Genomic DNA, 56,611 nt, shown 5'->3' on the forward strand with positions numbered 1-56,611 from the left:
AGGGTCTTGAAATTCATGAATGCAAATTCCGTCAAATGGGTGGAAAGGCGTGAGGCATCCCGAGCGCAGGCCGCGGCCGGCGCTGCAGGGATAGCGACTCAGCGCAGTTTCTTGACTTGGTCCACGGTGACGCCGCCGAGCTTGTTGCCCCAGGCGTTGCGTGCGAAGGTGGCGATCGCGGCCACATCGGCGTCCGCGAGCATGGGTGCAAAGCTGGGCATGTCGCCGCTGCCGACCAGGATCTGCTTGATGAAGGCTTCGTCGTTGCCGATCATCTTGTTGCCCTTCAAAGGCGCGCCGAACGCACCTTCGCCGTTCGGGCCGTGGCAGCCGGCGCAGGTCGCGGCGTACTTGTCCTTGCCCAGTTCGAACTGGGCAGCGTCCACGGGAGCCACGGTTTTCACGGCGGCAGCAGCCTGCGCGACCTTGGGCGCGGAAGTGTTGATCTTGCCGACGGTCGTGACCGCGTAGGCCACCTGGTTGAAGCCCTGGCCGTTCACATCGCCCGCGGCCTTGTCGCCGGCGAAGGTGTACAGCGCGTGGCCGTTGAACGTGGCTTGCAGCGTGCCGTCAGCCCGCTTGACAGCGCCGACCAGGCCCTGGGCCAGCAACCAGCCCTGGGGCTTGGCGCTCAGTGCCTTCACAGGCGTGAACTGCGACAGGCAAGCCTTGTCGCATGCAGCCAACGCCGCGGCCTTTTCGTCGCTCTTCTGGGAATCGGTCAGCAACGTGTAGGCCGTCTGGCCATCGGCGGCAGCCACCAGTTTGCCCATCGCCAGGGTCTTGCCCTGGATCAGGGTGAAATTGTTGGAGGGCTGTGCCAGCAGGCTGGCAGGCGCCATGAACGCAGCAGCCGACAGGGCTGCCACCAGGGTCTTCACGTACATGATTGTTGAGCTCTTTTCGTGGTTGAACGTACAAATGTGTACTTATCGTTGCATAAATTTCATACACAGAAAAAGACACGCAAATCAACAGGGTCACACCCTTGTTGACTTGACAAGACCCTGTACGCATGAAGCCCAGCCAGGAGCAAGCACCGTAAACGCGCAGCAAAAATCACGATTTCACAAATTTTTGCCACTATCTTTCATCATCTTCTTTCAGGCGCCATGCAAGTGTCCTTTACACAGGCAAAGTCGGGAAAGAATGTAAATGCGATTCATTGGCATCCATGTCTTCTACAAGACTTTGTTCAGTTTTCAGTAATTTGTGAAAACTGTGAAACACAAGTAACGTTACTATTTGTTACGTACTGGAGCTCGACTTGGGTCGTTTTTGCGGAGGTCGGGGCGCTTGATGGCTGCATTCGAGCCATTGCCGGGTGCGCATGCAGCTTTGACTTTGCGCCTGCGGGTCTGGGGGCCTCGCTATGATGGTCACCACCGCCTCCCAGCCCGCACCAACGCCGCATATGCCATCCAACGCACTCACCCTCCCCACCTATGCCGACGTACAGGCCGCAGCCCGGCGCCTGGAAGGCCTCGCCCACCGCACGCCCGTGGCCCGGTCGCGCACCATCGATGCCCAGTTGAACGCGCAGCTGTTTTTCAAATGTGAGAATCAGCAGCGCATGGGCGCGTTCAAGTTCCGCGGGGCCTACAACGCCTTGTCGCAGTTCTCCCCCGAGCAGCGCAAAGGCGGCGTACTGGCGTTTTCCTCGGGCAACCATGCCCAGGCGATTGCACTGTCCGCGCGCTTGCTGGAGATGCCTGCCGTCATCGTCATGCCCGAAGACGCGCCGGCCTCCAAGATGGCAGCCACGCGCGAATATGGCGCGCAGGTCGTCACTTACAACCGCTTCACGGAAGACCGCGAAGCCATCAGCGCCCAACTCGCCCAGCAGCGCGGCATGACCTTGATTCCGCCGTTCGACCACTTCGACGTGATTGCCGGCCAGGGCACGGCCGCCAAGGAGCTGTTCGAGGAAGTACCGAACCTGGACTATCTGTTCGTCTGCCTGGGCGGCGGCGGCCTGCTTTCGGGCAGCCTGCTGGCGGCGCAAGCCCTGGCGCCCCAGTGCAAGGTCTATGGCGTGGAGCCGGAAACCGGCAACGACGGCCAGCAATCGCTGCGCAGCGGCGCGCTGGTGCGCATTCCCACGCCGCACACGATTGCCGATGGCGCACAGTCCCAGTCGCTGGGAGAAATCCCCTTCGCACTGATCCAACCGGCGGTCGAAGATATTCTTACGGTTTCAGACGAACAACTGGTGCAGGCGCTGCGCTTTTTTGCAGAACGCATGAAAATCGTGGTCGAACCCACTGGCGCCCTGGCATTCGCCGGGGCCTTGCACGGCGGCATTGCTCTGGCAGGTGCCCGCGTCGGCGTCATCATCAGTGGCGGCAACGTCGATTTGCAGCGCTACGCCAGTTTTCTGGCGGACTGACGAGCCCGCCCTCCCCTATTTCCCCTAGTCAACGACAGACCTATATGAGCCAAGTCCATCTCATCGACCACCCGCTGGTCCAGCACAAGCTCACGCTGATGCGCCGCAAAGAGGCCAGCACCAACAGCTTTCGCCGCATGCTCGGCGAACTCAGCACCTTGATGGCCTATGAAATCACGCGCGACATGCCCCTGCAGGACGTCGAAATCGAAACGCCCATGGAAACCATGATTGGCAAGGCGATCGACGGCAAGAAGCTGGTGCTGGTGTCCATCCTGCGCGCCGGCAACGGCTTTCTGGACGGCATGCTCAACGTCGTGCCCGGTGCGCGCATAGGCCACATCGGCCTGTACCGCGACCCCAAGACGCTGCAGCCCGTCGAGTACTACTTCAAGATGCCCGCGGAAATGGAAGAGCGCGACATCATCGTCGTCGACCCCATGCTGGCCACGGGCAACTCGGCCGCGGCCGCCGTGGAGCGCCTCAAGCAGCTCAAGCCCAAGTCGATCAAGTTCATGTGCCTGCTGGCCGCGCCTGAAGGCATCGCCACCATGCAGAAGGCCCACCCCGACGTGCCGATCTACACGGCCGCCATCGACCGTGAACTCAACGACCACGGCTACATCCTGCCAGGCCTGGGCGACGCGGGCGACCGGATCTTCGGCACGAAATAATCGCACCCCCTGAGCGACTTCGTCGCTTCCCCCTCTCATCCTTCGGTGGAGGGGGACGGCAGCCTCGCTGCGCGGCGGCGCTTGCTCGCTGCCTCCTTGCTGGGGCACGCCGGTATCAAACGCAGGGCCCTGTGCCTGAAACCGCTCATGCGGGGTTTGCCTTAGAAACAAAAAAGCCCATTGGTCCAGGGCCTGGATCAATGGGCGGGTTGCGCTGGCCGGCTTTGCGCGGGCCTGCGGCGGTGTTAATCCACCAAACCTACGAACATGTTCTGCACGTCGTCGTTGTCGTCGATGCCGGCCAGGAAGGCCTGCACTTCTTCGAGCTGCTCGGCGCTCAGGCTGGAGGCGCTGATGGGCGTCTTGGCCTTGTAGCCGAGCTTGGCGGACAGCACGGTGAAGCCTTGTGCGGGCAGCGCCTTGCTGACCAGGTCCAGATCGGTGGGATCGGTCAGGAACAGCGTGCTGCCTTCGGCATCACCGGCTTCGAAGTCCTGCGCACCGGCTTCGATGGCGGCCACTTCGGCATCGGCACCGGCCTGCGACGGCTCGGCTTCGATCATGCCCACGTAGTCAAAGTCCCAAGCCACGGCGCTCATCTGGCCCTTGCGGAAAGCCACGCGCATTTCGGGGGCCGTGCGGTTGACGTTGTCCGTCAGGCACTCGACCATCACCGGCACGCGGTGCGGCGCATAGCCTTCGTAGATCACATGCTCGAAATTGACGACTTCACCCGTCAGGCCCGCGCCCTTCTTGATGGCGCGCTCCAGCGTGTCCTTGGGCATGGACACCTTGCGGGCCTGCTCGACCACCAGACGCAGCTTGGAGTTGGCAGCCGGGTCGGCACCGCCGCGTGCGGCGACCATGATTTCCTTGGCCAGCTTGCCAAACAGCTTGCCCTTGGCATCGGCGACCTGCGCCTTGCCCTTTGATTTCCACTGCGCGCCCATGAATAGTTCCTTCGTGTGACAGGCACGCATGCTCCCAGGCACACGCACCCCAAAGGGAGGAAGTTATACACCTTCGGCGCCAGCCCGACTTCCAGGACGGGGATTCTTTTTTCACCGGCGCTATGCTGAGCGCTGCCGCACCTTTGTTTGGAAAGCCTTGCCATGCTCTCAACCCGTTCGATTTTCTTCGCCCTGGCTGCTCTCACCGCCCTTGGCAGCGCGCAGTCCCAGCCGCTGGGCGTGACGCCCGAGGCTGCCGGTGCACCCGTTGCACAGGCCGTCACCGTCGCCAGCGGCCTGGAGCATCCCTGGGCCCTGGCCTTTCTGCCCGACGGCCGCTATCTGGTCACGGAACGGCCAGGCCGCATGCGCATCGTGGAAGCCGACGGTCGTCTGCGGGCGCCGCTGGCCGGGCTGCCGGGCATCGCGGCCGGCGGCCAGGGCGGACTGCTCGATGTGCTGCTGGACAGCGACTTCGCGCGCAACCGTACGCTGTATTTCTGCTACAGCGAGGCCGGCGAAGGCGGCAACAGCGCGGTCAACAGCACGGCCCTGGCACGCGCGCGGCTGTCCGCCGACGCCACGCGCCTGGAAGCCGTGCAGGTGATTTTTTCGCAGCAGCCCAAATTCGCCAGCCGGCTGCATTTCGGCTGCCGCATCGCCGAACGCCTGGTGCACGGCCGGCCCGACGGCACGCTGTTCCTGGCCCTGGGCGAGCGCTCCAGCGCCAAGGAAGAAGCGCAGAACCTGCGCAGTCACTTCGGCAAGGTGGTGCGCGTGGGCAAGGACGGTGCGGTGCCCGCCGACAACCCCTTGGTCGGACGGCAGGATGCCTTGCCGGAAATCTGGAGCTGGGGCCACCGCAACCCCCAGGGCGCGGCCCTGGCCCCCGACGGCCAGTTGTGGGTGCATGAGCACGGCCCGCAGGGCGGCGACGAAGTCAACCGCCCCGCTCCAGGCAAAAACTATGGCTGGCCGGTGGTCACCTATGGCGAGAACTACGGCGGCGGCCCCATAGGCAAGGGCCTGACCTCCCAGGCCGGCATGGAGCCACCCGTGCATTACTGGGTGCCGTCCATCGCCCCGTCGGGCATGGCCTTCATCACCAGCGACCGCTATGGCGCATCCTGGAAAGGGCAGATGATTGTAGGGGCGCTCAAAAGCCGCATGCTCGAACGTTTGAGCGTGCAGGACGGTCGCATCACCCAGCGACACCTGTTGCTGCCGCAGCTCGGCCAGCGCGTGCGCGATGTGCGCCAGGGCCCCGACGGCTGGCTCTACCTGCTGACCGATGAGCGCAACGGGCAGTTGATGCGCGTGCAGCTCACGGCCCGCTGAGCAAGGCCGCCACGCCCGCGTAATCGCGCTCGTCCACCGCCACCACGCCCTGCATGCCCAGCGCCCGCAAGGCCGGCCGCAGCAGCGCCTGCTGACGCAAGAAGACCGCGCCCAGCCGGGCCTGCAGCGCCGGGCACAGCGTCTTGCGCAGCACCAGCGGATCGGTGGGCAACGGCGGCGAAACCCACAGGGTCCGCAACTCGCCCGGCGCCAGGCTCTTGTGCAGCAGCGCCGTTGCCAGGCTCTGGCTGGACACAAAGGCCGCGTCCACGCGCCCGCTGCGCACGGCTTCCAGGGCCCGGGTGTGCGAACCGGCATAGCTCACGCGCGAGAAAAACACTTCCAGTGCCTGGCCGGTATGCGCCAGCACCGCCTTCCGGGGCAGCAGCGCCCCGGAAGTGCTGGCCGGGTCCACCAAGTTCAGCGTCGCGCCCTGCAAGTCCGCCCAGCGCCGCTTGCGCGACGCACTGCGCACCACCAGCAGCGAGTGATAGCGCGTCAGGACTTCGCCTTCCCGGACCATGGCCGCGAAAGGCCGGGCCACGGCGCCGCCCTGCAGCATCTGCACATAGGTCGCCGGCCCCAGCTCGGCCACGTCGATATGGCCGGCCTGCAAGCCCTGCACCACGGCCGAATAGGAAGCCACGGCCACCAGGTCTACGGGCATGGCCAGCGCCTCGGCCAGGGCCTGGGCCAGCAGGCCGTAGGCGGCTTCCTCCACGGCCTGGCGGCTTTTGGGAATGAAGGCCAGGCGCAAGCGCGGCGGCAGCTCGCAGCCCGAGGCCCGCGCCTGCGAACCGGCCAGCCAGCCGCAGGCGCCCAGCAGCCGGGCCATGGTCTGGCGCCGGTCTGCGGCCGCGTCTTCAACCCGGTGCATGGCTCAGCGCTCAGGCGGGGTGCAGAAAAACCGCGCGCAGCAGCTTTTCGGCGATGTGCGCGCCCACCGGGCGGCTGAGGAAATAGCCCTGGGCCTCATCACAGCCCGCGGTCTTGAGGTACACCAGCTGGTCCATCAGCTCCACGCCTTCGGCCACCACGCGCATCTTGAGGTTGTGCGCCAAGGTGATGACCGAAGTCACGATCACCCCGGCTTCGCTGCTGCTGCGAATGTCGTTGACGAAGGAGCGATCGAGCTTGATGGTGTCTATGGGCAGGTCCTTGATCTGGCTCAGGCTGGAAAAGCCAGTGCCGAAATCATCGAGCCCTATCGATACGCCCATGGCCTACACCTCGGCCAGCACGCTCAGCGCCAGCGCCCGGGGTTCTAGCAGGCAGCTTTCGGTGATCTCCATGCTCAAGTCACTGGCCTTGATGCCGTAATGCGCGATATGCATCGCCAGGCGCTCGGCGAACGCGCTGTCGCGCAGTTGCACCGGCGAGACATTGAACGCAATCGGCACCGGCTCCAGCCCCTGCATGCGCCAGGCAGCCGCCTGCTGGCAGCAGGACTGCAGCACCCAGTCACCCAAGGCGCGGATCGCGCCCGTGGCTTCGGCCGAGGCGATGAACTCGCCGGGATAAAGCAGGCCGTATTCGGGGTGCTGCCAGCGCACCAGCGCCTCGAAGCCCATGATGCGGCAGTCGGACAAGCGCACCTTGGGCTGGAAATGCAGCACCAGTTGCTGCTCCGCGACGGCCCGGGGCAGTTGGCGTTCCAGCGCATAAAGGCGCGCGCTGTCGGCGCTGGCCGTGGCATCGTAATAAGTGAAGCGCCCGCGCCCCGCGCGCTTGCTGGCATACATGGCGGCGTCGGCATGCCGGCACAGCAGCGTCACGTCATGGCCGTCGCGCGGGAAAAACGCCACGCCAATGCTGGGGCTGACCTGCAGGCTGTGGCCTTCCAGGCCTTCGTAAGGCTGGCTCAACTGGTGCACCAGCTTGGCGGCCAGCGCATCCATGTCGGCCATGGCATCCATGCCGGTGACCAGCACCGCGAACTCGTCGCCGCCCATGCGCGCGATGATGTCGGAGCTGCGCAGCAGCTCGCGCAGGCGCTGGCCCACGGCCTGCAGCAGCAGGTCGCCCACATGGTGGCCCAGTGTGTCGTTGATGGCCTTGAAGCGGTCCAGGTCCAGGTACATCAGCGCATAGAACTTGCGGCTGCGGCGCGCCAGCGCCAGGTGGCTGGCCACCAGTTCATTGAACATGCGGCGGTTGTGCAGACCGGTGAGATGGTCGTTCGCGGCCAGCTCCAGCGCCTTGGATTTTTCCTGCTCCAGCTGGTCGATGAGCATGTGCTTGTCGCGGTTGGCCAGGCTCAGCGCGGTGAACAGGCCTTCCTGGCGCCGCAGCACGCGCAGCATGCCCGCCACCGCCAGCAGCATGCACGCGCTCAGCACGCCCAGCAAGGTCCAGACCTTGCGGCTGTCCTGCTGGTTCTGGCCGTGGACCCAGCGCAGATCGCGGCTGGCGACCACGGTGAACGGCGAGCGGACATTGCGCCGCCAGCTGAGCTGGTGCGGGGAGCCGCTGGGCGGCAGCGCGGCGAACGTCGAGCCGCTGTTGCCGGCCATCTGCGCCAGCGAAAGCGGGCGGCTGTCGGGCAAGGGCATGGTCAGCCCCTGGGCGCCCAACTCGGCCAGCGGATGGCCTTGCGCATCCAGCAGCAGGACGGCGCTGCCCACGCCCATCTCCACGTCGCGGTACAGGTTCAGGAAATAGCCCAGATCCAGCATCAGCAGCAAATAGCCGCCCGGCTCCGCACCGGACTGCTCCGACGGCAAGGCATAGACCAGCGGCAACTGCCACATGTCGGGATGGCCGACGCCCAGGTCACGCGGCAGCAACAGGGGCGATCCGCGCGGCGCGGCTTGCAGCGACCGGCGCATGGCGGCGATCAACAGTGCCCGTTCGCTGTCGGTCTGCGGATAGGAGGCATCGATAGGCCGCAGTGCCGCGTCCAGCAACAGATAGCGCGCAAAGCTGTGCTCGGCCTCCAGCATGGACGACAGCCGCCGGTGCACCTCCTGCGGCCCCCGCACATGGCCGGCCAGCGTGCCGGAGGCGGCCAGGGCCATCAACTGGCCTTTGTTGACCACCTGCACCAGGTTCTCGGCGACCACGGCCGCCAGGCTGGACTGCAGCTGCGCCGTGCTCACTTCCAGCTGCTGGCGCTCGGCCTGCAGGCTTTGCCAGGCCAGCCACCAGACCAGGCCCAGCACCAGCAAGGCGCTGCCTATGCAGGCCAGGCGCATGCCGCGCCACCCCATGCGCAATGAAATGGAGGACAGCCGTTGGCGAGACAACGAAGCAAAGACCGAACAACGGGGCAGCAGGGAGATCACTGAGCAGAGACGGCAAAACACATCAGCGCATGATGCAAAAGCAGCAAGACAGCCGCGTGACAATTACCCACCGCGTTTTGTGACATATCTCCCACTTCGGCTGTCACACGCCGCCAGGCCGCGGCGCTGGCGCCACAATAGCGGCCAAACAACGCCTCGGCGCTTTCACATTCCAGGGAATTTTTCCATGCTCAATGCCTTGTGGCTGGGTTTTTTCGTCATAGGCGCCATTGCAGCGCTGGCCCAGTGGCTGCTGGGCGGCAACAGCCAGGTGTTCGCCAGCATGGTCCAGGCCTTGTTTTCCATGGCCCGGCTATCGGTGGAAGTGATGGTGCTGCTGTTCGGCACGCTGACGCTGTGGCTGGGCTTTTTGCGCATCGCCGAGAAAGCCGGCGTGGTGCAGTGGCTGGCGCGCGCGCTGGGCCCGCTGTTTGCCAAGCTCATGCCCGAAGTGCCGCGCGGCCATCCGGCCCTGGGCCTGATCACGCTGAACTTCGCGGCCAACGCCCTGGGGCTGGACAATGCAGCCACGCCCATGGGCCTCAAGGCCATGCGCGAGCTGCAAACGCTCAACCCGCGTCCCGACACGGCCAGCAACGCGCAAATCCTGTTCCTGGTGCTCAATGCCTCGTCGCTGACGCTGCTGCCGGTCACCATCTTCATGTACCGCATGCAGCAAGGCGCACCCGACCCGACGCTGGTCTTCCTGCCGATCTTGCTGGCCACGTCGGCGTCCACCCTGGTCGGGCTGCTCACGGTCGCCGTCATGCAGCGCCTGCCGCTGTGGCATCCCGTGGTGCTGGCCTACCTGCTGCCGACAGCCCTGGTGCTGGGCGGTTTCATGGCCTTGCTGACCACGCTCAGCGCGGCGGCGCTGGCCAGCCTGTCCTCGCTGCTGGGCAATCTGACTTTGTTCGGGCTGATCGTGCTGTTCGTCGGCCTGGGCGCCTGGCGCAAGCTGCCGGTGTACGACCACTTCATCGAAGGCGCCAAGGAAGGCTTTGACGTCGCCAAGGGCCTGCTGCCCTACCTGGTGGCCATGCTGTGCGCCGTGGGCGTGTTCCGCGCGTCGGGCGCGCTCGAGTATGTGCTGTCGGCCATACGCTGGCTGGTCGATGCGGGCGGCTGGGACGCGCGCTTTGTCGACGCCCTGCCCACGGCCCTGGTCAAGCCGTTTTCCGGCAGCGCGGCCCGTGCCATGCTGATCGAGACCATGCAAAGCCAGGGCGTGGACAGCTTCGCCGCCCTGGCCGCGGCCACCATCCAGGGCAGCACCGAAACCACCTTCTACGTGCTGGCCGTATATTTCGGCGCCGTAGGCATACAGCGCGCCCGCCACGCCGTAGGCTGCGCCCTCCTGGCCGAACTGGCCGGCGTGGTCGCGGCGATCGCGGTCTGCTACCAGTTCTTTGGGACGATGTAAAAGAAGCCCATCGACCTGAGCAACTGGCGCGCCCCAGCAAGGGGACACCGAGCAAGGGCCGCCCCGCAGCGACGGTGTCGTCCCCCCTGGGGGGAAGCCGCGCAGCGGCTCAGGGGGGGGGTCAGTTCTCCGGCACTATCGCCGCAGCATAGTCATACAGCGCGCCAAGGATTTCCTCGCCGCGCTCGTCCACCGTTTCCGACAGCAGGTCTATCTCGCCAAACATGCGTTCGGCCGTGCGTGCGCCGCCCTTGCCGTCGAGCAGGCAGTCCGCGCAGTGGGTCTTCCAGCGCTCCTGCTCTTCGGTCGACAAGGTGTCGGGGAAGTTGCGCGCGCGGTAGCGGAACACCAGCTCGGCCAGGCGGGGATCGTCAAAACCCGTGCGGTCCATGGCCAGCTCCAGCGGAGCCAAGGAGCGCAGGTGGTTGAGCCGGCGCCGGTCTTCGTTGCCGACAAAGCCGCCATACAAGTCCTGGTCGGGATCGACGGGCGTGCTGGCAGCCGGGCGCTGGAAGACCTGCTTCCATAGCGCGCTCATGTCGGGCAGGTCGCGCGCCACGGCTGCATGCTCCAGGCACTGCGCCATGTCTATGCCCCATTGCTCGGCCATGGCCGGGCTCAGGGTCTTGAGGCTGCCGACCACCATCGGCGACTTGTTGATGTGGATGCTCTTGATCGGCAGGCGCGTCACGCCTTCGGGCAGATCGGCCGAGCGCGTGAACATGCGCAGGCGCAAGGTCTCGGCATTGAGCGTGGCCAGCTCGGACGGGTCCGCGGACAGGTCCCAGGCCAGGATTTCGTTCTTGTTCGTCGGATGCGTGGCCAGCGGCCACATCACGGCAATGCAGCCGCGTGCCGCGCCGAACATGCCCGCGACGTGCAGGAATGGCTTGGCGTGGGCGGCCACGGCCGGCAGGCCCAGTTCCTGGAGCACGCGGTCTTTCTTGTGCAGGCTGAACGCAAAGTCGAACAGCCGTGGCTGGTGCTTGCGAATCAAGCGCGCCAGGGCGATGGTGGCGCGCACGTCGCTGACGGCATCATGGGCCTGCTCGTGCGCCAGGCCGTTGGCGCGGGCCAGATCTTCGAGCTTGAAGCTGACCGTGCCGTCTTCCTTGCGCGGCCAGACGATGCCCTCGGGGCGCAGCGCATAGACCATGCGGGCCACGTCGAGCAGGTCCCAGCGGCCGCAGCCGTTTTGCCATTCGCGCGCGTACGGGTCCATCAGGTTGCGCCAGAACATGAAGCGCGTGATCTCGTCATCGAAGCGGATGGTGTTGTAGCCCACACCGACGGTGCCGGGGCTTGCCATTTCCTCTTCGATGCGCGCGGCGAATTCATGCTCGGGCACGCCCTGGGCCACGCACTGCTGCGGCGTGATGCCGGTGATCAGACAGGATTGCGGGTCCGGCAGGTAGTCGTGGGACGGCTGGCAGTACAGCGCCAGCGGTTCGCCGATTTCATTGAGTTCCATGTCCGTGCGGATGCCAGCGAACTGGGCCGGTCGGTCATAGCGGGGTTGGGCACCGAAAGTTTCGTAGTCGTGCCAGTAGAACGTGGTATTAGCCATCGCCGCAGTATGCCCGGGAATTGGCCGCCCAAGTGGGCGCAGAGGCTGTTTACAGCAGCGGCGAGCACAGGCGCGCCACAGAATCCACCAGCCGGGGGAAAAAGCGCTGCTTGCGTCCGTAGGGAACCTGGCGCGCGTTGTGCAAATCCTGCTTGAACTGCTGCACCAGATCGCCGTTGAGCTTGGGTCCGTAGGCGATGGCGCAGACTTCGTAATTGAGAAAAAAGCTGCGGTTGTCGAAGTTGGCCGTGCCGATGATGGCAATGTTGTCATCCACCACCAGCGTCTTGGAATGCAGCATGCGCGCGTGGTATTCGTGCACTCTGGCACCACAGGCGATCAGCTCGTCGAAATAGGAGCGCGCGGCGGCGGTGACGATGAAGGAGTCGGATTTTTCCGGCACCAACAGTTGCACGTCCACGCCGCGCAGCGCGGCATTGGTCAGCGCCGCCATGGCTGCCTCCGTGGGCACGAAATACGGCGTGGTCAACCAGACCCGGTCGCTGGCCGCGTTGATGGCCGCGACATAGGTGCGGTGGATGGCAGCCAGCCGGTTGTCGGGGCCGGAGCTCATGACCTGCACCGCATAGGCCCCTTCGGCCATGTCGGGCAGCAACTCGTCCAGACCCGGCGGCTCGGCCTGGTGCTGGCGCTCCAGCGCGTAAGCCCAGTCCTCGAGGAACACCGTCTGCAGCCAGTTGACCACCGGGCCTTCGAGCCGCAAATGCACGTCGTGGTAGGCGCTGGCCATCACCCGCTTGTCTTCTTCGTCGGTGATGTTGACGCCGCCGGTAAAGGCCACGCGGCCATCGCAGACCAGGATCTTGCGGTGGGTGCGAAAGTTGATCACCGGCCGCAGGCGCCGGCCTATCTTGGTCGGATGAAAGAAGGCGAACTCGCCGCCGGCATCGACCAGCGGCCCATAGAACTTGCGGGTGAGCTTCTTGGAACCCAGCGAATCCACCAGCATGCGCACTTTCACGCCGGCCTGCGCGCGCTCCACCAGCGCCTGCATCAAGGCGCTGCCGGTCTGGTCGGGCTCGAAGATGTAGTACTCGAGGTGCACATGATGGCGCGCCTGGCGCACGGCCTCGAGAATGCTGTCATAAGTGCTGGCGCCGCCGACCAGCAGGTCCATGCGCTCGGCGCTGCTCACGGGAAAGTCCGCCGTGCGGCTCACCAGCCTGGCCACCTGGTGCAGGCGGTCGGGTGCGGCCGGAATACGGTCGCGCAATCGCGCCGCGCTGGTGCGCACGCGCGAAGTCTTGCGGCTGCGCAGCCGCTTGATGCGCTGGCGCTTGAGCCGCTGCGGCCCCAGGAAGTAATAAATGGCCAGTCCGCCGACGGGAATGGCGGCCATGGACAGCAGCCAGCTGAGCGTGGCCACGGGCGCGCGGCGCTGCATCAGAATCCAGGTGCCGACCACAACGACATAGACCGACCACACCAGGGACAGGATGAGCACTGCGTTGTCCCGATTCCAATAGGTGCTGATCCAGTCCACGTCGGCTCTCTTTCACGAAGACAAATAAAAAGCCGACAGCACGCGGCTGTCGGCTTTGGAGACCAGGAGGGTCTTCAGCGCCACGGACTCAATCGGCCGTGGCTTCTTCTGGCTCGGCGGGTTCCGACCGGCCGCGCTCCTTGCGCGACAGGGGCTGGATGTCGAGCTGTACTTCGCCCGGGGCATCGCCCTCACCTTCGACCCAGTCCACTCCCAGCCGGCCACCGTCGACCAGGCGGCCGAACAGCAGCTCATCGGCCAGCGAGCGGCGGATGGTGTCCTGGATCAGGCGCTGCATCGGGCGAGCGCCCATCAGCGGATCGAAGCCCTTCTTGGCCAGATGCTTGCGCAAGGTATCGGTGAACGTGACTTCGACGCGTTTTTCCGCGAGCTGGGTTTCCAGCTGCAGCAGGAACTTGTCGACCACGCGCATGATGACCTGCTCGTCGAGTGCCTTGAAGCCCACGATGGCATCCAGCCGGTTGCGGAACTCGGGCGTGAACAGGCGCTTGATGTCGCCCATTTCGTCGCCCGCCACGCGCGGGTTGGTGAAGCCGATGCTGGCCTTGTTCATGGTCTCGGCGCCCGCATTCGTCGTCATGATGATGATGATGTTGCGGAAGTCGGCCTTGCGTCCGTTGTTGTCCGTCAGCGTGCCGTGGTCCATGACCTGCAGCAGCACGTTGAAGATGTCCGGATGCGCCTTCTCGATTTCGTCGAGCAGCAGCACGGCATGCGGCTTCTTGGTGATGGCTTCCGTCAGCAGGCCACCCTGGTCGAAACCGACATAGCCCGGAGGCGCACCGATCAGGCGGCTCACGGCATGGCGTTCCATGTACTCCGACATGTCGAAGCGGATCAGGTCCACGCCCATGATGAAGGCCAGCTGCTTGGCAGCTTCGGTCTTGCCCACGCCCGTGGGGCCGCTGAACAGGAAGGAGCCGATAGGCTTGTCGCCCTTGCCCAGGCCGGAGCGCGCCATCTTGACGGCCGAAGCCAGCACTTCCAGCGCCTTGTCCTGGCCGAACACCACGCTCTTCAGGTCGCGTTCCAGCGTCTGCAGCTTGCTGCGGTCGTCGTTCGAGACGTTGGCCGGCGGAATGCGCGCAATTTTTGCGACGATTTCCTCGATCTCGGCCTTGCCGATGGTCTTCTTGCGCTTGGACGGCACCAGAATGCGCTGGGCCGCGCCGGCTTCGTCGATCACGTCAATCGCCTTGTCGGGCAGATGGCGGTCGTTGATGTACTTGGCCGACAGCTCGGCCGCAGCCTGCAGGGCCGCCGCGGCGTACTTGACGCTGTGGTGCTCTTCGAAGCGCGACTTCAGGCCCTTGAGGATTTCCACGGTTTCGGACACCGTGGGCTCGACCACGTCGACTTTCTGGAAGCGCCTCGACAGGGCCGCGTCTTTTTCGAAAATGCCGCGGTATTCGGTGAACGTCGTCGCGCCAATGCACTTGAGCTGACCGCTGGACAGCGCAGGCTTGAGCAGATTGGACGCATCCAGCGTGCCGCCCGAGGCCGCACCGGCACCGATCAAGGTGTGGATTTCGTCGATGAACAGGATGGCGTTGGGCTTGTCCTTGAGCGACTTGAGCACGCCCTTGAGGCGCTGCTCGAAATCGCCGCGGTACTTGGTGCCCGCCAGCAGCGAGCCCATGTCCAGCGAGTACACCACGCCTTCGGCCAGGATTTCCGGCACGTCACCCTGGGTGATGCGCCATGCCAGGCCTTCGGCAATCGCCGTCTTGCCCACGCCGGCCTCACCGACCAGCAGCGGGTTGTTCTTGCGGCGGCGGCACAGGATCTGGATCGTGCGCTCTACTTCGTAGTTGCGGCCGATCAGCGGATCGATCTTGCCTTCCTTGGCGGCCTGGTTCAGATTGAGCGTGAACTGCTCCAGCGGCGAAGCCTTTTCCTGGCGCTCGTTGCCGCCAGCCTCTTCGTTTTCCGACTGATTCTCAGACTTGGTCGCTTCCGGCGGCTCGCTCTTCTTGATGCCGTGGGCAATGAAATTGACCACGTCCAGCCGCGTCACGCCCTGCTGGTGCAGGTAGTAGACGGCATGGGAGTCCTTTTCACCGAAGATGGCCACCAGCACATTCGCGCCGTTGACTTCCTTCTTGCCGTTGCCCGTGGACTGCACGTGCATGATGGCGCGTTGAATCACACGCTGGAAGCCCAGCGTGGGTTGGGTGTCGACTTCGTCACTGCCTGCGACCTGCGGCGTGTTGTCCTTGATGAAGTTGGACAAGGACGCGCGCAAATCGTCAATGCTCGCCGAGCAGGCTCGCAACACTTCGGCTGCACTGGGGTTGTCGAGCAAAGCGAGCAGAAGGTGCTCCACGGTGATGAATTCGTGACGCTGCTGACGGGCCTCGACAAAGGCCATGTGCAAGCTGACTTCCAGTTCCTGGGCAATCATGTAAGGACTCCTTTGGGCTTGCGTGATTTCATTATGGAGATAAATCGGGGCGGTTGCAGCTTATTCAACAGGCTCCAACGTTGCCTGTAGTGGATGACCAGCCTTGAGAGCCGCTTCATGCACCTGATCGACCTTGGTGGCGGCCACATCGCGCGAGTAAACGCCGCAGATGCCGCGTCCATCAAGGTGGATCTTGAGCATGATCTGTGTCGCAGTTTCCCTGTCTTTGCTGAACAGTTCCTGAAGCACGGCAATCACAAACTCCATCGGGGTGTAATCGTCATTGAGCATGACCACCTGGTACATCTTGGGCGGCTGCACTCGTAGCGCACGCCGCTCCATCACGACCGAACCAGCGTCGTCTGCGCCCGGCCCCTCAGGAGGCTTTACGGGTGAAATGGAAGGTGGTTGTGTTGCCATGAATTCATTCTAGCGAGCCATTCAGGCTCTTTTGTCTTCCCCATATGGGAAGCGAAACATCAATTTCAAGCGCAAGGCGACAGCAAATGCTGTTGCCGCCCCGCAACTGTGCGTTTTTCACTCGTAAACCACCGTCGCCTGGCCCGTGCCGGCCTGGGCTGTCCAGGCGGCGAGCGCCGCGTCGCTGGGGTAGAAACGGCTGGTATCGCCCAACTGCAGCTCGGCCGTGGCCGCGCCCTGGGGTGACTCGCAGCGCAGCCCCAGGCGCACCCGCAAGCCGTGCAGATTGACTTCTCCCTGGGATGTCTCCTCGCGCCGCGCCGGGAAATCCCCGAGCACGCGCAGCACATCGGGCATGGTCTCGCCCACGCTGACCTGCAGATAGCGGCCGAACTTGCAGCGCGCGTCGGCCAGGCTCCACAGCTGCTGCACCTTCATGCGCAGACCGCCGCTGAAGTGGTCGAGCTGCAGCCGGCCACTGACCACGACAAACTCGTCATCCCGCAGCAACTCCTTGTGGGCGTTGAGCACGCCCTCATCGGCCGAAGCTTCGATCACGCCGGATTTGTCGTCGATCTTGAACAGGCCCAGACGCCCGCGCTGGCCGGTGATGGCGCGGAAGTCGCTGATGATGCCGGACATCACCTGAGGCTCGCGGCTGTCGCGCATTTCCTCGATGCGCGTGCGCACGAAGCGCCGCACTTCGGTCTCGACTTCGTCGAACAAATGGCCCGACAGGTAGAAGCCGACGGCGGTCTTCTCCAGCGTCAGCCGCTCCTTGATGCCCCAGGGCATGCGCTCGGCCAGCTCGGGCTCCTGCGTGCTCGAACCCACGGCGTCGTCGCCCATCATGTCGAACAGGCCGCCCTGGTTGGCATTGGCGTGGGTGGCGCTGGCAAACTCGAAGGCCGTATCGATGGACGCCACCAGCGCCGCACGGTTCTGGTGGATGGCGTCGAAGGCCCCGGCCTTGATCAGCGCTTCCAAGGTGCGCTTGTTCAGCCGCGCGCGGTCCACGCGCAGGCAGAAATCGAACAGGCTCTTGAACGGGCCTTTTTCCGAGCCCCTGGGGCCCGTGCCCGTGCCTTCGCGCGCCGCCACGATGGCTTCAATCGCCGCCTGGCCCCCGCCCTTGACGGCGCCCAGGCCGTAGCGGATGACCTTGTCGGTCACGGGCTCGAAGCGGTGGCGACCGCGGTTGACGTCCGGCGGCTCGAAAGTCAGGCCCATCTTCAGCGCGTCTTCGTAGAGCACCTTGAGCTTGTCGGTGTCGTCCATTTCCACGGTCATATTCGCGCAGAAGAACTCGGCCGTGTAGTGCACCTTGAGCCAGCCGGTGTGATAGGCCAGCAGCGAATAGGCGGCAGCGTGCGACTTGTTGAAGCCGTAGCCCGCGAACTTTTCCATCAAGTCGAAGACTTCGTCGGCTTTTTCCTGCGTCAGCCCGTTCTTGGCCGCGCCTTCGCGGAACAATTCGCGGTGCTTGGCCATTTCGTCGGCTTTTTTCTTGCCCATGGCGCGGCGCAGCAAGTCGGCGCCGCCCAGCGAGTAGCCACCCAGCACCTGGGCGGTCTGCATCACCTGCTCCTGGTAGACCATGATGCCGTAGGTCTCGGCCAGCACTTTTTCCACCATGGGGTGCGGGTACTCGACCACTTCACGCCCGTGCTTGCGCGCCACGAAGCTGGGAATCAGGTCCATGGGACCGGGACGGTAGAGCGCATTGAGCGCGATCAAGTCCTCGAGCCGGCTGGGCTTGGCGTCGCGCAGCATGCCTTGCATGCCGCGGCTTTCAAACTGGAACACCGCTTCCGTCTTGCCTTCGGAGAACAGCTTGTAGGTCGGGTGGTCGTCGAGCGGAATGTTCTCGTAGGCAAAACCTTCCTGGCCCTTGTGGCGCGCCATGATGAATTCGCGCGCGATTTCCAGGATGGTGAGCGTGGCCAGGCCCAAGAAGTCGAACTTCACCAGGCCGATATCCTCGACGTCGTCCTTGTCGAACTGGCTCACGGCCGAGTCGCTGCCCGGCTGCTGGTAGAGCGGACAGAAGTCGGCGAGCTTGCCCGGCGCGATCACCACGCCGCCGGCGTGCATGCCGATGTTGCGCGTCATGCCTTCCAGGCGCTGGGCCATCTCGATCAGCGTGCGAACGTCCTCTTCCTTCTCGATGCGCTCGGCCAGCATGGGCTCGGCTTCGATCGCATAGGTGTACTTGTCGCCTTCCTTCTTGGGATTGGGCGGGTACTTGAGCGTGACGTGCAGGCCCGGCTTGTTCGGAATGAGCTTGGAGATGCCGTCGCAGAACGTGTAGCTCATGTCCAGCACGCGGCCCACGTCGCGGATGGCCGCGCGCGCGGCCATGGTGCCGAAGGTGGCGATCTGGCTCACGGCGTCGCGCCCATAGCGCTGCTTGACGTAATCGATCACCCGGTCGCGGTTGGACTGGCAGAAGTCGATGTCGAAGTCAGGCATCGACACCCGTTCCGGGTTCAGAAAGCGCTCGAACAGCAGGTTGTATTCCAGCGGATCCAGATCGGTGATGTTGAGCACGTAGGCGACCAGCGAGCCCGCACCCGAACCCCGGCCCGGCCCCACGGGGCAGCCGTTGTTCTTGGCCCACTTGATGAAGTCCCCCACGATCAGGAAGTAGCCGGGGAAGCCCATCTTCAGGATGGTGTTCAGCTCGAACTCCAGGCGCTCGACGTAACGTGCACGCTGCAGCTCGCGCTTGGCCGGGTCCCGATAGAGGTGGGCCAGCCGGACTTCCAGCCCGTCAAACGACTCCTGGCGGAAGAACGTGTCCATCGTCATGCCGTCGGGCACGGGGAAATTCGGCAGCTGCGGCGCGCCCAGCACCAGGGTCAGGCTGCAGCGGCGCGCAATCTCCACGCTGTTTTGCAAGGCCGAAGGCAGGTCGGCAAACAGCGCCTGCATTTCGGCCGTGGTCTTGAAATGCTGGTCGCGGGTAAAGCGCCGCACCCGCTTGGGGTTGCCGAGGATTTCGCCTTCGGCGATGCACACCCGCGCTTCGTGGGCTTCGTAATCGTCGGGACCGGCAAACTGGATGGGATGGGTGGCGACCACCGGCAGGTTCAGGCGCGCGGCCAGTTGCACCGCCGCGACCACATGGGCCTCGTCGTCGGCGCGGCCCGCGCGTTGCAACTCAATGTAAAAGCGATGTGGAAACATGGTCGCCAGGCGCCGCGCGACCGCGGCCGCACCGGCATCGTCGCCGCGCATCAAGGCCTGGCCCACGGGGCCGGCCTGCGCGCCCGACAGCACGATCAGGCCTTCGCCCAGCTCCTGCAGCCATTCCCAGGTGAACACCGCCTGGGACTTGACGACGTTGCGCATCCAGCCGCGGGCCAGCAGCTCGCACAGGTGGTGGTAGCCGGTCCTGTTTTGCACCAGCAGGATCAGACGTGAAGTGGGACCGCCCTCCTCGCCCTCGAGCTGGATTTCCGTGCCGAGCACGGGCTTCACGCCCTTGCCCCGGCCTTCCTTGTAAAACTTGATGGCACCGAACATATTGTTGTAGTCGGTGATGGCCATCGCGGGTTGCCCATCGGTCGCGGCTGCCTTGACGATGGAGTTGATACGGTTGGTTCCGTCGACGACGGAAAACTCGGAGTGCAGGCGCAAGTGAACAAACATGGACGACATTGTAGAAAGGCCGGAGACCGACAGCCCGCAAGCGCTGCGACCGGCCCCGGTGGGCGCGGGCCTTTGCGGCCATTACAATGCCAATATCATGCGCCTTCAATGGCCAAGGCTCTCCCGTGGGAGCGCCACCACCAGATGCCCTTTATTGCCAGAAAGCTGCCTGCCCATGCTGCGTTTGCCTTTGCCTCTTCTTCCTGCCGTCCTCGCTGCGGGCTTGCTGGCGGCTTGCTCCAGCGTTCAGGAAGACCCGACTGCCAAGTGGACTCCCGACCGGATCTACACCGAAGCACGTGACGAGGTCTCGGCCGGCGCGTTCGACAAGGCCGTGCCGCTGTTCGAAAAGCTCGAAGGCCGTGCCGCCGGCACGCCGCTGGCACAGCAGGCCCAGCTGGAAAAAGCCTACGCCCAGTACAAGGCCGGCGACAAAGCCCAGGCCCAGGCCACGCTGGACCGCTTCCTGAAGCTGCACCCGGCCAGCCCGGCTACCGATTACGCGCTGTACCTCAAGGGTCTGGTCAACTTCAATGACAACCTGGGCATGTTCTCCTGGATTTCACGCCAGGACCTGTCCGAGCGCGATCAGCAGGCCGCCAAGGACTCGTTCCAGTCCTTCCGCACCATCGTCACCCGCTTCCCCGAGTCCAAGTACGCGGCCGACGCACGCCAGCGCATGACGTACATCGTCAACTCGCTGGCCCAGTACGAAGTGCACGTCGCACGCTACTACTACGAGCGCGGCGCCTACGTGGCGGCGATTGCCCGCGCGCAAACGGCACTGGCCGACTACGAAGGCGTGCCGGCCGTGCGCGAAGCCCTGCAAATCCTGGTCAAGTCCTACGACGCCCTGGGCATGACCGACCTGCGTGACGACGCCCAGCGCGTGATGGACGGCACTTTCGCCGCGGACGGCACCAAGGCCTCGACCGACTTCAAGAAGAAGACGGATCCCTGGTGGAAGCTCTGGTAAGCGCCAGCGCTCTGCAGCCCCGCAAACGGGGGCCCTGAACGCGGCCCCGTCAGAACATCGTGTTGGGGTTGGCTGCCTTGTCCGGTACCACCTGCAGCACGTCCCAGTGCTCGACGATCTTGCCGTCCTGGTCGAGGCGGAAAATATCGATGCCGGCCCAATCCTGGTCGCCCGGCCATTCCTGGTGGCAATGCAGGACAACGAGGTCCGCTTCGGCGATGACGCGCTTGAAGTGCACCCGCTTGCCCGGGTACTCCCTGGCCATGCGCTCAAAGTAGGCGATGAAGGCCTCAACGCCATCGGCGACATGCGGGTTGTGCTGGACGTACCTGTCCCCCACGTACAGCCGCACGGCTTCGCCAGGCTTGCACTGGTTGAACATCAGGTCGTAGAACTCCGTGACATTGCGCTTGTTGCGCTCCAGTCGCTCACTCATGGTGCAGCTCCTTGTTCGAATGGCACCGTCGCCGGTCGTCCTGGTCACTCGCTGGCCCGGCGCCTCGGCGCCAGCATAGGTCTGCCCCCGACGCGTGGCAAGGTCAATCAGCGGGCTGCGTGCCGGCCATGAGTGCCGCCAGGGCCGCATCCAGTTCGACCTCGGTCCGCAGGCGGCGCATGGGCGGCAAGGCCGCCAGCAGCCTGCGACCGTAAGGTTTGGCCACCAGGCGCGTGTCCGCGATGACCAGCACGCCCTGGTCGGTTTCACGCCGGATCAGGCGCCCCGCGCCCTGCTTCAAGGCCATCGCGGCCTCGGGCAGCATGTAATCCCGGAACGCACTGCGCCCCACCGCTTCCAACTGCTGCGAGCGGGCTTCGACCAACGGATCGTCGGGCGGGGGGAACGGCAGCTTGTCGATCACCACCAGTTGCAACGCATCGCCCGGCATGTCCACGCCCTCCCAGAACGTGGCCGATGCCACCAGGATGCAGCCACGGCCTGTGCCCTCCTTGCCCTGGCGAAAGCGCTCGAGCAGGACCTGCTTGGGGGCCTGGCCCTGGACCAGCACTTCAATCTCCGAGAACAGCCCGTACTGCGCCTGCAGCGCCGCGCCTATCACCTGCAAGGCCTTGGTGGTCGTGGTCAGCACCAGGGTCCGCCCGCCCAGCACTTCGGCCGAGCGCTGCACCAGCGCCGCCACTTCGGCGCTGTGCGCAGGCGTGCCCGGCGCCGGAAATTCCTGCGGCACATAGACCGCGGCCTGATGCGCATAGTCAAACGGGCTGTCGACGCGCAGCACGCGCGCTTCGCGCAGACCGCAGGGCTCGCAAAACCAGCTCAGCTCGGCATCGTCGCCCAAGGTCGCCGAAGTGAACACCCAGGCATGCGGGCGGCCGGCGTCCGGGCGTCCGGCCCCGGGCCGCGAACCCGCAGCGCCGCTCTCCTGCGGCGCCTCGCCCTCCGGTGCTTCCTGCAGCAGCCGCGTGCGCACGATGCGGGCAATGCTCAGCGGGGACTCGATCATGCGCAGGTGGCGGCTGCCTATGTCCAGCCAGCGCACCGCCTCATCGCTGCCGTTCTTGCCAAACAGCGCCAGCCGGCGCAACAGCGCTTCGCCGCGCGCATACAACTGGCGCAGCTCGGCCGCCATCTCCTCGACCTGCCCCAAAGCCTTCAGCGCCGCATGCAAGGCCTGGCCCAGCGCGGAAAACGCCGTGGACCAGATGGCAGCATCCAGGCCGTCAGGTACGGCGCCGCGCCAGCGCAGACGCTCGCCCACCTGCGAGCGGCCGGCCGCGAGGCGCAGATCGCGCACCGTGCGCTCCAAATCCGCGCTCAGCTGCATCCAGTCGCCCATGCCGCGCGCATGCTCCAGCGTCTGGGCCAGGAAATCCCGGCCATAGCCTTGCAGCTGGGCCGTGCCGACCAGCGTGCCCGCGAACTGGATGCCGGTTTCGTTGAGTTGGTGGGCTTCGTCGAAAACCACCACGCCCACCGAAGGCAACAGCTGGGCCACGCCCGACTCGCGCACTTCCAGGTCGGCAAAAAACAAATGGTGGTTGACCACCACCACGTCGGCCGCCAACGCCGCGCGCCGCGCCACGTTGAGGTGGCAGGGCTCGAACTGCGGGCAGGCACTGCCCAGGCAGTTGTCGCGCGTGGAAGTGACCAGCGGCCAGACCGGCGAATCCTCGCCCACGGTGGACAGCTCGGCCAGATCGCCGCTGCGCGTGACGCGCGCCCATTCCTCGACATGCGCCAGGCTGCGCAGCAATTGCGGATCCTGCGGCGCCCCCCGGCCCTGGCGCGCCAGGCCCAGCCGGTGCTGGCACAGATAGCTGGGCCGGCCCTTGAGCTGGGCCATGCGCAGCGGCAAGCCCAACATGCCCACCAGGCTCGGCAGGTCGCGGGAAAACAGCTGGTCCTGCAAGGCCTTGGTCGCCGTGGAGACCAGCACCCGCTGGCCGCTGAGCAGGGCCGGCACCAGATAGGAATAGGTCTTGCCCACGCCCGTGCCCGCCTCGACCACCAGCACGCCGCCGTTGGCTATGGTTTCCGCCACCGCCACGGCCATTTCCGTCTGTCCGCTGCGCGGGCGGAAATGCGGATGCGCCTTCGCAATCACGCCGTCCGCCGAGAAAGCCGCCTCTACTGCCGCAATAAATTCGCCCACGCCGCTCCTAGGTGAAAGCCTGTCCATTGCCCAGGAGTTTAAAAGCTTCCGCCGTTGCATCCTTTTGCGAGGACTCTGCGGCCCACAGCGCACAGACCTCCCCACCCTTGGCATAGACCGCGATCCCACTGCCCGGGCCCGCGCCCGAATGGCCCAGAGGGTGGTCTTGCGCCGCATGGGCACTGAGCATCAGGCCCAACCCATAGGCCGGGTCGGGGTGCAGGGCCGAGCGGTGCTCGGGCAAGGCCCGGCTTTCGCACATCTGCGCCATGGTTCCCGCCTGCAGCAGCTTTCCGCCGACCAGCGCCGCCAGCAGGCGCGCCGCATCCAGTGTCGAGCCCGTCACCAGGCCGTGGTAGACCCAGCCCGGGTGGTAGTTGCGTGCATCCCCCATGTTCACCCCCTCGAGGTCGGATGGCATGCGCGCCAGCCGGGCCGTGTCCAGCCCCGCGGGCTGGAAGACACAGGTCTTGAGCACATCCGCCAGGCCCAGGCCCATGGCTTGCGCAATCTGCCGGCCCACATAGAGATAACCCACATTCGAATAGACCCAGGCCTGCCCGGGCTGCGCGCGCGATGAGCGCACATCGACCCGGTCCAGCAACTGCTCGACCGACCATGGCGAGCAGCCCGCCGCGACATCGCCATGGTATTGCGCGATCAGCCCGTAGTCGGCCAGCCCCGCCTCATGCCGCAGCAGTTGCCGCAGATTGAAGCGTTCGCCGTCTATGGGACTGTCCAGGCACAGCATGCCGTCCTCGACCAGCCGCAAGGCCGCAATCGCCAGCACGGTCTTGGTAAAACTCCACCAGGGCACGGGGCCCAGTCCCCCGTCCAGAGAGACAACCCCAGCGGCGTCGATCCGGGCGATGGACTGCATGGCTTGCGTTGTAGACATGGCGAAAACCCCAAAGATCCCCAGGAGTCTTTACCTTGGGGCAGCCTGGCGGCGAAAGAAACGGCAAACCGAAGTCTGCCACCCCTGCGAAAACTGTGCGACCGCCGTTCCAAAACCCAGGGTAAGCACCCAGTAAACCCGCCATGCAAAACAGCAACAAAGACCGACTGAAAGGTATCCTGCTGTCACTGGACTGAATCGGCATCATGACCGGAAGACTCCCCGCCAGCGCGGTGATGCCAGCCACGGCGGCGCCGCAGGTATGAGCATTGCGATGTTCTGTCATCGGCGTAACCCTTCTGTGTGCTGATCAGGTCATAGGTGCATCAACATGATCGATTCCAAGGCTTACGAGGACGCGCATCAGGTCAAACGCGATTACCGGCCCCGGCGACGAAAGCGGACCGACTGGATCGGCCGCGACCGCGCGCCACGGCCAGAGTGAAACCACGCCGTATTCCCCATGGACCGCCTTCTCCTGCTCATCATCCCAGTCTGCATACTGCTGCTGAGCGGTGCGCTGGTGGGTTGCTGGCTGGGGACGCAGCGCCGACACAGCTATCTTCTGTGGACCGCCAGCAGCTATGCCCTGGTCGGCAGCGCGCTGGCCTGGCAAAGCCTGCTGTCCCAGAACGAACTTCACCGCTGGGCGGTCGTCACGGGCGTGATGTACTTGTACGGCGCCTGGTGCTTTGCACGCGGCATGGCGGATTACTACGGCGTTTCAGCCCACCCTCGGCTGGCCCTGCCCATAGGCGCCGTGGTGCTCGTCGCCCTCTACCATTACAGCCAGGTGGACCCCAACCTGTGGATACGCTTGCACTGGCTCAACGCGGGATTGGGCCTGCTGCAGATACTGCCTGCGCGCGGCATCCTGCGGCGCAAGCCGCCTTCGGGCTGGCTGGAGCTGGCGATGTACTGGTCGTATGTGCTGTTTTCGCTCAACACCTGCATCCGCCCCCTGCTGTCACTGGCGCTGGCACTGGGCAGCCTGGAAGTGAAGGCATCCTCGTTCTCTGCCTACTGGCAACTGACGCTGGCCGTCACCCTGCTTTTTTCCCTGCTGTTCGCCTTGCTCCTGCTGGCGATCACCGTGCGCGATGCAATCACCGCCTTGCGGGCCGAGCGCAACCATGACCCGCTGACCAACCTGCTCAACCGCCGCGCTTTCCAGGAAGCCGCGGAACACAGCCTGGGCAATCTCCAGCCTGGCCCCTGGACCTTGCTGATGGGGGACATAGACTATTTCAAGCATATCAACGACACCTGGGGTCATGCCCAAGGCGACCGCGTTCTGCAAGCCGTGGCCCGCGCAATGCTCCAGCAGGTGCGCGAAGGCGATATGGTGGCCCGCTTTGGCGGGGAGGAATTCGTGCTGCTGCTGCGCACCGACACCAAGAACGCCGAGCGCGTGGCCCAGCGCATCAGAAACCAGTTGCGCGAAGATGGCGCCATGTTGACGCCCGGTGAAAGCATTACCATCAGTTTTGGCATTGCCCCCGTCACCCACCCGGCACAGTTGGCGCACGCCCTGAGCTTCGCCGACGGTCTGCTCTACGAAGCCAAGCTGGCCGGCCGGGACCGCGTGCATGTGGCACCGACGGCATGGGGAGCGCTGACGGGCCCTTGACGCCAGCTCAGCATGGCTTGCAGGCCTTCATGCACCATCCGGCGCCAATTGTGCTATTAAAGTCGCCAAAATCTCTTCGGAAAGCATTGAATTGCCTGCCGCCGTGGCGCGGGCAAGCACCAGCGCACCCACCATGCTGCTCAGGATGGCAATGGTCTCGGAGCGCTTGCCAGCCGCCTCGCCTGGCACCACGCGCATGAAGCGCTGGATATTGCGCTCCACGCCTTGGGCAAACACTTCGGACATTTCGGGCCCGGCGCGCGCCGCATCCGTGGCCAGGGCTGCCGCGGGGCAGCCTTCGCCGGGATGGTCACGGTGGCCCGCGGACAGGTAACTGCGCACCATGGCCTGGAACCTCGCCGTGGACGCCTCCTCCGCCCCATCGGCGTCCGGCGGCGCAAGCCCGTCCAGGGGAACGATGGTCCATTCAAAAGCCCGCAGACAGGCTTCGCGGGCCAGCGCATCCTTGGACTCGAAGTGTCGGTACAGGCCGCCATGCGTCAATCCCGCATCGCGCGTGATCTCGGCCACGCCCACCCCATCCAAGCCTTTTTGCCGATAAAGACGTGCCGCGGCTTCCACGATGCCTTCGCGGTTCTCGGCTGCCTGAGCTTTGCTGACTTTCATGCATTGATGATACCCATCATCTAAATTCACTTATGATGACGGCCATCATCAATAACGCCATTCATCCTTGATCACGGGGTGAGCATGGCAAGCGAAAGGTGCAGCATGGGTCGACGCGTCGTCATCACGGGCATGGGTCTGGTTTCTCCACTGGGTTGCGATGTGGAGCTTGCCTGGCAACGCCTGCTCGCAGGTCAGTCGGGTGTGCGCGCCCTGGACTCTTCCATCAGCGAAGGCACGGGGGCCGTGGCCGCGGGACGGGTTCCCGGCCTGGAAGAAGACCCGCAGGCCGGATGGAACGCCGAAGCCGTCATCTCGGCCAAGGAACTGCGCCGCACGGATCGCTTCATTGCCTTTGCCCTGGGCGCTGCCGACCAGGCCCTGGCGCAGGCGCAATGGACCCAGCCTAGCGCCGAGCAGCAGGAACGCGCAGCCACCGTCATTGGCTCGGGCGTAGGCGGATTCGGCACGATTGTGGAAGCCGTACGCACAACGGACAGCAAAGGCCCGCAGCGCCTGTCACCCTTCACGGTCCCAGCCTTTCTCGCCAACCTGGCGGCCGGACAGGTGTCGATACGGCATCAGCTCAAAGGCCCCCTGGGGGCACCGGTCACGGCCTGCGCTGCCAGCATCCAGGCCATTGGCGATGCGGCGCGCCTGATCCGCAACGACGAAGCCGACATGGCGCTGTGCGGCGGCAGCGAAGCCACCATCGACCGTGTGGCCCTGGGCAGCTTCGCCGCGGCGAAAGCCCTGTCCACGCATTTCGGCGACGATCCGGCCAAGGCTTCGCGGCCTTTCGATGCGGCGCGCGATGGTTTCGTGATGGCCGAAGGCGCGGGCCTGCTGGTGCTGGAGTCGCTAGACCACGCCCTGGCGCGCGGCGCAAAGCCCTTGGCCGAAGTGGTGGGCTACGGCACATCGGCCGACGCCCACCACGTCACGTCCGGGCCGGAAGACGGCTCTGGCGCGGCGCGCTCCATGCGCATGGCGCTGCGCCAGGCCAAGCTGCAACCGCAAGACGTGCAGCACCTGAACGCCCATGCCACCTCCACCCCCGTGGGCGACCGCGGTGAACTGGCCGCCATTCGCCAGGTGTTTGGCACGGGCCACACGCCCTCCATCACCGCCACCAAATCCGCCCTGGGCCACATGCTGGGCGCGGCCGGTGGCGCGGCAGCCATCTTCACGGTCCTTGCCTTGCGAGACCAGAAGGCGCCGCCCGTGCTCAACCTGGAGAACCCCGATCCCCTGACCGAGGGCCTGGACCTGATCACGGGCGCAGCGCGATCGCAGGACATTCAGCACGCCATGCTCAACGGCTTCGGTTTCGGCGGCGTGAACGCGACCTTGATCTTGAAGCGCTATGAAGGCTGAGGAATTGCGCGCGCGAAGTTTCTGAGACGCGGACGCCGTCCCGTACTACAGTGGTCGGGCCATGAAGCCCCAAACCTCGCTGCTCTCCCGGACTGCCGTCGCCATCGTGCTGTGCACCGGCATGGGCCTGGCTTGCGCCCAGGGTGCGGACGAGCCACCCGCATGGGATGACGAGCCCCCCGTGTTGTCACGCTGGATCGAGGAAGGCTACAACGCCGAGCGCCACCACCTGCCCCGGCGCGCAGCCCAGCGCTATTGCGCGGCGGCGCGCTATGGCAGCCTCGAAGCGCAGTACCGGCTGGGACGCTTGCTGTTGCTCGGACGGGATGTCGTGCCCGACCCCGCCACCGCCACCACGCTGCTGGCCTTGGCGGCCCAGCGGGGGCACGAGAAAGCCGGTGCGCTGCTGGCCGGCAGGATGCCGGGCGACCGGTTGCCCGACTGCCTGACCACGGGAGAAGCGCCACCGATGGAGCTCAAGGAATCCGCACAGGAAGTGGTTCCCTACGAAGTGGTCGCGCTCTACGTGAGTAGCCTGCCAAAGGAGAAACGGCGCCTGGCCGAGATGATCCAGCGCCTCGCACCCCGGTTTGCCGTCGATCCCCGGCTGGCACTGGCCATCGTGCGCTCGGAGTCGAACTTCGAGGCCCTGGCCCTGTCACCGCGCAACGCGCAAGGCCTCATGCAGCTGATCCCCGAAACGGCCGAGCGCTTCGGCGTGCGCAATGTCTGGAGCCCCGAGCAGAACGCGCGCGGCGGCCTGGCCTACCTGCGCTGGCTGCTCGAACGCTTCGGCGGCGACGTGGCGCTGACCTCGGCCGCCTACAACGCGGGCGAGAACGCCGTGGCGCAGTACGGCGGCGTGCCCCCCTATGCGGAAACGCGCGAGTATGTGCGGCGCATCCTCTCCTTTTATCGGGCGACGCGGCACGAGCGGCCATGACTACGTGAAGAAGTGCACCGCGCCTACGCCCCGCGCGCAAGGGGTTCGGCAACATCATGGATTCAGTACCCGGTCGGCAGCGGCTGTTGTTTTGGTCGCTTGAGTCCGTTTTTTGCGATAGCCATTGACTGCGACACGGCGAGTCGTCACTTTTTCCCAATGGCAGTCAATGCGTTCGTCTTTTCAGCTTCCGGCAATCCCGCTAGCCTTGTGCTGTTCGCGGCACTGTTCATGTTTGATTCAACGCCTTCGCCTCAAGGCGGTAGTCGTGGCAGTCGTAGGCGCGCATGTGGCCGTGATTGCCATGTTGAACAAAAGCAGCCCGCCGCCAGCCAAGCAGGATGCTGCGCCTGTCGACGCGATGATTCTGATCCAAATCCCCCCTGTCCCTGCGCCTGCGCCAACGCACGTCAGGCCTGGCGACTATCTTTCCATCCGCAAGCAAAGTGCCACGCCATCGGCAGGCTCCGGCGCTTCTCCGCAGGCGAAGACCTCCGCCCCCATCCTGGTCAATCCCCAGGAGCAGGAAATGCAGGTCGACGCGGCGGCCCCCCCACCGCTGCGGCTCGATTCAGAAACCATTCGAAAAGCCATGCAGCAGGATGGACGAGAAGGGAGCGCCATGGGCTTCGCGAACCGGAATGCGCAGGGGCCCGTGCGCCCCGGCAGCGACGCGGCTTTCGCCGCGGCCATTTCCGCGGCGGGACACAGGCCTTGCGAGCGAGGCGAATTTGTCGGCTCGGGCCGGGGACTGTTGAGTGCCCCTTTTTTGGCGGCGGCCTGGCTGCGCGGCGAATGTGCTCGGTGAACGCCGAGGCGGCAAGATGATGGCGCTTGAAATGCACGCCCTCTCAACGGGCCGGCAGCCTCTTGCGCATGGCCAGCACCGTGAACGACAAGCACAGCAGCATGGCCGCCACCACAAAGCTCACCCAGGTGAATGATGCTTCAAAGGCTTGCATGGCGCCCGCCAGCATCTGACTGGCGTCCGGGTGGGTTTGTGCATAGGTGTGGGCTTCATCAAGGCTGCTTCCCGCCATCTGCGACAGCCCCTGTTGTTGCGTGGTGGACACATAGACGGCCGTCATGATGGAGCCAAAGATCGTCACACCAAAACCGCCGCCAAACTCATAGGCCACGCCTTCCGCCGAGCCGGCCATGCCTGCGCGGTCTTCAGAGACATTGCTCATCACCAAGGTGCTGGAGGCCGTGAGACTGGAGCCAATCCCCATGCCGCACAAGGCCAGCACCAGCACCTGTTCCCAGGTATTGGCATCGCGCAGAAACAGATAACCCAAGACCCCCAAGGCCGTCATGGCCAAGCCGGCGGCGATCACACGCACGCTGCCCACGCGGCCAATCAATGCGCCCGCCAGCGGTCCGGCAAAGAAGGACCCCAATGAAATGGGCAGCACAAAGGCGCCCGCCTCCAGCGGACTGTTGCCCACCACCAGTTGCAGACGTTGGCTGAGCACCAGCTCAAAGCCGATCAAAGTCATGGACGCCAGCAAAGCCACCAGCATGCCCATGGCAATCGGCGCGGCCGACAGCACCCGAAAGTCAATCAATGGCTGCGGGATGCGCAACTGCCGCTGGATGAACGCCGACAGCGCGCCTGCGCCCGACACCAGCGCCGTCCACGCCACGATGCCGCTGCCATCGGGCTTGGCAAACTCCTTGATGCCATAGGCCAATGCGATGATGCCGACCATGCTTTGCAGGCAGCTGAGCAGGTCGATACGGATGTTCGGGTTACCGGCCTTGTCGGGCACATAACGCCACGCCAGCAGCACGGCCACGGCGATGATGGGCACGTTGATCAAGAACACCGAACCCCACCAAAAATGCTCCAGCAGTGCGCCGCCCAGCAACGGTCCCACGGCCGCGCCGCCCGAGGCAATCGCCGCCCAGATGCCAATGGCCAGAGCCAACTCTTTCGCATCCGGAAAGCTCACGCGGATGATGGCGATCGTGGCCGGCATCATGGCTGCACCGCCAATGGCCAGCAGCGCGCGCGCAGCAATCAGCACCGCTGGCGTGGGCGCAAAGGCCGCGATCATCGAAGCCAGGCCAAAAACCACCATGCCGAAGATGAACACCCGGCGATGGCCCCGTCGGTCACCCAGGGCGCCAAACATCGGCATCAAGCCTGCCATGACCAACGAATAGGCGTTCAGAATCCACAACTTCTCCGAAGCCGTAGTGTGCAAGGCCTGCGCGAGGCTGGGCAGCGCCGTATAAAGCACGGTCATGTCGATCACGACCAGGAACAGCGCAGCCGAAACAATGGCCAGAGTCAACCAACGGCGCTGAAACTTCATATCATCCCTCTTTGCAACTGTTTTCAATACGGGCGTATTTTAATACGATCGTATTTTTATACCTGAAGAAAACCGTATGGGAAGAAAGCCATCCATCGACAAAGCCGGCCTGCTCGAAGCAGCAGAGCACATCATTCGCACGCGCGGCGCAGGCGCTTTGTCGTTTGATGCCATCGCCAAGGCCGCCGGTGTCAGCAAGGGCGGCGTACAAAGTGCGTTTGGCTCCAAGGAAGAGCTGCTGACCGCACTCTATGAGTACCTGGACAGCGGCTATGAGGAACGCTTCAATGCGGCCAAAGCGGCAGGCGCTTGCGCGGTAGATGCCTATGTGGATGCGGCCACCGCGGCGGAAAACGCGGTGAACCAGCGCATTGCATCCTTGTCCCTGGCCATGACGCAAGAGCCCGAAAGCCGCGAATGCCTGCGCAAGTGGTATGCCGAAGGCTTTCCAGATCTATCCTCTGCCACGCCGCAAGGCCGACAGGAAATCCTGCGCTTGTGCGCACTGGAAGGCGCATTGATGCTGCGCTCCATGAACCTGTTGCCGCTGCAGGAAGGCGACTGGGATCAGGTCTTCACCGACCTTCGTGCCTAGTTCCGCCTGACGAGGGAGTGCAGCTGCGGTGGGATCCCTTGCCCTGTGCGTCGGAAGCGGGCCGTCACGAGATCAGCGCATGGCCGGCCCATTCGGTCCGGTTGCGTCCAGCGGCTTTGCCGCGGTAGAGCGCCTCATCGGCTTCTCGCATGGCCGCCTCCAAGGCCTCGGCGCCAGAGAATGGGGATGAAATCCCTATCGTGACCGTGCAATGCAGTGGTGGGCCCCAGTCCGTGGCAGCGATGGCTTGGGTTTCGATGGCCGAGCGCAAACGCTCAGCCAAGTGGCTGACCCCTTGCATGTCGGAATCCAGGCAGATCACCAGGAATTCTTCCCCACCGATACGGCCGGCCAGATCGCCGCGGCGCACCGCGCCACGCAGTACCTCGGCCACATGGCACAGGACGGTATCTCCGATGTGGTGGCCATAGGTATCGTTGATGCGTTTGAAGTGGTCGACGTCCAGCATCAGCAGGTGTGCAGGCACGGCCTTGCGGGAGTTGAAATACAGCTGCAGCGCTTCCGTGAGTCCGCGGCGGTTGAGCAGCTGTGTCATGGGGTCGCGCGCAGCGATGCCGCGCAGCTCATCGGTCAGGCGGCGCAGTACCAGCCAGATGATGGAAGGTGGCAGCACCGTGGCCAGGGACGTCATATAGATGTAGAACACCACTTGAAAACTGCCGTCCATCCGCAGTGCATCCAGACCGCCATGCATCAGCTTCATGAACTTGAATGCATTGAGTGCACAGATGCCGGTGATCAGGAGCGCAAAAAACACCATCTCCGCATACAAATCCTTGGCAAATGTGCGTACGCCATAGACCACGGTGACGACCATGGCCAGGAACAGCAGCGCGGACATGCCGGAAAGCATGGCGTAGCGGGCAACCGGGCCCAGGCTCCATTGCACCAGCACCTGGGCGGCGCTGTAGAGCGCTGCCACGGCCAGCAGTGGGCGCCACAAAGGAACGGAGTGCCCAAAAAAACGCATGGCGCCCAGCCAGTAAGCCACTGGCGAGGCCAGGGTGAGGCTGTGGTTGACAACGCTCATCAGGCTCCAGGCAGGGCCTCCTTCGGCCAATTGCAGCACATAGGCACAGCCCAGCAGCAGGTTGCCCATCGCAAAGAAGTTCATCCCCATCTTCTTGCCGTGCAGGCGTTTGCTGACGAGCCAGAACATCACCGAAAAGCACATCAGGTGTGTGCACAGCATGCCGACGAGAACGGTAGCAACCATGTTGACGTTGAAAGGGGAAAGGAGCAGCCGGTCTGGGCGGGAACCGGCGATACAGCACTGCGCAAGAAGGCCCGGGAAAGCGGCGATTATCGGCCAACGTAACATTTGGTATCGCAAAGGACGGACGGGGCCTGCCAGATTGCGGCGGATGACCCGCGCCGCGGGTCTTCGCCGCCCATCGCGCCCCCTGCGCCTCCCCTATGATGCCGCCATGCAGGAACTCTTTGATTCGCGCCGCGTGCACTACTTTCAGCAGGTCGTCGCCAGCGGCTCGGTGCGCGGGGCGGCGGAGCAGCTCGGCATCGAATCCTCGGCCGTGAGCCGCGCCGTGGCGCTGCTGGAAAAGGAATGCGGCATGCCCCTGCTGGAGCGGCGCGGGCGTGGCGTCGTGCCCACTGATGCGGGGCGGCTGCTCGCCACCTATGCGCGGCGCCAGCTCGACGTGCAAGCAACCTTCTACGCCGAAGTCGACAACCTGCGCAATGCCAGCCGCGGCCATGTCGATCTGGTGCTCGGCGAGGGCATGCTGGACCTGTTCTTCGACCCGTTGATCGCGGTCTACATGCGCGCCCACCCGCAGGTCAGCTTGACGCTCAACGTCGCCAGCACGGGCGACAGCATCGCCCTGGTTCTCGAAGACAAGGTGGAAATCGCCCTGGTCTTCCAGCCCACGCTGGATGTGCGCCTGCGCTCGCACCACCGCTCACCCTCGGCACCCATACAGGCCATCGTCCACCGCTCCCATCCGCTGACCGCCATCACCCGGCCCTTGCAGCTCAGCGATCTGCTGGACTACCCGGGCGCGGCCATGCTCGACACCTTTGGCGTGCGCCAGCATGTGCAGGCGGCCGAAGTCAGCGAGCAGGTGCAATTGCGCAACGTGCTGACCACCAGCTCGTTCAAGGTGCTGTGGCAGTTCGCCAATGCCGGCCTGGGCTATGCACTGACCACGGCCAGCGCCCCTGTCACTTCGCGCATCCACATGCCGGACGTGGTGGCCCTGCCCATGGCCAATCCCATCCTCAACCGCGGCAGCATCCATGTGATGACCCGGGTGGGCCGGCACCTGTCGCCGGCCGTGCATTCGCTGCTCGAGCATTTCGTTCAGGGGATACCCGTACGCCGATAGCAAATCGACGGACCGTTGCCTTTTTGGCAACAATTCCTCGCTGGAAGTGATCTTGATGGCCTGGGCACCCCTGTCGAGAATTCGACCATGCCTACACCCACACTCCAGACTTCCCAAGACCTGCTGACTGACATCCGGAAAATTTCACCCGAGCTGGTGAAGATTCGACGCCAGATCCACGCGCACCCGGAACTTGCCTTCGAAGAGGTGCAGACCAGCAACCTGGTCGCCGCCAAACTCAGCGAATGGGGCTACCAGGTCGAGCGCGGCATAGGCGGCACCGGCCTGGTCGGGCAGCTGCGCCGGGGCAAGGGCACGCAGCGCCTGGGCCTGCGCGCCGATATGGACGCCCTGCCCATCGTCGAGCGCACCGGCCTGTCCTACAGCAGCACCGTGCACGGGAAAATGCACGCCTGCGGCCACGACGGCCATACCGCCATCCTGTTGTGCGCCGCCAAGTACCTTGCCGAACACGGCGAATTCAACGGCACGCTGAACCTCATCTTCCAGCCCGCCGAAGAAAATGAAGGCGGCGCCTTGCGCATGGTCGAGGAAGGCCTGTTCGAGCGCTATCCCTGCGACAGCATCTACGCCCTGCACAACGCCCCGGGCCTGCCCGTAGGCCACCTGGCGATCAGCGCCGGGCCCACCATGGCATCCTTTGACCGCGTCACGATAGAGCTGACCGGGGTGAGCGCACACGGCGCCATGCCCCACCATGGTGTAGACCCCATGCAGTGCGCCGCGAGCATCGTGCTGGGCCTGCAAAGCCTGGTGTCCCGCGAAGTCGACGCCCAGCGCGCGGCCGTCATCACCGTGGGCTCCGTGCAGTGCGGCGAGGTCTACAACATCGTGCCCGAGCGAGCCACGCTCAAGATCGGGGTACGAACGCTGGAGCCACAGGTGCGCGAGCAGATCGAACGCCGCATCAAGGCGTTCGTGCAGGCCCAGGCGCAGAGCTACGGCCTGGACTGCAGCATCGAATACCTGCACAAGTACCCGGTGCTGGTCAACCGCCCGGAGCATGCCGAGTTCGTCCGGCAGGTCGCCATCGACCTGGTCGGCAGCGACAAGGTGACAGAGCGCGCGCCCACCATGGGCAGCGAAGACTTTGCCTACATGCTGCAATCCGTGCCCGGCGCCTATGTGCGCCTGGGCAACGGCCTGGGCAAGGACGGCGGCTGCATGGTGCACAACCCCGGCTACGACTTCAACGACGAGGCCTTGCCCACGGGCGCGGCCTTCTGGGTCAGGCTGGCCCAGGCCCGCCTGGTCTGAAGCACCGAGCGGACCGTGAGCTCTCAAAAAACAATGAATCCCAAGGAGACAAAAACGATGCACGACCTCTCGAGACGATCCCTCATCGCGGCCGCTGCCGCGCTGGCCGCAGCCCCTGCCAGCTGGGCCCAGCCGGCCCCCTATCCAAGCAAGCCGCTGACGATGGTGGTTGCATACCCTGCCGGCGGCGCCAGCGACGCGGGCGCACGCATTTTCATCGACCCCATGGGCAAGGACTTGAAGCAGCCCGTCATTGTCGAGAATATCGGCGGTGGCACAGGGGTGATAGGCACGAACAAGATGCTTGCGTCAGCGCCCGACGGCTACACCTTCCTGTACGGCTCGGCCAACGAAGTGATCCTGGCGCCGCTGCTCAACGCGGCCGCGAAATACAGGTTCACGGACTTCAAGGCAGTGCAGGCCGCGACGGAAGCCACCATCATCCTGCTGGTGCGCAACGGGCTCAACGTCAACACGCTCGATGAATTCATCGCCTACGCGCAAAAGAACAAGGACAAGGACAAGCCACTGAGCTACGCCACCGTGGGCATAGACTCGCTCTACCACCTCATGGGCGATGCGATAGCCAAACGCACGGGAGCAAACTTCCTGCACGTGCCCTACAAGGGCGCCGCGCCCGCGCTTCAGGACCTGGCCGGAGGTCAAGTGGACTTTGCCATCCTGCCCTACCAGGTCAACATGGATGGCATGGCCCAGCAAGGACGTCTGAAGCTGTTGACCAGCTTCTCCAAAACCCTGCCGCCCACGCTCAAGCATGTGCCGAAGATCGACACCAGCAAGCTGCTGCCGGATTTCGAGTACACGATTGGTGGCGGCTTCCAGGTGCGCAAGGACGTGCCCGACGCCATCGTTGATCGCCTGCGAGCGGCCATTGGCCATGCACAGTCACAGCCCGAAGTGCGCGCCAAACTCGAAGCCGAAGGCCGCATGGTGCTGCAGCCATTCACCACACAGGCGCAAGCCGACGCCTACCTGACGAATATGTTCAACCGCTACCTCCAGCTGTTGAAGGACGTCGGCCGCCAGCCCGTGCGCTGAAAGGGGCCAGGCCCTGGGCGACATGGTGCTGCAGCCCCTGCAAGATCGCGTCGAAAGTGACTCTGCAGCGGGGACTATTGCGCAGGTCCTCGTGCATGGTCAGCCATGTCGCGAGGCCTGGTGCGACCCGTTGGGGCAGCACGCGCACCAATGACGGATCGCGCCGGGCCAGGGTCACCTGGCACGCGCCTATGCCGCCGCCCGCGCGAATGAAGGCCAGTTGCGCCAGGTCGCTGTCGGTGCGCAGCGCGAAGGCCGCCCGCTGCCACTGCGGAAAATCCTTTGTCGCGGCGCGCAAAAACGGCGTTTCCTGGTCAAAGCCTATGAGCGTGTGCCCTGCGAGGTCGGCCAGCGTCCGCGGCGTGCCACGCTTGTCCAGGTACTGGCTGTGCGCATACAGGCCCAGCGCTACTTCGCCCACGCGCCGTGCGATCAGCAGCTCCTGCTTGGGTTGCGCCATGCGGATGGCGATATCGGCCTCGCGCCGCAGCAGATCTTGCACGCGGTTGGTCAGCACCAGTTCCACCGTCAACCCTGGATGCTCGCCTTGCAGCCGCGCAAGAATGGGCGGCAGGACTTCCACCCCCATGACTTCGCTCGCCGTGACCCGCACCGTCCCCTTGACACCCGCGCCCTGGCTTTCGGCCGCACGCCTCAATGCCGCGGCCGTGCTGCCCATGGCCTCGGCGTAAGGCCGCAGGCTCAAGGCCGCCTCGGTCGGCATCAGGCCGAGCTGGGAGCGCGTGAACAGCGACAGGCCCAGCGCTTTCTCCAGCGCCGCCACATGACGCCCCACGGTGGGCTGCGCCACGCCCAACGCCCGCGCCGCGCCCGACAGCGATCCTTCCTGCAAGACGCTCAGATACGAACGGTAGAGTTCCCAGCCAATGTTGGAGTCCATGCATAAATGTATAGCTCCCAGTACATCTTCGGCAATTCCGTTCTATCTCGACCCCGTTCAGACTGGCTCCATCGCAACGCACTTTGGAGATTCACATGGCAAACAACAACAAGGTTCTGGTCTTGGGCGCCACCGGCGGCATCGGCGGCGAGGTGGCCAGACAGTTGCGCGACACCGGCTGGAACGTGCGCGCACTGCGGCGCGGTGGATCGCAAGCACCAGAGCTGCGCGACGGCATCACCTGGCTTCGCGGCGATGCCATGCACCGCGACGAGGTCATGGCCGCCGCGACCGGCTGTTCCGTGATCGTGCACGCGGTGAACCCACCGGGCTACCGCCGCTGGGACGAGCTGGTACTGCCCATGCTGGACAACACCATTGCAGCAGCGACTGCATTGAGAGCGACCATCGTGCTGCCCGGTACCATCTACAACTACGGCCCCGATGCCTTCCCCGTGCTGCGCGAAGACTCGCCACAACACCCGCAAACCGCCAAGGGCGCCATCCGCGTGGAACTGGAGCAGCGCCTGCAGTCCGCGACCCGCCAAGGCTGCAAGGTGATCGTGGTGCGCGCGGGCGACTTCTTCGGCCCCCAGCCCGGCAACAGCTGGTTCTCGCAAGGCCTGCTCAAACCCGGCCAGCCGGTGAAAGCCGTCAATCTGCCTGGGATGCCGGGCGTCGGCCATCAATGGGCTTATCTGCCGGATGTGGCGCGCACCATGGTGGAGCTGCTGCACCGCCGGGATGCGCTTGCACCCTTCGCCACGTTTCACATGGCCGGCCATTGGGACGCCGACGGAACGCAAATGGCCCAAGCCATCCAACGCTCCGTTGTTCGCCACGGCGGCGCGCAACCGAAACTGCGGGAGTTTCCGTGGTGGCTGCTCACACTGGCGTCGCCTTTTGTGCCGACGTTTCGTGCACTGCGCGAAATGCGCTACCTGTGGAAAGCGCCGATCCGCATGGACAACGGCCACTTGAAGGCCGTGCTGGGCCAAGAGCCGCACACGCCGCTGGATGAGGCCGTGCAAGCCACGCTGGAAGGCATGGGCTGCATTGCACCGTCCCCATCACCCGCGCGTATGCCAAATGCGGCAACGCACGCCTGAGCCGGGGCCTTGCCGGCCAATCTCAACGGCGCCAGTATCCATCCCCATAGCGATGGCCATAGCCGCCGTGGCCATAGCCGCCGTGGCCATAGCCGCCGTGGCCATAGCCGCCGTGGCCATAGCCGCCGTGATCATGCCAATAAGGCGGAGCGATCACGCATCCGCCCAACAGCGACACCAGCGCCAAAATGCCCAAAAGCCGCTTCATGGTGACTGCCCTTCCTGTTGAGAGAAATTCAGTCTATTTCATCCTCGCGACCTGTCTGGCTCATTTTGTAAGCGGTGTTTCGGCGGCATTCCTAGGGCGTTTTTCCTTCCGGGAATGTCGCTGTCTGCACCTTGAGACAGACGGACCCAATGCCTGGACCTTGCGGCTACGGCTGCATAATTCGGATAGAATTTCTCCAGCGAAGCAGCCCGCACAGGGCTTATTCAGCTGAAAAGTCATTGCAAATCAATGGCTTGCAATGCGGGCGTAGTTCAATGGCAGAACTTTTGCTTCCCAAGCAAATAGCACGGGTTCGATTCCCGTCGCCCGCTCCAGAATTCCTGAAAACTTGGCGACAAAAGCCACCTCTGGGCCGCCGGTGGCAGCGGCCCAAACACTCCTCCGAAGCACTGCAGCAATTGACGGCTGCAATCATCTGCGAACGCTTCGTGGGTCGGCGGTGTCAGTGGGTCTAGATGCGCCCCATCAGCAGCAGAATGATCAGAACGATCACCACCAGCCCTATGCCGCCGCTCGGTCCATAGCCCCAACTGCGACTGTGTGACCAGGTGGGCAATGCACCCAGCAAAATCAGGATGAGAATTATTAATAGTATGGTGCTGATGGCCATGGACAATTCCTTGCGTTGTAGTCAGTAGACGATTCGAAGCTTCACAATGGACCTCTTTCGCGAGGATGACCGTAGGAGGCAGCGCGGGTGGGCCGTGGGCTGCGACCTACCCGTGAGCAGTCGCCGCACCGCTTTGGCATGATCCAGGCATGCTCACTGCCACCCTCCTCTGCCTTGTCGTCGCAATCACTGACGGCGACACCCTCACCGCCCACTGTGGCCAGCCACAAGCCTACGAGCAGGTGACGGTGCACCTGGGGGGCATCGACGCACCAGAAAAACACCAGCCCTATGGCATCCAGGCGCGGCAGGCCTTGAGTGACATCGCTTTGGGCAAGACCGCTGAGTTGCGTTGCCACAAAATCGATGCCTACCAACGACACATCTGCAGTGTCTGGGTAGCGCCCGCGTCGGCGCCTGACGGCCCGCGGACCCTGGACGCGGGCTTGGCCATGACCACCCTAGGCCTGGCTTGGTGGTATCGCGCCTATGCACAAGAGCAATCGCCGCAAGAGCGCGGGCAGTACGAGTTTGCGCAGCAGGAGGCCAGGGCCAAGCGAGCTGGCCTTTGGCGCGATAGCGACCCCGTTGCGCCTTGGGACTGGCGCAAGAATTCGCCACCTCAGCGTTGACCCGCGTCAGCCCGGTCAACGCCCAGGAACGCGCGATGGCGACGCGCCATGGTCACCCGAACGGCGGCCAAGCTGGGGCATCGAGCCTCAGTGCTGACGCACGGGCGTACAGCCCCAGCCGCCATCATTCCTCTACCTTGAAACCAGAGGTCTCCACAACGGGCCGCCACTGCGCGCGCTGTGTCTGGATGAGCTTGCCCGCCTCGGCGCCGGGCAGGCCGGTCATCTCCATGCCGGCGATGGCCATTTTCGAGCGCAAGGCCGGATCTTTCACCGCGTCGATGATCGCCTTCTCCAGGCGGGCGACGGTTGCGGCCGGGGTGCCGGCCGGCACGAAAGCCGAGTACCAGCCCGATGCCTGGTCGAATCCGGGGATGCCGGCCTCCTTGAGCGTGGGGACGTCGGGCAGCAAGGCGGAACGCTTGGTGCCGGTGACGCCGAGGAAGCGGATCTTGCCGGACTTCTCCAGTCCTATCTGGCTGGCGATGGCGTCAATGCCCAAGGGCAGCGAGCCGGCGACCACATCGCTGATCATCATCGGCGCACCCCGGTAGGCCGTCGGGGTCAGTGGCAGGTTCATGGACTTGCCCATCGTGAGAATGCCGAAATGGACGGTACCGCCCAGCGAAGCCAGGCCCACGCCGGCCGATTCCGGATGGCGCTGCACCCAGTTGACGTACTCCGGCATCGTTTTATAGGGCTGGCTGACGCTGCTGGATGCGACCAGCACCACGTCCGCAAGGTGCGCCACGGGAATCAAGTCCTTGTCGGGGTCATAGCCCAGGCGTTGATAAAGCAGAGGAAACAGCACGAAGGGCGGCGCGGGCGAAATCAGAATGGTTTTCCCATCCGGTGGCGCGCGCTTGACCGCGTCAAGGGCCAGGCGCGCCGATGCGCCGGCCTTGTTTTCCACCAGCACCGTGCTGCCCAGCGACACACGCAACTTGTCGGCCACCGCACGCGCCAGCACGTCGAGCGCGCCGCCGGGAGCAAAGCCGACGATGATGCGTGTCGGGGCGGTATCGGCGCCGGCGGCACCGGCCATGCCAGGAACAACAGTCGCGGCAGCGATGGCCAGCATGGCGCTCAGCTTGCGCAAGGAGAAGGAATTTTCCATGGTTTTGCCTTGATCGATGATGGGGGAAATATCAGGCCGCCGCGAATTCCAGCCGGGTCTCTGGTTCCAGCGGGTAGATGGGACGCGGCAGGTGCTCGAAGGGAAACAGGCTGTAGTCCGAGCTACATACGCCGGGGCCGGCGACCAGCACGATGTGCCGGGCGATGGGGCCGAACCCCGCGCGAAAATGCTGGCGCGACTTGATCAGAATGTATTTCTTGCGTGCCAGGTCGATGCCTGCATGGGTGAACACACCGGCGTCGAACGGCTCCTGCGGCTTCTCGCAGACCATGACCAGGATGCCGTTGACGTCCAGCACCGCCGTGCGCCCCAGGCTCAGGCGCACACCGGTGAACATGGGGCCCGTGACCTGGTAGTTGCCATCGGTGATGCATTGCACGCGCCCGGTCAGTTTCAGAGGCTGGCCCTTGAGCTTCATGGCGGGCGTGTCGGTCTTGCCGCCCACTTCCAGGCTGATGCGCTGGCCAACGCCCGCCGCGATCATTTGCGCTACGGCTTCCGGATCGCAGAAAGGCCCTGCCACCACGTCATCCAGGCCTTGGCGCATCACTTCCGCCAGCACGGCCATCTGGTCGGTCGAGCCACCTGCGCCGCAGTTGTCGCCGTGGTCGACCAGCACGATGGGGCCGCCTTCCAGCGTCTTGGCGTACGCCAGCGACTGCGCCATCGGCTCGATGGGGTAGACAAAGTCGGCGCGCCGCGCCCAGGCCATCTGCGTCAATTCGTCCAGCAGTTGCTGCGCGGCCTGGCGTTGCCCGGCGTCGGCCACCAGCAGCACGGTCAGGCCCACATGGGGAATGTCGGACAGCGGAAAGCCGCCGAACACGGAAGCGTTGAGCACTTCGCCGTCGCGCTCCGCGGCCATTGCGCGGTCCATGATGTCCTTCATGGGCTGCTCCTGCGGCGACTGGCGCAGCATATGGGTGAGCATGGGCAGCGTGCGGCTAAGGATGAACGGCTGCACTTCGCCGCGCAACGCGGCCATCAAGGTGCGCGCGGCACGCATGCCGGTCTCGTACACGTCCACGTGCGGATAGGTGCAGTAGCCGGTGATGGCCGTCGCGTTGTTCACCAGCGCTGCGCTGAAGTTGGCGTGGAAATCGAGCGCCACCGCGATGGGCATGTCGGGTGCTACGGCCCGGATGCGCCTGAGCAATTCGCCTTCCGCGTCGGGAAAGCCTTCGGCCACCATCGCGCCGTGCAGGTCCAGCATGACGGCATCGCAGCCCGCACGCACCGAAGCCACGATGCGCTCGCTCATGAACTCGAAGGCCTCGGCGCTGACCGTCCCGCTGGGTACGGCACTGCCCAGCAGCGACATGACGAATTCATCGCCCTGGCTGCGCACGATGTCGATGAAGGCGGCAGCGGCACTGTTGGTGCCTTCGCAAGCGCGAACGGCCGCCTCTCCCGTCACCGGGCCGTTGGCATCGGCGCCACGGCAGAAGGCCGTGAGCGGCGTGGCAATGGGCGAAAAAGTATTGGTTTCATGCCGCATCTGGGCAATGACGAAGCGCATTTTTTGTCTCCTGGGATCGCGTGATGGGGTTCGCGTCCAGGTCAATATAGTGCGACTCACCATTATCCAAAAGTGAATTAATATTGATGAATATTGAGCAAACAGTTAACTATTAGAGGATCTCCATGGCGTCTTCCGTTCATCCCGTCCAGTCGCTGCTGGCACGTCTCAAGCTCCGCCATTTGCGCGTGATTCAGGCGCTGGGTGAACTGCATACGGCAGCCAAGGTGGCAACGCATTTCCATGTGAGCCCGGCCGCCGTTTCGAAGACGCTCGCCGAAGTGGAGGAAATTGTGGGCGTGCCCTTGTTCGAGCGAGGACACCGGGGCATGCGCCCGACCGAAATCGGCAAGGAGATGCTGGCCAGTGCGGCCATCGTGCTGGGGCAACTGTCTCGCATGGCCGAGTCCCTGCATGCACTGCGCGAAGGCACGCGCGGTCAGCTCAGCATGGCCTTTCGCACCACCTCGGTCCAGGCGCTGATCGCGCAAGCGATATGCAGCTTCCGGGAGCTACATCCACGGGTGGACATCACCCTCGTCGAAGGCGGGGTCCTGGACTTGATAGCGCAGTTGGACGAAGGCGCGCTCGATCTGATGTTCGCCTACGACGATCCGCGCTTCGAACATGCGGCCCTGCAGCGCGCGCCCATGATTGCGCAGCAGCCTCTTCTCGTCGTGGCCAGCGTGGCGCACCCCCTGCTGCAGCGCAAACGCCTCACCGCACAGGACTTGTGCGAGCAGCAGTGGTGTCTGCCCGTGCCCGGGGCACGCATGCTGCACCACCTCCAGGCGGCATTTCACGCCCTGGGCGTGCCGCCGCCGGAAATGGGGGTGCGGGTCAGCGATGTCTCCATGACGATCAAGCTGATGCAGACGGCCCCTTTTCTGGCGGTGTTCCCGCAGCACAGCGCCGCTCAACTGGAGCAAGAAGGCGTGGCGCGGGTCCTGCCATTCAAGTTGGACCGGCAGATCGAATCGGTCGTTGCCGTGTGGAACGGCGCACTGGCGCCGCGTGCGGCGGCCAAGGCTTTTCGCGACTTCGTGCTGCAGGCTTGATCACGGCGCCAAGGGCAGGTCAGCGTGCAAGAGGCCGGCTGCGCCAGACGCCCTGGCCTTCCAATACGCTTTGCGTGATGTCCTGCGTGTCCTGCCCCAGCAGGCAACGCGTCTGGACAGGATAGGCCTGGCCGTCAAAACGCGGCGCGGGTGCGGCCTGCAAAACGCCGCCCTGCTGCGAGTACACACCGCGCGCCTGCATGTGCGGGTGTTGCGCGGCTTCGAGGGGGCTCAGCACCGCGCCAAAGCACACATCGCTGGCCTCCAGCAATTGCTGCCAGTGCGCGCGGTCTTGCGTGATGAGGATTGCCTGCAGGCGTGCACGGCGCCTGGGCCAGGCGGTCTTGTCCCATTGCGATCCAGGAGCGGAAAAATCCGGATCGTTTTCCAGGCCCAGGACCTGCAGCAACAAGGCATAGAACTGCGGCTCTATGCTGCCCAGCGTGATGTGGTGGCCATCGGCGCAGACATAGGTTTCATAGAACGGCGAGCTGTCGTGAATACTGTGCCCGCGCTGGTCGGCGACCACGCCGCGTTGGCGGGCGCTGAGCGCCAGGTTCAGCATGTGTGCGGCACCATCGACGATGGCTGCATCGACCACGGAACCCACGCCCGTCTCACGGGCCTTGATGACGCCCGCCAGCACGCCGGTCATCAGATACAGCGCCCCGCCGCCGATGTCACCGAGCAGCGCAAACGACGACACGGGCCGGGCATCGGCGGGGCTGCAGCCCCACAAGGCCCCGGACAGCGCGGCGTAGTTGTTGTCATGGCCGGCACGCGGCGCCAGCGGCCCGTCCTGGCCCCAGCCGGTCATGCGGCCGTAGACCAAGCGGGAATTGACCGCCCTGCACTCAGCCGGTCCCAGGCCCAGGCGCTCCATCACGCCGGGGCGCATGCCTTCGATCAGGATGTCCGCATCCCGGACCAGCGCCAGCACCAGTTGCCGGCCCTCTGGCGATTTCAGGTCGGCAAATACCGAACGCTTGCCGCGATTGAGCAGGTGGCCGGTGGTCGTGCTTTCCGGCGCCTCGCGCACCACGGAAATCACATCGGCGCCCAGATCCGCCAGGTGCATTGCACAGAACGGGCCAGGACCAATGCCGCCGATTTCCACCACTCTCAGACTTTCCAGAACACGCATATCCACCTCTCGCTCATCGACTGTCAGTTGAACAGCTCGAACTGCGGCAGCGTGATCTCGTCGCTGGCGCGTTCGAAACAGACCTTGACCCGCGCGCCAATGGCCACCGCTTCGACATCGGAATTCACGATATTGGCCATCATGCGCGTGCCCTCGTCCAGCTCGATGATGGCCACGGCGTAAGGCAGCCGGGTCTTCATGAAGGCATTCGGCGCGCGGCGGTTGATGGTGAAGGTATAGACCTTGCCCAGACCGGAGGTCTTCTGCCAGACGAGATTCTCGCTGGAACAATGCGCGCAAAAGGCCCGGGGGAAAAACTGCCAGCGCTGGCATTCCTGGCAATGCTGGATGGAAAGCACCCCCTCCTTCGCGGCCTGCCAGTACGGGGCCGTGATGTCGGTAGGAAGCGGCAGCGGACGCAGAACTTCAGCCATGGTCAAACTCCCAGAATCATGGTGGTATTGCACGAAAAGACGAGGCCAGGGGCGTGGCACAGAGCCAGTTCGGCCTTGGGCAGTTGCCGCTCACCACACTCGCCGCGCAACTGGCGCACCGCTTCGATCACCAGGAAGATGCCGAACATGCCCGGGTGGCCGTAAGACAGGCCACCGCCCGAAGTGTTGATGGGAAAACGCCCGCCGGGGCCCAGGGCGCCATCGGCCACGAATGCGCCGCCCTCCCCCCGCTGGCAAAAGCCCAGCTCTTCGAGCGATTGCAGCACGCCAATCGTGAAATGGTCATAGATCTGCACCACATCGATGTCGCTGCGCGTCACGCCCGCCATGTCCAGGGCGGCCTGCGCCGTCTGCGCGACGTTCGTGTCCAGCCAGTCGCCGGTATTGAACGGGGTGTAGTGGTGGGCGTAGCTTTCCGCCATGCCTTGCACATAGACCGGCTTGGTGCGCAGATCCCTGGCACGGTCAGCGGCCACGATCACCAGCGCCCCGCCGCCATCGGTGACCAGGCAGCAGTCACGCTGGCGCAGCGGGTCCGCCAGCAGCGGCGAGGCCATGACTTCCTCGAGACTGGTGGGTTCGCGTCGATAGGCCTTGGGATTGAGCTGCGCCCAGCGGCGCGCCGCGACGGCGATCTCGGCCAGATCCTTGGGGGTGCTGCCGTAGCGGTGCGCGTGCAGCTGCGCCACCATGGCGTAGTAACCGATGGGACTGAGATGACCGTAAGGCAGGATGAACTGCCCGCGTGGCGTGGAGGGGCTGTCCTGGGCCACCGCACCGCCCTTGCGTGAGCCATCCGACAGCTGGGTGCTGCCGTAGGTGACCACCGCCACCGAGCACATGCCCGCCGCGATGGCGGCCATGGCATGGCGGATGTGCACCAGATTGGACATGCCGCCCACATTGGTGGAGTCCACATGGCGCGGCGTGATGCCCAGGTATTCGGCCACCTGCAGGCTGGAAAAGCGATCATCCGTATGCGCGAAGACCGCATCCACATCCTGCAGGCGCAGGCCCGCATCTTTGAGCGCCGCGATCACCGCCTGGCCCTGCAGCTCCAGGGCGGTCTTGCCGGGGACCTTGCCCAGGTCCGATTCGGCCACGCCCGCAATGGCGACCGAACGCGAAAGTTTCTGATTCATGGTTGTTCCTTGTTCCGCACCGCGCTTACATCGCCCGGGCAATCACTTCGCGCATGATTTCGGACGAGCCGCCGTAGATCCGGTTGGGCCGGACATCGGTGTAGGCGCGGGCGATGGGGTACTCGCGCATATAGCCGTAGCCGCCAAAGAATTGCATCAGGTCGTCGATGGAGCGCGTGGCCTCGCTGGCCCACAGCTTGGCCATGGCCGCGCCATCCGCGCTGAGCCGGCCTTGCAGGTACTGCCCCAGGCAGCTGTCCACCAGCGCCCGCGTCGCCCAGGTCTGCGCCTTGATGTCGGCCAGCTTGAAGCGGATGAACTGGTTGTCCACCAGCGGTTTGCCAAACGCATGGCGCTGCTTGACATGGTCCACCGTCCACTGCAACGCGACTTCCAGCGCCACGGCGCAGCGCAGCGCAATCAGCAGGCGCTCGCGCACCAGGCCGGCCATGCCGTAGGCAAAGCCTTTGTTCAGCTCCCCGACCAGCATGTCCTGCGGCACGAACAGGTTGTCAAAGAACAGCTCGGCCGTGTCCTGGGCTTTCTGTCCCAGCTTGTCGAGCAGGCGTCCGCGGCTGAAGCCTTCGCTTTTCGTGTCCACCCACAGCAGGCTGATGCCCTTGGCGCCGGCCGCGGGGTCGGTCTTGGCGAACACCAGAACACGGTCGGCGTGGTAGCCATTGGTGATGAAAGTCTTCTGCCCCGTGAGGCGAAAACCGCCGTCCACCGCGGTCGCCGTGGTGCGTATGGCCTTGAGGTCGCTGCCCGCGCCGGGCTCGGTCATCGCGATCGAGCCGACGATGTCGCCGCTGGCCATGCCCGGCAGAAACGCGCGCCTTTGCGCTTCACTGCCGAACTCCAGCAGATACGGCGCCACGTTTTCCGAATGCGTGGTGAACCCGGTCACCCCCGTGGCCAGGGCCCGGGCGATCTCCTCCACCACGATGACGCTGAACAGGAAATCCCCGCCACCGCCGCCGTACTCCTCTGGAATCCCCGGCAGCAACAGGCCGACCGCGCCGGCGTCGCGCCACAACTGGCGCGGCACCAGGCCTTCCTCCTCCCATTGCGCGTGGTGCGGCGTGATCCGCTCCTGGATGAAGCGGGCCACAGTGGCGCGGTAGAGTTCATGGTCGGCCGAGAATGCCGTCCGCGGCATCAGCTGGTCCTGGTTGTCACGCATGGTGTCTTGTCTCCTTGGTCATTCCATCCCCTGTCCGCCTCAATGTGCGATCTGGCTTTTCTCGGGCCAATAGCGCGCTTTCACCAGGCGCTTGAGCAGTTTTCCGGATTCGGCACGCGGCAGTTCGCTCACGAAGTCCACCGAACGCGGGCATTTGATGGCCGAGATGCTGCTGCGGCAATGGGCAATCAGCTCGGCCGCCAGGGCATCGCTCGCCTCGCCAGGGTTGCGCAGCTGCACCACGGCTTTGACTTCCTCGCCAAATTCCTCATTCGGCACGCCGACCACGGCCACATCGGCCACGGCCGGGTGGATGGCCAGGATGTTTTCGGCTTCCTGCGGATAGATGTTGACGCCGCCGGAAACAATGGTGTTGGCCAGGCGGTCGGTCAAATACAGGTAGCCGTGCTCATCGAGGTAGCCAATGTCGCCATAGGTGGCCCAGCCCTTGTCGTTGTAGGCCTGGCGGGTTTTTGCGGGATCCTTGTGGTAATCGAAGCGCCCTCCACCGGAGAAGTAAATCACCCCCGGCGTGCCTGGCGCCAGCTCCTGGCCCGCTTCATCGACCACATGCACCTGGCCAAACTCGGCCCGTCCGACCGAGCCCTTGTGCGTCAGCCATTCCTGCGAGTCCAGCGACGTCCTGCCGACCAATTCCGTGCCGCTGTAGTACTCGTACAGGATGGGCCCCCACCAGGCAATCATCTGCTCCTTGACGGCGGCCGGGCATGGCGCCGCCGCGTGGATGGCAAAGCGCATGCTGCTCAGATCAAAGCGTGCCTTTTCCTCGTCCGGCAGGCGCAGCAGGCGAATCAGCATGGTCGGCACCCATTGCGCATGGGTCACGCCATGGCTTTCGATGGCGTCCAGCGCCAGCAGAGGATCGAACTTCTCCAGCATCACGCAGCTGCCGCCGGCCTTCATCACGTTCATGTTCCAGCGCACGGGCGCCGTGTGATAGAACGGCGCGGTCGACAGGTAGACCGTGCGGTGGTCGAAATTCTTCCAGCGTGTGCGCTCTTCGTCCTGGGCCGCGAAGAACTTGTTGGCATCGCTCAGCGGGCGCTTGATGCCCTTGGGCAGGCCCGTAGTCCCGGAGGAATAGCAAAAATCCATGCCCGGCAGCGTTGCAGGCAGCACCACATCGGGCGCCACGGACGCCAGAAAATCCTCGTAGTTGTCGAAGCCGGCATGCCGCCCGTCGAGAACCACGCGCTGTATCGGTAGTTCGGTCAGAACCCGGGCGTCAAAATCCTGCAAGCTTTGCCTGGAGCAGAAGACCGCCTGCGCGTCACAGTCCTGCAGGATGTACTTCACCTCATCCACTTTCAAATGGCGGCTGATGGTGGTGTAGTACAGGCCCACCCGAAACGCGGCCCAGATGAGTTCGAAGTAGCGGACGTGATTTTCCAGAAAGATGGCGATGCCGTCGCCCTCTTTGAGGCCCGAGGCCACCAAGGCCGCAGCGCACTGGCGTGAACGCTGCTCCAGTTCCTTCCAGGTCACCCACTGCCCGGAGGGCACCATGCGATACGCCACCCCGTCAGGATTGGTTTTCGCGAAGCTTTCAATATCTGGCATTGTTCACACTCCAACACTGTCCACCATGGGCAAAGGCCGTGCCTTGGCAACGGCCGCGCCGTGACTGAGCACCTTGACGCCGCGTTCCTTGACATGCACTTCGAAATGAAATGACTGTTCAGACGCCGTCTGGCTGCCACGCCACAGGCTGAACACCAAGGTTTCGCCGGGATACACCGGTGCGGAAAACCGCGCCGCGATACTGCCCAGCCTGGCGGCATCGCCGTCGCAAGCCAGCTTGACCAAGGCCTGCGCCGCCATGCCGTAAGTGCACAGTCCATGCAGGATGGGCCGCTCAAAGCCCGCTTTGCGCCAGGCGCTGGGCACGGCGTGAATGGGATTGCGGTCCCCATTCAAGCGGTACAGCAGCGCGGCATTCCTTTGCGTCGGCATTTCCATGCACGCTTGTGCCGCTTGACTTGGCGCCGCCGGCAAGGGCGCCAATGGCGCATCGCTGGCGCCCCCCTGGCTGTACCCGCCGTCGGCACGACAGAACGACACATGCTCGACCTGGGCCAGCAACTGCCCCGAGTGGGCGTCGCTGACATCACGCGTCGTGGTGACCAGAGCACCCTTGCCCTCGCCCTTGTCCACGAGGCCCGTCACACGCGTGCGGCTTTGCAAGGCCCCCCGGGCTGGCAGCGCGCGGAAAAAGCGCATGCGGTGCTCGCCGTGCAGGATTTGCATCCAGTCGATGCCGGTCTCCGGATCCGAAGCCCAGGCGCCGGGAGCGCCCACCGTGGCCACGAACGTGGGCAACACCTGCAGGTCCGGCTCCACGACATAGCGCAAGTCATCTGCGTCCAACGGATCGGCCGCGATGCCGACACTGAGCGCATAGCGAATGCAATCGTCTTCGCTGTAGGCGTTCACGACATCGGCAAACGGCCACTTCCTGAGCACTTCATCATTCAGCATGGGCACCTCACACCGGATCCCAGCTGAACACGTCCGACGAACGGTCCAGTGGCGTGAACGCGCGCTTGAGCGCCGGCAGGGCATGCGACAACAGGCTTTCCTGATCCCAGCCAGTGGCGCTGTGCACCGATGCCACCGGCCTGGGTTGGCTCATGACCATGACTTCGTTGCCGCGCACCGCCAGGATCTGGCCGTTGATCTCTTCCGACTGGTCACTGACCAGGAACGCCGCCACAGACGCCACCTGCTCGGGCTTCATCGACTGCATGCGTGCCAGGCGCTGTTTTTCGGCATCGGTTTCGCTGGGCAGCGTGCCGATCAAGCGGCTCCAGGCAAACGGCGCGATGCAGTTGGAACGCACGCCAAAGCGGGCCATGTCCAGGGCGATGGATTTGGACAAGGCCGCGATGCCCAGCTTGGCCGCCGCGTAGTTGGCCTGCCCGAAATTGCCGATCAGGCCGGAAGTCGAAGTCATGTGCACAAAGTTGCCGCTCCCCTGGTCCTTGAAGTGGGCTGCCGCGGCGCGACTCACGTAAAAAGAGCCGCTGAGGTGCACGTCCAGCACCGCGCGCCACTCCTGCTCATTCATCTTGTGGAAGATGCGGTCGCGCAGAATGCCGGCGTTGTTGACCACGCCGTCGATCCGGCCAAAGCGCTCCAGGGCGGTCTTGATGATGGCCGCTGCGCCTTCCCAGCTGGCCACGGAGTGGGTGTCGGCGACGGCCTGCCCGCCCGCCGCTTCAATTTCCCGCACCACCATGAGCGCCGGACCTGCGTCCGAACCTTCGCCACTGCCGCTGCCGCCCAGGTCGTTGACCACAACCTTCGCCCCCATGCGCGCGAGCAGCAAGGCGGTTGCCCGCCCAATGCCATTGCCCGCACCCGTTACCACCACGACCTTGTCTTTCATTGCCTGTCTCCTGTTTTCTTGCTGCCAATGCCACTTACTGCGCCTTGATCTTTCCCGTCTTGATCACTTCGGTCCAACGGAGCTTCTCGGACTTCACAAAGCGTTCGAAATCTTCCGGGCTGCCACCAATGGGCGAGCCGCCTTGCTGGGCCATCGTCTTGCGCACTTCAGGGTCGCTCAAAGCCTTGTTCAATTCAGCGTTCAGCGCCTTCACCACGGCGGCAGGCGTCTTGGACGACACAAACAGGCCCAGCCACACCGAGACATCAAAATCCGGGTAGCCCGCTTCAATCAAGGTCGGAATCTCCGGCAGATCCTGGCTGCGCTCCTTGGTGGTGACCGCAATGGCCCGCACTTTGCCGCCGCGGATCAAAGGCAAGGCCGTGATCATGTTGTCGACCATGTAGTCCACCTGGCCCGACATCAGGTCGGTCAAGGCGGGGCTGGCGCCCTTGTAGATCACGTCCACGGCCGCAATCCCCGTGCGCTGGTTCAACAAGGCCCCCGCCAGATGGCCCGATGAGCCGCTGGTAGACACGGCCATGGACAAGCCTTGCGGCTGGGACTTCGCATAGGCCTTCAGCTCGGCCACGGACTTGACTGGCAGCTTGGGATTGACCAGCACCACATCCGGCATGGACAGCACATGGATGACGGCCGTCATGTCCTGGTAGGCATAGGGCAGCTTGGCTTGCAATTCGTAATTGGCGGCATTCGGCCCCAGACTGCCCATCACCAGGGTGCGCCCATCGGGTTCGGCTTTGAGCATGGCCTGGATACCCAGAGCGCCGCCCGCTCCCGGGTGGTTTTCCACGATCACCGGCTGATTGAGCCTCTCCCCCAGCGCCTTCGCCAGCAGTCGGCTGGTCAGATCCAGTATGCCGCCCGGTGAACTGGGAGCAATGATCTTGTAGGGCTTGCCGGTCGGCAGCGCTATGGATGCACCCGCGGATTGCGCCCACAGATTTCCCTGAGGCCCCAGCAGTGCACACAAGGCCGTGGCACAGCTCAATACATGTCGTCTCTGCATGGTTGTCTCCTTCAAATGGCTGAGGTAGAATGTCCGCCTGGCGGATTTATTAATCCGTCTGGAGGATATTCTTGTCCATTTCCATAAAAGCGTCAACCTGTAAACCGATAGCGCTGTGCATCGTGGTGTACTCAGCCGCACCGCGCACGCAATCCAATGCACCAGGAAAATCGAGATGACAACCACTGACAACGAAGGATTCGTTCGCTCTTTCGCCCGCGGATTGGCCGTGCTGGAAGCCATGGGAAAAAGCGGGCCGCACTCTGTCGCCACCGTCGCGGCGAACTCCGGTTTGCCCCGCACGGTCGTGCGCCGGATCTTGTTGACGCTCACCGAGTTGGGCTACGCCGTGATCGGTGCCGACAAGAGCTTCCACCTCACACCCAAAGTGCTCAACCTGGGCATGACTTACCTCACCTCGTTGCCGTTCTGGGGGCATGCCCAGCGCGTGCTGGAGCAGCTGTGCGTGCAGACCCAGGAGTCGTGCGCGCTGGCGGTATTCGACGGCAAGGACACGGTGTTCGTGCTGCGCATACCTTCGAGCAAGATCATGTCGCTGCGATTGGGAATGGGCAGCCGGATTCCCGCATATGCCACCGCACCCGGCAGAGTGCTCCTGGCCTATAGCGACAACGAAGTGTTGAATCGCTACCTGGAGCAGCATGAGCTCACGCCACTGACCTCCACCACGCTGGCCAATCGCACCGACCTGGAATCGTCGCTGGTACGTATCCGCAACGATGGATTTTCCTGGGTGGAAGGCGAGTTCGACCCGCACGTCGCGGGCTTGGCCGTTCCCATCTACGACGAGAAAAATCAGGTCGCGGCGGCGATCAGCAGCAACTTTCTGCGCTCGGAATATGCCCAGGCCAGGGCGATCGAAGAGCTGCTGCCCTCGCTGCGAAGCGCCTCGGCACAGCTGGCGGGGCTGGCACCCGTTTTTCTACGCGCGCATTGATAGTGAGCATGGAAAGCCTGCGGGTTGCACCTCTCCCCAAAGCCTGCAAGTACGGCAAATAGCAACCGACAATTTCTGCCAATGCGCTGGGTGCAGAAACTGCCTTTGATCAAGCAGTTTGCAGGTGACCGTCGGAAATGGCCCCAGTCATGTCCACCGCTCAGTGACGCGACTCGGCGACACCCGGCTCAATGATTCGATGGATTGCCATCGGCGGGACTCAAGGCGGATGCTAGGCCTTCTTGCGCAACAGGCGCAGACCGTTGAAGACGACCAGCAAGCTTCCCCCCATGTCGGCGAAGACCGCCATCCAGAGGTTCGCTTGACCGGTCAAAGCCAAGCTGAGAAACACCACCTTGATGCCTATGGCGAAGGAGATGTTCTGCCACAGAACAGCCTTGGTGGCCCTGGACAGTTTCACGAACTCCGCCAGCTTGCGGGGGTCGTCATCCATCAGGGCCACGTCCGCGGTTTCAATCGCCGCGTCCGTGCCCACGGCGCCCATGGCAAAGCCGATATTCGCCTTGGCAAGCGCTGGCGCATCGTTGATGCCATCGCCCACCATGCCCACCACGGCATTGCCAGCCGCAAACTCTTCAATGGCCTTGAGCTTCTCCTCGGGCAGGAGCTCGCTTCTCACATCCGTGATACCGACCTGGCGCGCAATGGCTTCGGCCGTGTGCCGGTTGTCACCCGTCAACATCACAGGGCGGATGCCGAGTTGCTTGAGTTGCGCGACCGCTTCTCGGCTCTCTGGGCGCACTACGTCAGCGACCGCGAAGATGGCTAAAGCCTTCGCGCCTGCGGTCAGAACAATTGCAGTTTTGCCTTCTTTCTCAAGGGCGTCGAGCTTGGCCTCCAAGTCCTCGGAGCAGGCACCGGACTCTTCCACCAGTCGATGATTTCCCAGCCGGTAAAGCACGCCGTTCATGCTTCCCTCCACGCCTCTGCCGCGCAGCGCAGAGAAGCCCGACACTTCGGGATGGTCCGCTGAATCCTTCAGGCCCGCCGCCACGGCGCGAGAAACCGGGTGATCACTTCGCGCGGCAAGTGCAGCGGCAAGGGTCGACAGGGCCGGCGTGTCCCCCGCTAGGGCAATGACGTCGGTCAGCACTGGCCGCCCCTGCGTCAAGGTCCCGGTCTTGTCCAAGGCCAGCACTTGCAGCCGGTGGCCTTGCTCAAGGAAAACGCCTCCCTTGATGAGAATGCCGCGGCGTGCAGCTGCAGTCAGGCCCGAGACCACGGTGACCGGCGTCGATATGACCAAGGCGCAGGGGCAGGCGACGACGAGAAGCACGAGTGCACGGTAGACCCAGGTGAACCAATCGGCCCCCATGCCCAGTGGAGGAATGAGCGCGATGGCGATGGCTGCCGCGAAGACAGCAGGTGTGTAGTAGCGCGAGAACGTGTCCACAAAGCGCTGCGTGGGAGCGCGCGTGCCCTGTGCCTCCTGTACGGCGTGCGCGATCCGCGCCAGGGTAGAGTTGCTGGCGGCGGCGGTCACGCGGTACTCCAGTTCGCCGTCCTGGTTGATGGTGCCGGCGTACACCGCATCACCGACGACCTTGTCCACCGGAACGCTTTCGCCAGTGATAGGCGATTGGTCGACAGCCGAGCTTCCGGACGACACATTTCCGTCCAAGGCGATGCGCTCGCCGGGCCGGGCTCGAACCGTTGCGCCTACCGCGACGTCCGCGGCGGGCACTTCCCTCCAGCCGGACGGCGTGTTCACCGTCGCCGTCTCAGGGGCCATGGACATGAGCCCTTCGACTGCTCGCCGCGCGCGGTCGAGAGAACGGGCCTCGATCATTTCCGCGATGGCGAACAAGACCATCACCATCGCCGCTTCAGGCCACTGCCCGAGAATGGCCGCGCCGGTGACAGCGACGGACATCAGTGCATTGATGTTGAGGTTGAGGTGCCGCACAGCAATCCAACCTTTGCGGTAGGTCTCGACGCCGCTCACAGCGATGGCTGCCAGTGCGAGACCGATGACGCCGATCGAGCTGTCACCCAGTTGGAGCGCGACCAACTCGGACGTCAGCGCCAAGGCGCCGCCGATGGCGAGCTTCCAATAGGCGCCCGCATGAGAGCCTTGCGGCTGGGTCGACTCTCCCGGTGCTTCGCGCCGCTGCGGCAGGCCGTTCATGCCTATCTCGTTCAGAGCGGCGAGCACGTCGTCCAGCCGTCCAGCGGCATGCTCGACCGTGAGCTTGCGCTGCAAGAGGTTGAAGCTGAGGTCCTGGACCCATAGTTCCTTGCTCAGTCGTTGCCGGATCAAGGCCTCTTCCGTGGGGCAGTCCATCTTCTCGATGACGATGGTGCTGCGCTCTTCCTTCCAATCGGGGGTGGGCAGCCGAACCTCCATGCCGGAGCGCTGCGCAGCCTCCAGCAACTCGGTGGTTGCCACGGCGTCATGCTCCACGCGCACGTTTCTGCGCATGAAATCTGCCGTGACGTTCAATACCCCGTCCAGTTGACGCAGTTTTTTCTCCACCAGGCTGAACTCGGTCGGGCAGCACATCTCGGGGATGTTGAGTACCGTTGTGGCGCGCTCCAGCGCAGCGCAGGCCCCTGCCGCTCCTGCTTGTGCCCCGCCACTCCTTGAGATGCAACCCGTCGACCCGCATTTGTCTGTCATATGAACTCCTTGCTTGAGCCCATTAGAAAGCCTATAGTAGGTAGAAGGTCAAGCAGAAAGAAACAGATGAAAATTGGTGAGCTGGCCGCGCGTGCAGGCTGTCAAGTGCAGACCATACGCTTCTACGAAAGCGAAGGCCTGATGCAGCCGCCGGAGCGCGGCGCGAACAACTATCGCAACTATGACGAGGCGCACGAAAAACGCCTGCGCTTCATCTTGCGATGCCGCTCGCTCGATATGGCGCATTCTGAAATTCGCATCTTGCTCAACCTGCAGGACGACCCTGGTCGCCCTTGCGACGAAGTCAATGCGCTGCTCGAAGAACATGTGCGCCATGTGCAGGTGCGAATTTCCGAGCTCACTCTACTCAAGCGCCAGATCCAGGAAATCCGCAGCGCTTGCGCCGGCGGCGGCTGCATAGGAGATTGTGGCGCGCTTGAATCCTTGCAGCAGACCACGGGCGAGAATCCGTCGGCTTCGAGAAGGCACATCAAAGGCGTGCACGCCTGAGGTATCTGCCTGAGAAGCTTCCTATACGTCAGCACCGGGGGCTTGATCAGGCAGCGCGCATCAATCGCAGGCTTTTGCGCTCTTCAAAACAGCGCCTTGCTGATATCCAGGCTTTCGCGTGGAAAGATGTTTTGCCAGAGCGTTTCGCTGTCCTTGGACGAGAGCGGGAACTTGCCGTTGAAGTCCTGCGTCAAGGGCGCATTCTTGTAGTCTTGCGTCAGCGTCACCATGGCCTGGCGGTATTGCTCCAGGGTGTTCCAGCCATCGGCATGCGCACGCCGCAAGACGGTCGTCACCTTCTCTGACGGATTGACGGCCTTGCAGGCAAACTCCACGGTCACCGTCTTGTAGCCCGGGCGCACGCCTTGCGTGATCGGCTCCACGGTGCCCGTGGTGCAGACCGTGCGTTTTTGCCCATCACGAATGGTTTGCAGCAAGAGCACCACATCGGGCTGCAGGACTGCCTTGTCCTCGTCATTGAGCTTGACCTGTCGCAGCACGGCTTTCGAAAGATGCTGCGCGTAGATGGCATCGGTTTCCAGCATCTTTTCGATGTCGATGAAGTCGCCTTCGTTGCCGTTGGCGACCCGCGCCGGACGCTGGTAGTCGTTGAGCGACTTCATCGCCGTGGGG

The 56,611-nt window shown here is 64.3% G+C and carries 48 protein-coding genes, 1 tRNA gene and 1 pseudogene (2 of these 50 only partly in view); 19 read left to right on the top strand and 31 right to left on the bottom strand.

The window, feature by feature from the left end; all coding sequences use genetic code 11:
- A protein-coding gene (locus N0K08_RS15310) for a pyrroloquinoline quinone-dependent dehydrogenase (RefSeq protein WP_261501254.1) crosses the window boundary here: on the bottom strand, positions 1-17 show its beginning. 1,771 nt of this gene lie to the left of the window's left edge; the window shows 17 of its 1,788 coding nt (coding positions 1-17); the start codon lies at positions 15-17; the stop codon falls past the left edge of the window.
- 81 nt (positions 18-98) lie between these two features.
- Positions 99-887, bottom strand: a complete 789-nt coding sequence (locus N0K08_RS15315) for a c-type cytochrome (RefSeq protein WP_261501255.1) — start codon at positions 885-887, stop codon at positions 99-101.
- A 527-nt stretch (positions 888-1,414) separates the two neighbouring features.
- Between N0K08_RS15315 and N0K08_RS15320 the strand changes: the two genes are divergently transcribed.
- A complete protein-coding gene (locus N0K08_RS15320) occupies positions 1,415-2,389 on the top strand; it encodes a threo-3-hydroxy-L-aspartate ammonia-lyase (protein ID WP_261501256.1) in 975 nt (324 codons plus the stop codon).
- 44 nt (positions 2,390-2,433) lie between these two features.
- Positions 2,434-3,063 carry a uracil phosphoribosyltransferase gene (gene upp / locus N0K08_RS15325; protein ID WP_261501257.1) on the top strand — a complete coding sequence of 210 codons (630 nt, stop codon included), beginning with the start codon at positions 2,434-2,436 and terminating at the stop codon, positions 3,061-3,063.
- Positions 3,064-3,308: 245 nt separating this feature from the next.
- Here upp and N0K08_RS15330 read toward each other — a convergent pair whose 3' ends face one another.
- Complete coding sequence (locus N0K08_RS15330; RefSeq protein WP_261501258.1) at positions 3,309-4,013, bottom strand: YebC/PmpR family DNA-binding transcriptional regulator; 705 nt, start codon at positions 4,011-4,013, stop codon at positions 3,309-3,311.
- Positions 4,014-4,175: 162 nt separating this feature from the next.
- Here N0K08_RS15330 and N0K08_RS15335 point away from each other — a divergent pair, with 162 nt between their 5' ends.
- A complete protein-coding gene (locus N0K08_RS15335; RefSeq protein WP_261501259.1) occupies positions 4,176-5,351 on the top strand; it encodes a PQQ-dependent sugar dehydrogenase in 1,176 nt (391 codons plus the stop codon).
- Here N0K08_RS15335 and N0K08_RS15340 read toward each other — a convergent pair.
- Both N0K08_RS15340 and N0K08_RS23255 read right to left on the bottom strand, forming a co-directional pair.
- Positions 5,338-6,228 carry a phosphate/phosphite/phosphonate ABC transporter substrate-binding protein gene (locus tag N0K08_RS15340; protein ID WP_261501260.1) on the bottom strand — a complete coding sequence of 297 codons (891 nt, stop codon included), beginning with the start codon at positions 6,226-6,228 and terminating at the stop codon, positions 5,338-5,340. The two genes, N0K08_RS15335 and N0K08_RS15340, sit on opposite strands and share 14 nt — an antisense overlap.
- A gap of 10 nt (positions 6,229-6,238) precedes the next feature.
- Positions 6,239-8,560, bottom strand: a pseudogene (locus N0K08_RS23255) (putative bifunctional diguanylate cyclase/phosphodiesterase).
- Between the two features lie 262 nt (positions 8,561-8,822).
- Here N0K08_RS23255 and N0K08_RS15350 point away from each other — a divergent pair.
- Positions 8,823-10,058 carry a nucleoside recognition domain-containing protein gene (locus N0K08_RS15350; RefSeq protein ID WP_261501261.1) on the top strand — a complete coding sequence of 412 codons (1,236 nt, stop codon included), beginning with the start codon at positions 8,823-8,825 and terminating at the stop codon, positions 10,056-10,058.
- A 121-nt stretch (positions 10,059-10,179) separates the two neighbouring features.
- Here N0K08_RS15350 and sbcB read toward each other — a convergent pair whose 3' ends face one another.
- The 5 genes from sbcB to dnaE all read right to left on the bottom strand — a co-directional run bounded on the left by sbcB (position 10,180) and on the right by dnaE (position 19,628).
- On the bottom strand, positions 10,180-11,625 hold the full coding sequence (gene sbcB, locus N0K08_RS15355; RefSeq protein ID WP_261501262.1) for an exodeoxyribonuclease I: 1,446 nt from the start codon (positions 11,623-11,625) through the stop codon (positions 10,180-10,182).
- Positions 11,626-11,674: 49 nt separating this feature from the next.
- Complete coding sequence (gene cls, locus N0K08_RS15360) at positions 11,675-13,129, bottom strand: cardiolipin synthase (RefSeq protein ID WP_261501263.1); 1,455 nt, start codon at positions 13,127-13,129, stop codon at positions 11,675-11,677.
- An 88-nt stretch (positions 13,130-13,217) separates the two neighbouring features.
- Positions 13,218-15,554 carry an ATP-dependent Clp protease ATP-binding subunit ClpA gene (gene clpA, locus N0K08_RS15365; RefSeq protein ID WP_261501264.1) on the bottom strand — a complete coding sequence of 779 codons (2,337 nt, stop codon included), beginning with the start codon at positions 15,552-15,554 and terminating at the stop codon, positions 13,218-13,220.
- 60 nt (positions 15,555-15,614) lie between these two features.
- Complete coding sequence (gene clpS / locus N0K08_RS15370) at positions 15,615-15,974, bottom strand: ATP-dependent Clp protease adapter ClpS (protein WP_261501265.1); 360 nt, start codon at positions 15,972-15,974, stop codon at positions 15,615-15,617.
- Between the two features lie 117 nt (positions 15,975-16,091).
- Positions 16,092-19,628: a DNA polymerase III subunit alpha gene (gene dnaE, locus N0K08_RS15375; protein ID WP_261501266.1), complete on the bottom strand. Its 3,537-nt coding sequence runs from the start codon at positions 19,626-19,628 to the stop codon at positions 16,092-16,094.
- A 175-nt stretch (positions 19,629-19,803) separates the two neighbouring features.
- Here dnaE and N0K08_RS15380 point away from each other — a divergent pair, with 175 nt between their 5' ends.
- Positions 19,804-20,604 (top strand): outer membrane protein assembly factor BamD, encoded by an 801-nt coding sequence (locus tag N0K08_RS15380; protein ID WP_261501267.1) that lies wholly within the window; start codon positions 19,804-19,806, stop codon positions 20,602-20,604.
- 49 nt (positions 20,605-20,653) lie between these two features.
- Here the strand turns inward: N0K08_RS15380 and N0K08_RS15385 are convergent, their stop codons facing one another.
- The 3 genes from N0K08_RS15385 to N0K08_RS15395 all read right to left on the bottom strand — a co-directional run bounded on the left by N0K08_RS15385 (position 20,654) and on the right by N0K08_RS15395 (position 24,114).
- Complete coding sequence (locus tag N0K08_RS15385) at positions 20,654-21,040, bottom strand: nuclear transport factor 2 family protein (protein WP_261501268.1); 387 nt, start codon at positions 21,038-21,040, stop codon at positions 20,654-20,656.
- Between the two features lie 103 nt (positions 21,041-21,143).
- The gene (locus N0K08_RS15390) at positions 21,144-23,216 is read right to left on the bottom strand and encodes an ATP-dependent DNA helicase (RefSeq protein ID WP_261501269.1); all 2,073 of its coding nucleotides are present in this window, start codon (positions 23,214-23,216) and stop codon (positions 21,144-21,146) included.
- Between the two features lie 7 nt (positions 23,217-23,223).
- Positions 23,224-24,114: a serine hydrolase domain-containing protein gene (locus tag N0K08_RS15395; RefSeq protein WP_261501270.1), complete on the bottom strand. Its 891-nt coding sequence runs from the start codon at positions 24,112-24,114 to the stop codon at positions 23,224-23,226.
- 463 nt (positions 24,115-24,577) lie between these two features.
- Between N0K08_RS15395 and N0K08_RS15400 the strand changes: the two genes are divergently transcribed.
- Positions 24,578-25,744, top strand: a complete 1,167-nt coding sequence (locus N0K08_RS15400; RefSeq protein WP_261501271.1) for a GGDEF domain-containing protein — start codon at positions 24,578-24,580, stop codon at positions 25,742-25,744.
- A gap of 27 nt (positions 25,745-25,771) precedes the next feature.
- Here N0K08_RS15400 and N0K08_RS15405 read toward each other — a convergent pair whose 3' ends face one another.
- Positions 25,772-26,371 carry a TetR/AcrR family transcriptional regulator gene (locus N0K08_RS15405; RefSeq protein WP_261501272.1) on the bottom strand — a complete coding sequence of 200 codons (600 nt, stop codon included), beginning with the start codon at positions 26,369-26,371 and terminating at the stop codon, positions 25,772-25,774.
- A gap of 105 nt (positions 26,372-26,476) precedes the next feature.
- Between N0K08_RS15405 and fabF the strand changes: the two genes are divergently transcribed.
- The 3 genes from fabF to N0K08_RS15420 all read left to right on the top strand — a co-directional run bounded on the left by fabF (position 26,477) and on the right by N0K08_RS15420 (position 29,499).
- The gene (gene fabF, locus N0K08_RS15410) at positions 26,477-27,748 is read left to right on the top strand and encodes a beta-ketoacyl-ACP synthase II (protein WP_261501273.1); all 1,272 of its coding nucleotides are present in this window, start codon (positions 26,477-26,479) and stop codon (positions 27,746-27,748) included.
- Positions 27,749-27,809: 61 nt separating this feature from the next.
- Positions 27,810-28,691 carry a lytic transglycosylase domain-containing protein gene (locus N0K08_RS15415; protein WP_261501274.1) on the top strand — a complete coding sequence of 294 codons (882 nt, stop codon included), beginning with the start codon at positions 27,810-27,812 and terminating at the stop codon, positions 28,689-28,691.
- A 304-nt stretch (positions 28,692-28,995) separates the two neighbouring features.
- Complete coding sequence (locus tag N0K08_RS15420) at positions 28,996-29,499, top strand: hypothetical protein (protein WP_261501275.1); 504 nt, start codon at positions 28,996-28,998, stop codon at positions 29,497-29,499.
- 43 nt (positions 29,500-29,542) lie between these two features.
- Here N0K08_RS15420 and N0K08_RS15425 read toward each other — a convergent pair whose 3' ends face one another.
- Positions 29,543-31,012: an MFS transporter gene (locus N0K08_RS15425; RefSeq protein WP_261501276.1), complete on the bottom strand. Its 1,470-nt coding sequence runs from the start codon at positions 31,010-31,012 to the stop codon at positions 29,543-29,545.
- A gap of 76 nt (positions 31,013-31,088) precedes the next feature.
- Between N0K08_RS15425 and N0K08_RS15430 the strand changes: the two genes are divergently transcribed.
- Entirely contained in the window at positions 31,089-31,607 is a 519-nt protein-coding gene (locus N0K08_RS15430; protein WP_261501277.1) for a TetR/AcrR family transcriptional regulator, read from the top strand.
- 64 nt (positions 31,608-31,671) lie between these two features.
- Here N0K08_RS15430 and N0K08_RS15435 read toward each other — a convergent pair whose 3' ends face one another.
- Entirely contained in the window at positions 31,672-32,844 is a 1,173-nt protein-coding gene (locus N0K08_RS15435) for a sensor domain-containing diguanylate cyclase (protein ID WP_261501278.1), read from the bottom strand.
- 211 nt (positions 32,845-33,055) lie between these two features.
- Here N0K08_RS15435 and N0K08_RS15440 point away from each other — a divergent pair, with 211 nt between their 5' ends.
- From N0K08_RS15440 to N0K08_RS15450, 3 genes are all read left to right on the top strand, one after another.
- Positions 33,056-33,973, top strand: coding sequence for a LysR family transcriptional regulator (locus tag N0K08_RS15440; RefSeq protein ID WP_261501279.1), 918 nt, complete (start codon positions 33,056-33,058; stop codon positions 33,971-33,973).
- A gap of 87 nt (positions 33,974-34,060) precedes the next feature.
- Positions 34,061-35,251 (top strand): M20 aminoacylase family protein, encoded by a 1,191-nt coding sequence (locus tag N0K08_RS15445; RefSeq protein ID WP_261501280.1) that lies wholly within the window; start codon positions 34,061-34,063, stop codon positions 35,249-35,251.
- Positions 35,252-35,308: 57 nt separating this feature from the next.
- Positions 35,309-36,310, top strand: coding sequence for a tripartite tricarboxylate transporter substrate binding protein (locus N0K08_RS15450; protein ID WP_261501281.1), 1,002 nt, complete (start codon positions 35,309-35,311; stop codon positions 36,308-36,310).
- On the opposite strand, the gene N0K08_RS15455 is transcribed toward N0K08_RS15450, so the two are convergent.
- A complete protein-coding gene (locus N0K08_RS15455; protein ID WP_261501282.1) occupies positions 36,258-37,211 on the bottom strand; it encodes a LysR family transcriptional regulator in 954 nt (317 codons plus the stop codon). The genes N0K08_RS15450 and N0K08_RS15455 overlap by 53 nt on opposite strands.
- 95 nt (positions 37,212-37,306) lie before the next feature.
- Here N0K08_RS15455 and N0K08_RS15460 point away from each other — a divergent pair, with 95 nt between their 5' ends.
- The gene (locus N0K08_RS15460) at positions 37,307-38,320 is read left to right on the top strand and encodes an SDR family oxidoreductase (protein WP_261501283.1); all 1,014 of its coding nucleotides are present in this window, start codon (positions 37,307-37,309) and stop codon (positions 38,318-38,320) included.
- Positions 38,321-38,342: 22 nt separating this feature from the next.
- On the opposite strand, the gene N0K08_RS15465 is transcribed toward N0K08_RS15460, so the two are convergent.
- Positions 38,343-38,528: a hypothetical protein gene (locus N0K08_RS15465; protein ID WP_261501284.1), complete on the bottom strand. Its 186-nt coding sequence runs from the start codon at positions 38,526-38,528 to the stop codon at positions 38,343-38,345.
- A gap of 261 nt (positions 38,529-38,789) precedes the next feature.
- On the opposite strand from N0K08_RS15465, the gene N0K08_RS15470 reads away from it, so the two are divergent.
- Positions 38,790-38,863: transfer RNA gene (locus N0K08_RS15470), tRNA-Gly, on the top strand.
- Positions 38,864-39,000: 137 nt separating this feature from the next.
- Here N0K08_RS15470 and N0K08_RS15475 read toward each other — a convergent pair.
- Positions 39,001-39,159: a DUF3309 domain-containing protein gene (locus tag N0K08_RS15475; RefSeq protein WP_261501285.1), complete on the bottom strand. Its 159-nt coding sequence runs from the start codon at positions 39,157-39,159 to the stop codon at positions 39,001-39,003.
- Positions 39,160-39,308: 149 nt separating this feature from the next.
- On the opposite strand from N0K08_RS15475, the gene N0K08_RS15480 reads away from it, so the two are divergent.
- On the top strand, positions 39,309-39,791 hold the full coding sequence (locus N0K08_RS15480; RefSeq protein WP_261501286.1) for a thermonuclease family protein: 483 nt from the start codon (positions 39,309-39,311) through the stop codon (positions 39,789-39,791).
- A 124-nt stretch (positions 39,792-39,915) separates the two neighbouring features.
- On the opposite strand, the gene N0K08_RS15485 is transcribed toward N0K08_RS15480, so the two are convergent.
- Positions 39,916-40,908 carry a tripartite tricarboxylate transporter substrate-binding protein gene (locus tag N0K08_RS15485; protein WP_261501287.1) on the bottom strand — a complete coding sequence of 331 codons (993 nt, stop codon included), beginning with the start codon at positions 40,906-40,908 and terminating at the stop codon, positions 39,916-39,918.
- Positions 40,909-40,939: 31 nt separating this feature from the next.
- Positions 40,940-42,448 (bottom strand): M81 family metallopeptidase, encoded by a 1,509-nt coding sequence (locus N0K08_RS15490; RefSeq protein ID WP_261501288.1) that lies wholly within the window; start codon positions 42,446-42,448, stop codon positions 40,940-40,942.
- 125 nt (positions 42,449-42,573) lie between these two features.
- On the opposite strand from N0K08_RS15490, the gene N0K08_RS15495 reads away from it, so the two are divergent.
- Positions 42,574-43,506, top strand: a complete 933-nt coding sequence (locus N0K08_RS15495; RefSeq protein WP_261501289.1) for a LysR family transcriptional regulator — start codon at positions 42,574-42,576, stop codon at positions 43,504-43,506.
- A 19-nt stretch (positions 43,507-43,525) separates the two neighbouring features.
- Here the strand turns inward: N0K08_RS15495 and N0K08_RS15500 are convergent, their stop codons facing one another.
- Genes N0K08_RS15500 through N0K08_RS15535 form a run of 8 tightly spaced genes read right to left on the bottom strand, consistent with a single transcriptional unit; the run spans position 43,526 to position 51,869 of the window.
- Positions 43,526-44,650: a CaiB/BaiF CoA transferase family protein gene (locus N0K08_RS15500; protein WP_261501290.1), complete on the bottom strand. Its 1,125-nt coding sequence runs from the start codon at positions 44,648-44,650 to the stop codon at positions 43,526-43,528.
- Positions 44,651-44,673: 23 nt separating this feature from the next.
- Positions 44,674-45,084 carry a Zn-ribbon domain-containing OB-fold protein gene (locus N0K08_RS15505; protein ID WP_261501291.1) on the bottom strand — a complete coding sequence of 137 codons (411 nt, stop codon included), beginning with the start codon at positions 45,082-45,084 and terminating at the stop codon, positions 44,674-44,676.
- Between the two features lie 2 nt (positions 45,085-45,086).
- Entirely contained in the window at positions 45,087-46,247 is a 1,161-nt protein-coding gene (locus N0K08_RS15510; RefSeq protein WP_261501292.1) for an acetyl-CoA acetyltransferase, read from the bottom strand.
- 25 nt (positions 46,248-46,272) lie between these two features.
- Complete coding sequence (locus N0K08_RS15515; RefSeq protein WP_261501293.1) at positions 46,273-47,430, bottom strand: acyl-CoA dehydrogenase family protein; 1,158 nt, start codon at positions 47,428-47,430, stop codon at positions 46,273-46,275.
- 39 nt (positions 47,431-47,469) lie between these two features.
- Complete coding sequence (locus N0K08_RS15520; protein WP_261501294.1) at positions 47,470-49,011, bottom strand: AMP-binding protein; 1,542 nt, start codon at positions 49,009-49,011, stop codon at positions 47,470-47,472.
- A gap of 3 nt (positions 49,012-49,014) precedes the next feature.
- Positions 49,015-49,929: a MaoC/PaaZ C-terminal domain-containing protein gene (locus tag N0K08_RS15525; protein ID WP_261501295.1), complete on the bottom strand. Its 915-nt coding sequence runs from the start codon at positions 49,927-49,929 to the stop codon at positions 49,015-49,017.
- Positions 49,930-49,936: 7 nt separating this feature from the next.
- A complete protein-coding gene (locus N0K08_RS15530; RefSeq protein WP_261501296.1) occupies positions 49,937-50,839 on the bottom strand; it encodes an SDR family oxidoreductase in 903 nt (300 codons plus the stop codon).
- Positions 50,840-50,873: 34 nt separating this feature from the next.
- Positions 50,874-51,869, bottom strand: coding sequence for a Bug family tripartite tricarboxylate transporter substrate binding protein (locus tag N0K08_RS15535; RefSeq protein ID WP_261501297.1), 996 nt, complete (start codon positions 51,867-51,869; stop codon positions 50,874-50,876).
- A 175-nt stretch (positions 51,870-52,044) separates the two neighbouring features.
- On the opposite strand from N0K08_RS15535, the gene N0K08_RS15540 reads away from it, so the two are divergent.
- Positions 52,045-52,827, top strand: coding sequence for an IclR family transcriptional regulator domain-containing protein (locus N0K08_RS15540; protein ID WP_261501298.1), 783 nt, complete (start codon positions 52,045-52,047; stop codon positions 52,825-52,827).
- A gap of 232 nt (positions 52,828-53,059) precedes the next feature.
- On the opposite strand, the gene N0K08_RS15545 is transcribed toward N0K08_RS15540, so the two are convergent.
- Positions 53,060-55,468 carry a heavy metal translocating P-type ATPase gene (locus N0K08_RS15545; protein WP_261501299.1) on the bottom strand — a complete coding sequence of 803 codons (2,409 nt, stop codon included), beginning with the start codon at positions 55,466-55,468 and terminating at the stop codon, positions 53,060-53,062.
- Positions 55,469-55,534: 66 nt separating this feature from the next.
- On the opposite strand from N0K08_RS15545, the gene cadR reads away from it, so the two are divergent.
- Complete coding sequence (gene cadR, locus N0K08_RS15550; RefSeq protein WP_261501300.1) at positions 55,535-55,978, top strand: Cd(II)/Pb(II)-responsive transcriptional regulator; 444 nt, start codon at positions 55,535-55,537, stop codon at positions 55,976-55,978.
- A gap of 83 nt (positions 55,979-56,061) precedes the next feature.
- Here the strand turns inward: cadR and N0K08_RS15555 are convergent, their stop codons facing one another.
- A protein-coding gene (locus tag N0K08_RS15555; RefSeq protein WP_261501301.1) for a hypothetical protein crosses the window boundary here: on the bottom strand, positions 56,062-56,611 show its 3' portion. The gene runs 128 nt beyond the window's last position; 550 of the gene's 678 nt are visible here — the last part of the coding sequence; its start codon lies beyond the right edge, outside the window; its stop codon occupies positions 56,062-56,064.

The organism is Acidovorax bellezanensis, assembly GCF_025421555.1.
GTDB classification, from domain to species: domain Bacteria; phylum Pseudomonadota; class Gammaproteobacteria; order Burkholderiales; family Burkholderiaceae_C; genus Comamonas; species Comamonas bellezanensis.

Excerpts from the sequence above, each read along its gene's own strand:
- N0K08_RS15395 (WP_261501270.1), bottom strand. The coding sequence starts at position 24,114 with ATGTCTACAACGCAAGCCATGCAGTCCATCGCCCGGATCGACGCCGCT.
- N0K08_RS15530 (WP_261501296.1), bottom strand. The coding sequence starts at position 50,839 with ATGAAAGACAAGGTCGTGGTGGTAACGGGTGCGGGCAATGGCATTGGG.
- N0K08_RS15465 (WP_261501284.1), bottom strand. The coding sequence starts at position 38,528 with ATGAAGCGGCTTTTGGGCATTTTGGCGCTGGTGTCGCTGTTGGGCGGA.
- upp (WP_261501257.1), top strand. The coding sequence starts at position 2,434 with ATGAGCCAAGTCCATCTCATCGACCACCCGCTGGTCCAGCACAAGCTC.
- N0K08_RS15380 (WP_261501267.1), top strand. The coding sequence starts at position 19,804 with ATGCTGCGTTTGCCTTTGCCTCTTCTTCCTGCCGTCCTCGCTGCGGGC.
- N0K08_RS15460 (WP_261501283.1), top strand. The coding sequence starts at position 37,307 with ATGGCAAACAACAACAAGGTTCTGGTCTTGGGCGCCACCGGCGGCATC.
- clpS (WP_261501265.1), bottom strand. The coding sequence starts at position 15,974 with ATGGCAACACAACCACCTTCCATTTCACCCGTAAAGCCTCCTGAGGGG.
- sbcB (WP_261501262.1), bottom strand. The coding sequence starts at position 11,625 with ATGGCTAATACCACGTTCTACTGGCACGACTACGAAACTTTCGGTGCC.
- N0K08_RS15425 (WP_261501276.1), bottom strand. The coding sequence starts at position 31,012 with ATGAAGTTTCAGCGCCGTTGGTTGACTCTGGCCATTGTTTCGGCTGCG.
- N0K08_RS15545 (WP_261501299.1), bottom strand. The coding sequence starts at position 55,468 with ATGACAGACAAATGCGGGTCGACGGGTTGCATCTCAAGGAGTGGCGGG.
- N0K08_RS15495 (WP_261501289.1), top strand. The coding sequence starts at position 42,574 with ATGGCGTCTTCCGTTCATCCCGTCCAGTCGCTGCTGGCACGTCTCAAG.
- N0K08_RS15480 (WP_261501286.1), top strand. The coding sequence starts at position 39,309 with ATGCTCACTGCCACCCTCCTCTGCCTTGTCGTCGCAATCACTGACGGC.
- N0K08_RS15485 (WP_261501287.1), bottom strand. The coding sequence starts at position 40,908 with ATGGAAAATTCCTTCTCCTTGCGCAAGCTGAGCGCCATGCTGGCCATC.
- N0K08_RS15450 (WP_261501281.1), top strand. The coding sequence starts at position 35,309 with ATGCACGACCTCTCGAGACGATCCCTCATCGCGGCCGCTGCCGCGCTG.
- N0K08_RS15510 (WP_261501292.1), bottom strand. The coding sequence starts at position 46,247 with ATGAATCAGAAACTTTCGCGTTCGGTCGCCATTGCGGGCGTGGCCGAA.
- N0K08_RS15435 (WP_261501278.1), bottom strand. The coding sequence starts at position 32,844 with ATGGTTGCTACCGTTCTCGTCGGCATGCTGTGCACACACCTGATGTGC.
- N0K08_RS15385 (WP_261501268.1), bottom strand. The coding sequence starts at position 21,040 with ATGAGTGAGCGACTGGAGCGCAACAAGCGCAATGTCACGGAGTTCTAC.
- N0K08_RS15535 (WP_261501297.1), bottom strand. The coding sequence starts at position 51,869 with ATGCAGAGACGACATGTATTGAGCTGTGCCACGGCCTTGTGTGCACTG.
- N0K08_RS15490 (WP_261501288.1), bottom strand. The coding sequence starts at position 42,448 with ATGCGCTTCGTCATTGCCCAGATGCGGCATGAAACCAATACTTTTTCG.
- N0K08_RS15420 (WP_261501275.1), top strand. The coding sequence starts at position 28,996 with ATGTTGAACAAAAGCAGCCCGCCGCCAGCCAAGCAGGATGCTGCGCCT.
- cadR (WP_261501300.1), top strand. The coding sequence starts at position 55,535 with ATGAAAATTGGTGAGCTGGCCGCGCGTGCAGGCTGTCAAGTGCAGACC.
- N0K08_RS15525 (WP_261501295.1), bottom strand. The coding sequence starts at position 49,929 with ATGCTGAATGATGAAGTGCTCAGGAAGTGGCCGTTTGCCGATGTCGTG.
- N0K08_RS15315 (WP_261501255.1), bottom strand. The coding sequence starts at position 887 with ATGTACGTGAAGACCCTGGTGGCAGCCCTGTCGGCTGCTGCGTTCATG.
- N0K08_RS15350 (WP_261501261.1), top strand. The coding sequence starts at position 8,823 with ATGCTCAATGCCTTGTGGCTGGGTTTTTTCGTCATAGGCGCCATTGCA.
- N0K08_RS15340 (WP_261501260.1), bottom strand. The coding sequence starts at position 6,228 with ATGCACCGGGTTGAAGACGCGGCCGCAGACCGGCGCCAGACCATGGCC.
- N0K08_RS15455 (WP_261501282.1), bottom strand. The coding sequence starts at position 37,211 with ATGGACTCCAACATTGGCTGGGAACTCTACCGTTCGTATCTGAGCGTC.
- N0K08_RS15415 (WP_261501274.1), top strand. The coding sequence starts at position 27,810 with ATGAAGCCCCAAACCTCGCTGCTCTCCCGGACTGCCGTCGCCATCGTG.
- N0K08_RS15430 (WP_261501277.1), top strand. The coding sequence starts at position 31,089 with ATGGGAAGAAAGCCATCCATCGACAAAGCCGGCCTGCTCGAAGCAGCA.
- N0K08_RS15330 (WP_261501258.1), bottom strand. The coding sequence starts at position 4,013 with ATGGGCGCGCAGTGGAAATCAAAGGGCAAGGCGCAGGTCGCCGATGCC.
- clpA (WP_261501264.1), bottom strand. The coding sequence starts at position 15,554 with ATGATTGCCCAGGAACTGGAAGTCAGCTTGCACATGGCCTTTGTCGAG.
- fabF (WP_261501273.1), top strand. The coding sequence starts at position 26,477 with ATGGGTCGACGCGTCGTCATCACGGGCATGGGTCTGGTTTCTCCACTG.
- N0K08_RS15400 (WP_261501271.1), top strand. The coding sequence starts at position 24,578 with ATGGACCGCCTTCTCCTGCTCATCATCCCAGTCTGCATACTGCTGCTG.
- N0K08_RS15475 (WP_261501285.1), bottom strand. The coding sequence starts at position 39,159 with ATGGCCATCAGCACCATACTATTAATAATTCTCATCCTGATTTTGCTG.
- N0K08_RS15540 (WP_261501298.1), top strand. The coding sequence starts at position 52,045 with ATGACAACCACTGACAACGAAGGATTCGTTCGCTCTTTCGCCCGCGGA.
- dnaE (WP_261501266.1), bottom strand. The coding sequence starts at position 19,628 with ATGTTTGTTCACTTGCGCCTGCACTCCGAGTTTTCCGTCGTCGACGGA.
- N0K08_RS15440 (WP_261501279.1), top strand. The coding sequence starts at position 33,056 with ATGCAGGAACTCTTTGATTCGCGCCGCGTGCACTACTTTCAGCAGGTC.
- N0K08_RS15335 (WP_261501259.1), top strand. The coding sequence starts at position 4,176 with ATGCTCTCAACCCGTTCGATTTTCTTCGCCCTGGCTGCTCTCACCGCC.
- N0K08_RS15505 (WP_261501291.1), bottom strand. The coding sequence starts at position 45,084 with ATGGCTGAAGTTCTGCGTCCGCTGCCGCTTCCTACCGACATCACGGCC.
- N0K08_RS15320 (WP_261501256.1), top strand. The coding sequence starts at position 1,415 with ATGCCATCCAACGCACTCACCCTCCCCACCTATGCCGACGTACAGGCC.
- N0K08_RS15405 (WP_261501272.1), bottom strand. The coding sequence starts at position 26,371 with ATGAAAGTCAGCAAAGCTCAGGCAGCCGAGAACCGCGAAGGCATCGTG.
- N0K08_RS15500 (WP_261501290.1), bottom strand. The coding sequence starts at position 44,650 with ATGCGTGTTCTGGAAAGTCTGAGAGTGGTGGAAATCGGCGGCATTGGT.
- N0K08_RS15445 (WP_261501280.1), top strand. The coding sequence starts at position 34,061 with ATGCCTACACCCACACTCCAGACTTCCCAAGACCTGCTGACTGACATC.
- N0K08_RS15520 (WP_261501294.1), bottom strand. The coding sequence starts at position 49,011 with ATGCCAGATATTGAAAGCTTCGCGAAAACCAATCCTGACGGGGTGGCG.
- N0K08_RS15515 (WP_261501293.1), bottom strand. The coding sequence starts at position 47,430 with ATGCGTGACAACCAGGACCAGCTGATGCCGCGGACGGCATTCTCGGCC.